Raw genomic sequence first — 56,156 nt, forward strand, 5'->3', positions numbered from 1 at the left:
TCCTGCGACGACTGCGTGCGCGCTTCCTGCTCCGCTGCGGCAGCCTGCCGTGCAGCCACCTGCTCCTGCTGGGCAGCCGCCTGCTTCGCCGCCGCGGCTTCCGCCGCGGCACGCTTCGTGGCGGCCTCTTCCTCGGCGCGGCGACGCTCCGCTTCGGCCGCTTCCTCGCGGGCGCGGCGCTCGGCTTCCTCGCGTTCGAGGCGCTCCTGGCGCTCGCGCAGTTCCTGCGCCTGCTTCTCGAGCAGCTCGGCCTCGCGGCGCGCTTCTTCCTCGCGACGCTTCAGTTCCGCATCGTCATCCGCTTCGGCGGCCTGCGCCTGACCCTGATCCGCGACATCGCTCACGTCGTCGCGCTTGACGAACGTACGCTTCTTGCGGACCTCGACCTGAATGGTGCGAGCCTTGCCCGTCGCGTCGGACTGCTTGATCTCCGACGTATGCTTGCGGGTCAGCGTGATCTTGCGCTTGTCGCCATCGGTCGCGCCGTGCGACTTGCGCAAATGATCGAGCAGACGCGCCTTGTCCGCCTCGGACAGCGCATCGTCTTCACTCGCTTTCTGGACGCCCGCTGCCTGCAGCTGTTCGAGCAGCACACCAGCAGGCATTTTCAGTTCCGCGGCAAATTGGGCTACGTTGTTACTCGCCATTCATTCCTCTTAGTGCAAGGACCGATTCCTTGCGGTTAGCATCGGGTCAGGCCTTCCGGCCGCCATCAAATCAGTGCGCCATGGTCATTTCTCACTGGAACCAATGTTCACGTGCTTTCATGATCAACGCCTTAGCGGCATCCTCTTCCATCCCGGTCAAGTCGACCAGTTCATCCACTGCCAGCTCCGCGAGATCGTCGCGCGTGGCCACACCGTGTTCGGCCAGCTTCGAGAGCAACTCCGGCGTGATGCCGTCGAGGCTCTTCAGATCCAGCGCTGCGTTTTCGACCTTTTCTTCGTTCGCGATCGCCATCGTCAGCAGCGCGTCACGCGCGCGGTTGCGCAGCTCGTGCACGGTATCCTCGTCGAATGCCTCGATCTCGAGCATTTCGTTGAGCGGCACGTAAGCGATCTCTTCGAGGCTCGTGAAGCCTTCGTCGATCAGGATGTCGGCAACTTCTTCGTCGACGTCGAGACGCGCCATGAACAACGCACGCAGCCTGTCGCGTTCTTCACCCTGCTTCTGGGCGGACTCGTCCGGCGTCATGATGTTGATCTGCCAGCCGGTCAGCTCGCTGGCAAGGCGAACGTTCTGACCGCTGCGGCCGATCGCGACAGCGAGTTCGTTTTCGTCGACGACGACGTCCATCGAATGTCTTTCTTCATCGACGACGATCGACTGGACGGCTGCCGGCGCGAGCGCGCCGATCACGAACTGGGCGGGATCCTCCGACCATAGCACGATGTCGATATTTTCGCCACCGAGCTCGTTGCGCACGGCCTGCACGCGCGAGCCGCGAATGCCGACGCAGGTGCCGATCGGATCGATCCGCTTGTCATACGCGATGACGCCGATCTTCGCGCGCACGCCCGGGTCGCGCGCCGCCGCCTTGATCTCGAGCAGGCCCTGCTCGATCTCCGGCACTTCCATTTCGAACAGCTTCATCAGGAATTCCGGCGCGGTGCGCGACAGCTCGATCTGCGGGCCGCGCGCAGTGCGGTCGACCTTCGCGATGTACGCGCGCACGCGGTCGCCCACGCGCAGGTTTTCCTTCGGGATCAGCTGGTCGCGGCGCAGCAGCGCCTCGACACGGCCCGATTCGACGATGAAGTTGCCCTTGTCCAGGCGCTTCACCGTGCCCGTCATGATCTTTTCACCGCGCTCGAGGTAGTCGTTCAGGATCTGCTCGCGCTCGGCGTCGCGCACTTTCTGCAGGATCACCTGCTTCGCAGCCTGCGCGCCGATGCGGCCGAACTCGATCGACGGCACCGACTCCTCGATGTAGTCGCCGACTTCGACGTCAGACTTCTGCTCACGTGCCTCGAACAGCAGGATCTCGCGATCCGGCTCCTGCAGGCCGGCTTCGTCAGGCACGACGAGCCAGCGACGGAAGGTTTCGTGCTCGCCGCTTTCGCGATCGATATGGACGCGGATTTCGGCGCCTTCGTCGAACAGCTTCTTGGACGCCGAAGCGAGCGCCGCCTCGAGGGCGCCCAGCACGACATCCTTGTCGACGTTTTTCTCGCGCGCCAGCGCATCCACCAGCATCAACACTTCGCGACTCATTATTTGCGGCTCCTAAAGTCAACTTGCGGAATCAGGCGGGCTTTGTCGATGTCTGCCAGCGTGAAATCCAGCATGGCCGCCTCGCCCTTCTTCCTCTCAAATTCCAAACCGATCGTTTCGCCATTCGGCGCATGCAGAATGCCCCGGTAGGTCTTGCGCCCATCCAGCGGCTTTTTCAGGGTCACGGAGACTTCGCTGCCGGCGAAGCGCTCGAAGTCGGCCAGCTTCTTCAACGGGCGGTCGAGCCCCGGGGACGAGACTTCGAGCCGTTCGTAATCGATGTTTTCGACCGTCAAGACGTGCTGGAGCTGACGCGTGACCTTTTCGCAATCGTCGAGCGAAATGCCGGCAGGCTGGTCGATATAGATGCAAAGCATGCCGCGCCCGGTGCGCTCGAGATCCACCAGCTCGTAGCCGAGTCCGGTGACCGTGGTTTCTATCAGTTCCGTCAGTTGCACAGTGCCCTCTCAGGTGTTCGCGCCCGCCGCTCGCGAATTCACCCGCGGGCGCGCGCCTTAGCCGGCGCAGGAAGCGCTACCCGAGATGCCTAACCGTTTCAGCAAAAAAAAATGGGCGGAACGCCCATCTTCTTACCGGTGGTCGCACCTGAGCCGCACATCAAATCCGTACGCCCAGCGACTTCGCGATTATAGCGATTTTTGGTGCAAACGCCAAGCGCTCGCCGGTAAAACCGGTACTTCACACCGATTTTGCCGGCGAGGCGGAGCATATTGCACCGCGATACGCGACTCAGCGGCCGCGTGAACGATTGCGCTGCGGACGCTGACCGCCGCGCGCGCCGCCGTTGCCGGCGCCTTCCGCGCGATTGCCGTTCGGGTTGCGGCCGCCGCCGCCCTTGCCGGCACCGGCACCAGCGCCGCCGCGCTTGTTGCCGCCAGCGCCGTACGACGCGCGGTTGCCGTCGACGTCACGGCCGCCGGTGCGCTGGCCGCCATAGCCGCCGCCCGACATCCCCGGCATGCCGCCGCCGTAACCACTCGGGCCGGCGAAGCCGCCGGTGGCGCCGCGCCGCGGGCCACGCCGCGGCTGGTCGAGGTTGCCGTGCGTCGTCAGCACCGGCTCGCGGCCGATGAAGCCCATCGACGTCTGCATCGGATCCGGCTGGCGGCGTTCGGCCTGGCCGCCGGCGCGCTTGCCGCCCTTCTCTTCCGTCGGCGCCTTCAGGCCGACGGTCGCCATCAGCTTGCGCACCTGCGCCTCGTCGAGCTCTTCCCAGCGGCCGCGCTTCAGGCCGCGCGGCAGCGGGATCGGGCCGTGACGCGTACGAATCAGGCGGCTCACCATCAGGCCGGCCGCCTCGAACATCCGGCGCACTTCACGATTGCGGCCTTCGGCCAGCGCAACGTGATACCAGTGATTCGTGCCTTCGCCGCCGCCATCGCGGATGCGCAGGAAGTTCGCGGGGCCGTCGTCCAGCTCGACGCCGTGCAGCAGCTTCTGCCGATTGCCTTCGGTGAGTTCGCCGACCACCCGCACCGCATACTCGCGCTCGACGCTGTAGCGCGGGTGCATGAAGCGGTTCGCAAGGTCGCCCGACGTCGTCAGCATCAGCAGGCCTTCGGTATTGAAGTCGAGCCGGCCGACCGCGAGCCATTTGGCCGTCTTCATCGGCGGCAGGCGATCGAACACCGACGGACGACCTTCCGGATCCGCATGGCTGACGATTTCACCCGTCGGCTTGTGGTACAGCAGCACGCGCGGCGGCTTGTTCGGCAGCTTGCGCTTGACCGGCTTGCCGTTGATCCGCACCTGGTCGGTCGGCATGATGCGCTGGCCGATGTGCGCCGGCTCGCCGTTCACCGACACGCGGCCGGCGATGATCAGCTCTTCCATCTCACGGCGCGAGCCCATGCCGGCCTCCGCCAGCACCTTGTGGAGCTTCGGCGCATCGTCGTCCGGCGACAGCACGCGCTTGTTCGCCGGCTGGTTGCGGCCACGCCGCAGCATCGGTGCACGCACGCCGCTGCCCGCCGCGGCGTTGTCCGCGTCGAAAGCCGGCGACGTCACGTACGCGAACAGGTCGTCCTGTACAGCGTCGCCCGCGGCGCTCGCCGCACCTGCGCCACCACCGCGCTTGCTCTGGCCGCCCTGGCGCGCCGCGCCGCCTTCGCGCTTGGCCGCCGGCTTGCGCCCGCCCTTCGCCGCGCCTTCCTTGCGCGGCGCACGTGCCGGCTGCTGCGCTTCCGCTGCCTCGGCGGGCGCCTCGGCCCCTTCGTCGCCCTGCGGCGCGCCCTCGGCGCCCTTCGACTTGGCCGCCGCACGGCGGCGCGCAATCAGGCTGCGCGGGCCGCGCCGCAGACCGCGGCGGGGACGCTCGTCGCCGCCCGCGGCGCCCTGCTCGGGCGCATCGTCGGCACGCGCCGCCTGCACGGCAGGCGCGGACGATTCAATATCGTGGATATCAGTCAAAACAACCTCAAAATGTCAGGTCTCGCGCCCGGCGCGGGCGCGGCATGAAATCGGCCGCGATCAGGCGCGACGCTGTTCGGGTTCTGCTTCGTCGTCCGGCAGCTCGTCCGCGCCGATGGGCGCGCTGGCGCTGCGTACGGCATCCGCGAGACTGTCGGACGTGTCGTCCAGCATCTCGTCGTCCGCAGGACGGGAACGGGGTGCATCGACACGACCGGCCACGCCGGGCATGCCTTCGACCGCTTCCGCTCCGTCGCCGGCTGCCGCTTCGGCGGCCGGCTTGCGATCTTCCTCGCTCAACTGCGCGTGCAGCGGCACGGGCCGCACGCTCGCCGGCGCTGCTTCGGCTCCGGCCTGTTCTGTCCGCACTTCGTCAACCTCGAGCGTATCGCGGCTGGGCGATTCCTGCGTCGAGGCATCGTCGGGTACGTCACCGACAGGCGCCGCGGACGCATCCTCTGCCGCATCGCTGCCCGCGTCTTCCACGGGCGGGACGCTATCCTCGAAATCCATTGCCTGCTGCGCGAGCAGCGCGGCCTCGATGTTGGCCGCCGGCTCCTCGAGCGCGGGCAGATCGTCGAGCGCCTTCAGCCCGAGATCGTCGAGGAACTGCTTGGTCGTCGCGTACAGCGCCGGACGCCCCGGCACGTCGCGATGCCCGATCACCTCGATCCAGCCACGATCCTCGAGCTGCTTGACCACCTGCGTGTTTACCGTGACACCGCGGATTTCCTCGATGTCGCCGCGCGTGACCGGCTGCCGGTAGGCGATGATCGCCAGCGTCTCGAGCACCGCGCGCGAATACTTCGGCGGCTTCTCCGGATGCAGGCGATCGAGAAAATCGCGCATCGCCGGCTTGCTCTGAAAGCGCCATCCGCTCGCCAGCGCGACCAGTTCGACGCCGCGACCGGACCATTCCTGTTTCAGATCTTCGAGCAACGTGCGGACCGTGTCAGCCGACACACTGTCGGCAAAGAGCTTGCGCAAATCGCCGAGCTTCAGCGGTTCCTGCGCGCAGATCAAAGCAGTCTCGAGGACGATCTTCGCCTCTTGGGTATTCATGCAGCTAGGCCAGACCCTGTGGTCAAACGAACCGGATCAACAAACAGACGAAAGGAACGGAAGACGCGCTCGCCCGATTCTGATCGGTCATATTGATGGGAGCACGAACCGGGGGCGGCGAATCAAACTTCAAGCCAGGCCCAAACCGGACGGAACAGCACGATTCAACGAGGGAACCGCGTGACTGAACGCCATCTTACGCAAAATTGCCGAGTGCGTAAAGATGAGCCGAACGGACTGCGCCAGCGTCACCACAATGGTCCGGCCCCGCTTCACCACGACGCCGCGCCGACCGCCGCCAGGCGCCGCTGGCGCGCGAGCGCCATCAGTCGAGATCCTCGGCTCGCGCCGGCATCTGGTGCACGAGTTCCCAGATCGCCTGGGCGGCCGGCGACAGCGAGCGGTCGCGACGCCGCACCAGCTCGACGGTACGCTCGGCGCGCGGCGTGAGCGGCCGCGCGACGAGCGTCGAGCCGGCCGGCAGCGGCAGCGACAGCCAGGGCTGCACGCTCACGCCGACGCCCGCCTCGACGAGCCCGAACACCGTCGCCGAATGCCCCAGCTCCTGCACGACCGTCACGCCCACCCGATGCGCGGCCAGCGCCGCGTCGATCAGGGGCCGGCTGCCCGAGGCATGATCGAGCAGCACGAGACGCTCGCCGTTCAATGCCGTCCACGGCACCTCCGCATGCGATGCGAGCGGATGATCGGCGCGCGCGACCAGACAGAACGAATCGGTCATCAATGGCTCGCTGACGAGGTCGGCGACGCTGAGCGGCCCGATCACGACGCCGAAATCGACCTCGCTGGACTTCACCTTGCGCAGCACGTCGCTCTGCACGTCGTCGCGCAAGCCGAGCGCGACGAACGGGAACTGCCGCTCGCAGGCCGCCACGACACGGGGCATCAGCCGGCAGGCGATCGTCGGGCTCGCCGCGACGATCACGCGGCCGCGGCGCTGCTCGCCGATTTCGCGGATCTCGCGCAGCGTGTCGTCGAGATCGTCGAGCAGGCGCGACACGCTCGCGATCAGGTTGCCGCCGACGTCGGTCAACTGCACGTCTCGCGTGGTGCGGTCGATCAGCTTCAGGCCGAGCTCCGCCTCCAGCTCGCGCACGCAGCGGCTTACCGCGGACTGGGTGAGCCCGATCTCGTCGCCGGCGCGGCTGAAGCTCTTGAGCCGCGCGACCTCGATGAACACGCGAAGCTGGCGCAGCGTGACGTTCATGTTCTGACCTCATCAATCTCTGGTATCGATGCGCGATTCTAGTGCCCCAATCCCGCACCTGCCGCACATGTTTCGCTGCGGTGCAATAACCAAGCAAACGCACGCGGCGCGGGCGAATTGCACAAGATTGGTGATTGTCCCGATTTGCTGGCGGGTTATTTTGGCGTCTTATACGCCCCTAGCTGACGTAGCCGTCAGCTCGCTGCCAAGCGGCTCTCGCAGGGTTCACCTCCTACGTGGCACGCTTCGTGCTTTTACCTGACGCACAGGGCGCGGTTTCGACCGGTGGAATGCATGAAAAGCCATCGTCGACCGACCGGACGCCCCCACCCGGCACTCGATGGCCGAGTGCTTGAAGAGTGCGCGGCGCAGGGCAGCGCACCGGAGTTTGCTTCGCTGAGGTGAGGACATGATGCTGTTCGACGATTTGAGAGATAACGAGTGGGCGCTGGTCGAGGGTCTGTTTTGTTCGGAACCCGCACGGAGCGAGCGCCGCGGCCGTCCCCGCGTGGAAGCCCGTTCGGTGGTGAATGCCGTGCTGTGGGTCCTGTCGACCGGTGAAGGCTGGTCGAAGCTGCCGGGCCGCTATCCGTCGCCGCCGACCTGCCGTCGCCGCTTCGACGAATGGCAAGCCGACGGCACGCTCGCCGAGATCGTGAAACGACTCGGCACGAGCGGCCGGCAAATCTCGCTGCGCGGGCGCATCGGCGCAAGCGCGGCCAAGCCGCCCGCACCGCCGAGCCGCGACCGGCTGCGCGGCGCCTTCTGGACCAATCCGGAATCGTGGCGCGCGCCGGTCAAGATGGCTTAAAGGATGGATAGTGCACCGGGCGGCTTCGGCCGCCCGCCCTCTTTCCGGCGAGCATCCCGCGCCACGAGGGAGCCCGCCGCGCATCGCTGTCGCGCAGCGATACATCTATTTACCAATATTTACAGCAAGCCTGCACTCCCGCGCTTACCTTAGCGTCATATCAACGAGCCGCATCGACGGCTTGGGGGGAGCCCACCATGAAACCAATGTCACTGCTCGCTGCATGCGGCATTGTCGTTTCACTGGTGCTTGCATCGCCAGCACACGCCGACGACCGCACCCGGCAACCCCACCGGCAGCAGGAACACAAGGGCAATCTGCACGCACCGCCCGGTGCCGATCAATCCGGCCGGCAGACGGTCCCGCGCGGCGACCTGCGCGGCGACATCGCCAGCAATGCGCGCGCACGTGTCGGCTTGCCGCAACAGGACGCACCCCGCCGTCAGTAAACCGGCACCCGCGACACGAAGAATATGTGCTCGACCGGGAACTGAGCGGAATGGAACGAGTCAACATCCTTTGCCATGAGCACAGCGTGGCAACAGCAAAAAGTATCCGGTACGCCCGTATCCTCGCGATACGGGCTTTTTTTGTCCCGACGCCGGCAGACCGGGCGCGCTACAGGCGACTTTCGAGGATCGCGACAGCGCTGGCTTCGCTCAATGCGTAGTCGTCCATGCGGCGATCGACCCAGACAGGCAATCTCTCGTCGCGCTCGAGACGCGCGAATTCGGCGCGGCCGCTGTCCGTCAGCACGGCGATGTCGACCGGAGCGTGAAAACCCGGCGCGGGCGCAACAGTCTTCTGCCTGACCGTGTCCATCAACCCGAGCGACCGAAGATACTCGAATACACCCGGGCGACGCGCCCACGGGACCTGGCGATACTGCACCCGCCTCAGCGCGTCGAGCACCGCTTCGTTGGAATACGTGGCCATCTCGATTCTTTCTTAAAGTGCAGCGACAATGCCAGGCAGCGCACCGGGCGGGATCTCCGCCCGCCGGCGCCGCCACCGGTTCAGGAGGCCGGACGCTTGGCGTCGAGTCGGGGCCGGATCGTCAGCCATCCATAAAAAGACACCATACCCCAATCAAATTGATTCTGTTCGATTCATTTGTACTTCTCTTCACCGCTTTCATGCTGTGCCGCAAGCACCGGCGCACGATCGCACTCACGGCCGTCACGCTTTTCTGGCTGCTCGCGACGGGCTGGCTCGCGGCGCCGCTGATCGCATGGTCGCAGGCCGGCGTGACACCCGTCGAACATCCTGACATGCACGGCCAGACCACGCTGGTCCTGCTCGGCTCGGGAACCCGGCGCACCGACGGACGCGTCGAGCCGCGAACCGACGCCCTCGCCCGCATCCGCAAGACCGCCGAACTCTACCGCGGCTGCCGGCAGCGCGCCGAACGCTGCACCGTCATCGTATCCGGCGGCGATCCGCAACATCACGGCGCTACCGAGGCCGCGACCTACGCACCCTACCTCGTCGCCGCGGGCGTCGATTCCCGCGACCTGGTGCTCGAGGCGAACAGCCGCACGACCTACGAAAACGCGAAGTTCACGGCACCTATACTACGCTCACGGCATGACGATGCGCGGATTCTCGTCACATCGTCATACCAGATGCGGCGCGCGCTGCTCGATTTCCGTCATTTCGGCATCGATCTGCAGCCGGTCTTTGCAAACCGCCGCGAAGCGCGCAAGGGCTGGCTGCCGCGCTGGCAGAATCTGGTCAACGCGGAGCATGCGCTGCACGAGCTGGCCGGCATCGCACAGTTCTACGTGTACCGCTGGCTCGGGTGGTTCTGAGGACACCTAGATACCTGCCGCCACTCATTCGATGCACAATGGCACGCGCATGACGATACGCCGCACGTGTTGCGCGACGTCAACGCGCGCCCGCGCGGAGCCGCGTTCCAATGCATTGATCCGTCACTTTTGTTACACTCGACACGCACTCGATTGCGGTCGCCAGACTGAACGGCAACACTCGGGTCATCACCACTTAGCGGAGGTAAAGCAATGAAGAAGACGTCCCTGGCTATCCTGGTTGCGATGTCGGCGCTGGCTGGCGCAGCGTATGCGCAAGAGAGCACGGAAATCAAGACCATCACCGATCCGGCCAAGATCGCCGAGATCGAGCAGCGCGCACAGGCCCTGCAGCAGCAGCAAGCCGCGCAGGCAGCCGAGCCGGTGCACGAAGAGCACCAAAAGGCGAAGAAGGCTCATCACAAGGCTGCGAAGAAGGCCGCCAAGAAGGCCGCTCCCGCCGACGCTGCCAGCCAGTAAGTTCCGCGGCACCGCATAAGCAAAAAAGCCGAATCCGGGCAACCGGGTTCGGCTTTTTTGGTTGAGGCGCCCGCGCGCTGTGCTACAGTCGCGCACCGAACTTTTCCACCCCGTACGCACCCCGGTGCGGAGGACAGCATGAGCAACATTCAACTCGACATCGAGTGGACCGAAGCCGCCACTCGCACGATCAAGCAACTGATGCCGCGCGGCTCGGCCGACGCATTCCTCGCACTGCCGCCGATCGAGTGCCTGCCGATGGAAGGCGACGTGCTCTTTCTCGGCCCGCAAGGCAAGCAGCAGCCGTTCATCGTCGCGGAGCGCCAATACCATCACGACGGCGACGCCGACTGGACCATCATCCTGATCCTCGACGTCCCCAGCGCATCGCACTGACACGCGCCAGCCGGGCGGCGCGCCGCCCGGCCGCTGCCGCCCATCAGGCGATCTTCGACAGCACGCGGATCTCCGAGCGCTCGATCCAGTCCGCAGCTGCCTCGCGATAAGCGAGAATGTGCGTGGAACGCGCATGGGCGGCCAGCGCCGCCTCACTTTCCCAACGCTCGACGAACACGAACCGCGCAGGCTCATACAGATCGCGATGCAGGTCGTATTGCAGCGCACCCTGCTCATTGCGAGTCGGTTCGACTATGCCTTCGAGCGCGACTCGCAACCGCTCCTCCGCACCGGGTTTCGCAACGATCAGCGCCACGACTGCGATTTCCGCCATGCCGGCCTCCTTGGCCTCACAAAAGAAACCGAGCATACGCGAATCGCGCGGCGCCGTATCGGCACGCCATGCGCGGCAACCGACGCTCCAAAAAAATTGCCCGCGCTTCGTGAGAAGCGCGGGCGAAACCGTCGCCCTACGAGGATAGGCGACGGGGCCATCGAGATCCGCGCATCGGCGCGGATCATCATCGATTGCGCCGGCGCTGGCTGCGCTGGCATTTGGAAGCGCCGATTCCGTGTGTCATGCGCTCGCGACGCATGCCCGGCACCTGACGCCACCCTCCCTGTCTTGACGATTTCCGTATAAAGAGCAGATTCCATGCCAACACCAATAAAGTCGGCATCACATTGATTTAAAAGAGAAATTTTTTAAGCCCGGCAGTACAACGCACGTATCGCGGCCCGTAACACGCGGATGTTACGTAACGTCACGTTGAGGGGGCGACCATATGCGGCGGGCGTAGCGGAAGGCGGATTCCGAGCGCGCAAATGCAAAGGCCCGCCGGAAGGCGGGCCTTTGCACACGCGAGGACGTGACGATCAGCGCAGCTGGTTCACGAGCAGCCCCATGATCTGGCGTGCTGCCGGCGACGCGTCAATCGCGCCTGCATCGTCGACGATTGCGATGCGCGTCTGGTCCTGCGTGAGCGCCTTCACGTTGACCCGATACTGCTTCGCCTGCTTTTCCTTCTTGCCGTGGAACAACTGGCTCCAGAAGCCTTGCTCGGCGGCGCTCAGATCCTTCGGATCGACGTAACGCACGAAATACAGCCCCTTCGCGCGGTCGCGATCGTCGACCGTGAAGTTCGCGCGATCGAGCGCGAGGCCGACGCGCAGCCACGAGCGGTCGTACGGTTCGCCGAGCGTGACCTCGGACGGCACCGCGCCCGCGTCGGATGCATCGGTGCCCTGCGACGACGAACGCGCGACGTTTTGCGCCGCGATGGCAGCCGCGGCCGCCTTCGATGCGTCAGCGCCGCCCTTCTTGTCCTTCGCCGGCGGCGGCGTATCGCTGATGTTGGCGATCGGCGGCTCGCCGTTCTTCGCCCGCAGCTCGTTCTGCGCGAGAACGGCCATCAGGCGCTTCAGGTATTCGGTCTCGAGCGCCGGATCGTTCGGCTTCGGTTCCCACTTGCTCGAATCGTTGTTCGGCCCGGTCAGCGCCTCGCGCATGCCCTTCTGGCTGATGAACACATAGGTGCCGCCGTTCGGCGCCGTGTCGAGACGCGTGCGGTACTTGTTGCGCTCGGCGGTGACGTACGAATTGCCCATCGCCTTCGAGATCACGCTGCGAATCAGGCCGTCGTTGATCTGCGGATGGGTTTCGTTCCAGTCGGTTTCCATCACGCCCTTGTCGCGCTGGTCGACGACCAGCAGGAAGCCCTGCTCCTGCCAGAAGCGGCGGACCTGCGGCCAGATGTCGGCCGGCTTCCTGCCGTCGATCACGAGCCAGCTTTCGGTGCCGTCACGCTGGATATGCATGCCCGACACGGCCGGCACGACGGCGTCGGTCGGCGGCGCCGCCTGCTGGACCTGCTGGAGCGCGGACAGGGAAGTGGCGCCGCCCTGCGGCGGCAGCGAGCGCTGATCGGCCGACTCCTCGAGCATGTTGGGCGGCACTGCGAGCGACACCTCCTTCGATTTCGAGTCGCTCTTGTAGTCCACTTTGGTGGGCGACGACGTACCGCAACCGGCAACGAGCGCGCCGGTGGCGAGCACTGCAGCGAACCGCATGGTAAGACGAAGATCAGTCATGTTCTGGGAATCCTCTTCCGCTAAATCACGGCGCTTTCCGTGGATCAACCGTGTATTTTACCGGCGCAGCGGCGCGCTGTGCAAAAAGCGGACCGCGGGATGTGCAGATCGGGGCGTGGCCGCACCGCCCTGCCCGCATCGCGTCGCGACTCGCGAAGCGCATATGCAGAAAATGCATGCGACCCGTTCAAATCTGGCAAACTGTCTGTTATACTTTTGTGCTTTCGGGGCGTAGCGCAGCCTGGTAGCGTACCTGCATGGGGTGCAGGTGGTCGGAGGTTCAAATCCTCTCGCCCCGACCAGACAAGAACCCGCGTCAGTTCAGGCTGACGCGGGTTTTTTCTTTTCCGCCCCGAGCGCGCTCAACCATCAGGCAAACGACCGTTTGATCCTGCCCGCGCGCCGCCCCGCATCCTTTGTCGCAGCACCCGCCTGCCCGATCGCTCCCCGCTCCCTTTGTTTGGTGACGCCGCTCTAGCGCGCTATGCCACACTGCACTGCATCGACGCCCCGCGCCCCGGCGCGCGCAGCGAACGATCACGACAAGACACGGAGACAGACGATGCGGAATGCGGTCCGGCGCGGCCATCGCTCGCCTTTGGCACTACCCCGATTGATTTCCGGTGTGCGACGCGCGGCTCACGCCGCATCGCGCCGGACCTCGCGCGCACTTTGCGGCGCGCTCGCGATCGCGCTGCTCGGCGCAGGTTGCGCGGAGCCCGCCGCGCAGCGCGACGGCACCGCACCCGCCACATCGACGACGATCGAGCGCGCCAAAGCCGATCGGCTCGCTCGCGAGCAGCAGATCGCGCGCACGGTGCCGTCGCTTGCCTCGATCCGGCTTGCGCAGCCCCGTCCGTTCACGCTGCGCGACTCCGGTCAGAACGGCGCGATGACCTTCCTGCGCGACGTCGATTTCCGCATCGTCGGCAATCTCGGCTTCTTCATCCACCAGCTGTCGGCGACGCTTGTGCCGACGCAGGCCGGCGCGCCGATCGTGTTCGACGACCCGACGAGCTTCGAGATCGCCGTGCACCAGGGCAGCGTCACGCTCGACAGCGCCAAACTGACGGCGCTCTTCAACACCTACATCTTCGGCTATCGCAATGCGCCGCTGCGCAAGCTCGTCGTGTCGGCCGGCGACGGCGTGATCCACCTGCAAGGCGAAATGCAGCGCGACGGCTGGGTGCCGTTCTCGCTCACCGGCACGCTCGCGATCCGCGACGGCAGCCAGCTCGTGTTCCATCCGAGCGGGGTGCGCGTGTCGGGCCTCGACGCCCAGCCGGTGATGCGCGCCGCCAACGTGAAGATGGCCGACCTGCTCAAGGTCGACACGCCGATCGCGCGGCTGTCCGGCGACGATCTCGTGATGGCGGTCGACAAGCTGATGCCGCCGCCGCGCCTGCGGATCAAGATCACGGCGCTGCGCGTGACGCCCGCGGGGCTCGACCTGACGCTCGACGACGGCTCGCGCGCCGGCTTCGCGATGCCGGCAAGCGCACCGCAGCAGGCAATGGTTATTCGCGGCGGCGACGTGAAGTTCATGCGCTCGATGCCGATGAATGCCGATATCCTGATCAGCCCGGTCGACGGCGCGAAGGCCGGCCAGAACTTCGTGTTCGACCTGTACCACTACCGCGAGCAGGTGACGGCGGGCTACTTCAATTTCGACGAAAACGGCGCGATGGCGATCCGGATGCCGTCATATGCCGGCGCCTCGAACGGCGCGCCGCTCGGCAATCCTGCCGCGCGCCTGAACGACAGCTTCCTCGCGGCGCAACAGGGCGCACTGCGCGACCTGCGCCAGCACTGGGAAGCGAATGCGCTCGCGTCCGGCGACGCCGCGCAACCGGGGCTGCAGAAGGTCGCGCTGCGCCGCACCGCGAACACGCCGTTCAACGAGCGGCACGTGTCGAACCGGCATCCGACGATCCATCTGCGCAACGTCGACTTCAACCTGTCCGGCGACATCGGCTTCCATGTCGAGGATCTCGACGTACAGCTCGTCGCGAAACGGCCCGGCGAGCCCGTCGATCTCGACGACCCGAACCAGTACGACATCCGCATCCTCGGCGGGACGGTCGTCGAATCGTGGAAGGCCATGTCGGCGCTCTTCAACAACTACCTGCTCGACTACTCGCCGCGCTCGCTGAACGACCTGCAACTGAGCGCAGACGGCCAGAACCTGCGCGTGCAAGGCGGCATCAAGCTGTGGAACCACGTGCCGGGCGTCTGGCTGCCGACCGACATGCGAGGCTCGCTCGCGGTGCTCGACGACCGCCACCTTGCGTTCGCGCCGACGCAGGTATCGGTGCTGGGCATTCCGCAGGCGAAGCTGCTGCGCTCGCTCGGCATCGAGCTCGCGTCGCTGACGCCATTGCAGCGCCGCGGCGCGGAACTGCGCGGCGACACGCTCGTGCTCGACCAATACACGGTGTTCCCGCCGCCGCTGCTGAACGGCAAGCTCGCGCAGGCCACCGTCGAGCGTGACGGGCTGCGCCTCACGTTCCGGCGGGTAACGGATGCGCCCGCGCCGGCGCGCCCGCAGATTCCAGCGCCCAGCTACATGTGGATGGAAGGCGGCGACATGAAGATGTTCAACGTGCTCGAGCTGAACGTGCGTGCGCTGATCCAGAATTCGGCCGCCCCGGGCCCGATGCGTTTCGACCTGTACGGCTACCGGAACCAGGTCGCGCAAGGCTCGGTGCAGATGCTGCCGGACGGCACGCTGGTCGTCGACATGGGACGCCGGAACCCGCTTGCCGCGCGCTGACACGCATGCCCGTCCGACGCGCATGAAAAAGCCCGGGCTGAACTGCACCCGGGCTTTTGCGTGACATGCGCAGCCGAGGCTCAGCCGCGCTTCAATCCTTCGATCACGTCGAGCAGCGCCTGCCGCAGCGCGGCGACGTCGACGGTCGCCGCGGGCCGGCTCGCCGCCGCCGCACGCACGTCCGGTCCCGCTGCCTCGGGCTCGACATCCGGAGCCGCGCCCCGCTCGCCGCCCGGCGAATCGAGCCGGTTGCGCGCGCCATTGATCGTGAATCCCTGCTCGTACAGCAATTCGCGGATCCGCCGGATCAGCAGCACCTCGTGATGCTGGTAGTACCGGCGGTTGCCGCGCCGCTTCACCGGCCGCAACTGCGTGAATTCCTGTTCCCAGTAGCGCAGCACGTGCGGCTTGACGCCGCATAGTTCGCTGACTTCGCCGATCGTGAAGTAGCGCTTCGCGGGAATCGGAGGCAAGACGACTTTCTCAACCGTCGTGGTCATCGTCAGTTAACCGTCGGTAAAGGTGCGCGGCGGCCCGCGCGGGGGCGTCAGCGCGCGGGGCTGGACTCCGCGCCGTTCTCGACCAGCGCCTTCAGCTTCTGGCTGGCGTGGAAGGTTACCACTCGACGCGCGGCGATCGGAATCGCCTCGCCCGTCTTCGGATTGCGGCCGGGACGCTGCGGCTTGTCGCGCAGCTGGAAGTTGCCGAAGCCCGACAGCTTGACGCTTTCGCCGTTCTCGAGCGCGTCGCGGATCACTTCGAAGAACGCCTCGACCATGTCCTTCGCTTCACGCTTGTTCAGCCCGACGCTGTCGAACAGCAGCTCCGCCAGCTCCGCCTTCGTCAGTGTCGGCGTCTCCGCGGACGCCGGCGCGGAAGCGTCGCGGTTCAGGGCGCTGCGTTGCGCCGTCAGGAGGGCTTCGAATTCACTCGAGGTCATGTCGTTCATATCTGCCATACAGCGCGTTAAATCAAATCTCACGATGGGAACCGGCCGCCCGGGGGACATCGCGCCCGGGCAGGACCCGCTCCTTAGCCGCGCAAGCGCGCGCCTGCACGAGCCATCCGCTCGACAAGCGTCTGGATCGCCTGGTCGACGACCTCGTCCTGTAGCGTGCCGGCCGTGTCCTGCAGCGTCACGCGGAAGGCAAGGCTCTTCTCGTGCGCGGCAAGGCCACCGGAAGTATTTGATTTTGCACGAAATTCGTCGAAGAGTACAACCTTCTGAACGAATCGGCAGGCGTCGTCCGCCAGCGCCTTCTTCATTTCGTCGAACAGCGCCTGCACCTCGACCGCCTGATCGACCACGACCGCGATGTCACGGCGCACCGGCGGGAATTTCGACACCTCGGACGGCGCCGGCAGCCCGCGCGCGACGAGCGCGTCGGTATCGATCTCGAACATCACCGGCGCATGCGGCAGCTCGTACTTCTGCATCAGGCGCGGGTGCAGCTCGCCGATCCAGCCGACCGCGCGGCCGTCCACCTCGATGCGCGCGCTGCGGCCCGGATGGAGGGCCGGATGTTCGGCCTTCACAAAACGCGCGGACGTCGGCGCGAGCAGCGCCTCGAGATCGCCCTTCACGTCGAAGAAATCGACCGCGCGGGTCGCCACGCCCCATTGCTCGTCGAGCGCCGGGCCGTAGGCCAGCGCACCGACGCGCTTCGGCTGCGCGTAGCCGGCGACTGCCAGTTCGCCGGCCTGGACCGACGCGTCGGCCAGGAACACGCGGCCCGCCTCGAACACGCGCACGCGGTCGGCGCGGCGGTTCAGGTTGTGGCGCAGCACGGCGATCAGGCTGCCGAACAGCGTCGTGCGCATCACCGACAGCTGGCTCGCGATCGGGTTCAGCAGCCGAATCGGATTGTCGTTACCGGCGAAATCGCTTTCCCACTCCGCATCGACGAAGCTGAAGTTCACCGTTTCCGCGTAGTCGCGCGCCGCCAGCGCGTGACGAATCGCGTGAATCGAGCGCTGCGTCTCGTTGGTCGCGCGCATCTCGCTCGTCGCGACCGGCGGGCGCGCCGGAATCTTCTCGAAGCCGTAGATGCGCGCCACTTCCTCGATCAGGTCTTCCTCGATCTCGATGTCGAAGCGGTGCGACGGCGGCGTGACCGAGAACACGTCTTCATCGCGCTCGAACGGCAGGCCGAGGCGCGTGAAGATGCTTGCGATCTCGTCGGCGTCGATCTTCACGCCGATGATGCGGTTCGCGCGCGACACGCGCATCGCGACCGGCGCGCGCTGCGGCAGGTTGACCGCCTGGTCGTCGACCGGGCCCGCCTTGCCGCCGCAGATCTCGAGGATCAGCTGCGTGATGCGCTCGACGTGCTCGACGGTCGTCGCGTAATCGACGCCGCGCTCGAAGCGGTGCGCCGCGTCGGTCGAGAAGTTGTACTTGCGTGCACGGCCGCGGATGCTGTCCGGCCACCAGAACGCCGCTTCCAGATAGATGTTGGTGGTGTCGAGCGTAACGGCCGTGCTGTCGCCGCCCATGATGCCCGCGAGGCTCTCGACCTGGTGATCGTCGGCGATCACGCCGACCGTCTCGTCGAGTTCGACCGTGTTGCCGTTCAGCAGCTTCAGCGACTCGCCGCGCTTGCCCCAGCGCACTTCGATGCCGCCGTGGATCTTGTCCAGGTCGAACACGTGCGACGGACGGCCGAGCTCGAACATCACGTAGTTCGAGATGTCGACGAGCGCCGACACGCTGCGCTGGCCCGCGCGCTCGAGGCGCTCGACCATCCACTGCGGAGTCTTCGCGCGCGCGTTCACGCCGCGGATCACGCGGCCCGAAAAGCGGCCGCACAGGTCCGGCGCGGCGATGCGCACCGGCAGCGTTTCGTCGAGCTCCGCGCGCACCGGGCGGATGTCGGGCTGCGTGAGCGGCGCGCCGGTGATCGCAGCCGTCTCGCGCGCGATGCCGAACACCGACAGGCAGTCGGCCTTGTTCGGCGTCAGCTTGATTTCGAAGATCGTGTCGTCGAGGTTCAGCGTGTCGCGGATGTCCTGCCCGACCGGCGTGTCCTCCGGCAGGATCAGCAGGCCGCTGTGGTCTTCCGACAGCTTCAGCTCGCGCGCCGAGCACAGCATCCCCTGGCTCTCGACGCCGCGCAGCTTCGACAGCTTGATCGCGAACGGCTTGCCGCCTTCTTCCGCCGGCGGCAGCTCGGCGCCGACCAGCGCGACCGGCACCTTGATGCCCGGCGCGACGTTCGGTGCGCCGCACACGATGTTCAGCGTCGCGCCCGTGCCGGCGTCGACCTGGCAGACATTGAGCTTGTCCGCATCCGGATGCTTGGCGACTTCGAGCACGCGCCCGACGACGATCTTCGACGTCGGCGGCGCGGCCTTGCTCAACGACTCGACTTCGAGCCCCGCCATCGTCAGTGCATGCGACAGCTCGTCGGTCGTCAGCTGCGGATCGACAAAGGTTCTCAACCAGGATTCAGGGAATTGCATGGATGTCTACGTTCGAAACAGGTTGGATCGACGCCCGGCTCGCTGCAAAGCGCGCACGGGCACAAGTCGGCGCGACGCCCGCGTTACGCGAACTGGCGCAGGAAGCGCAGGTCGTTCTCGAAGAACAGACGCAGGTCCTGCACGCCATAGCGCAGCATCGTCAGGCGCTCGAGGCCGCTGCCGAACGCGAAGCCGATGTAGCGCTCGGGATCGAGGCCCATGTTGCGGATCACGGTCGGATGCACCTGCCCCGAGCCGGAGATCTCGAGCCACTTGCCGGCGTTCTTGCCGTGCTCGAACATCATGTCGATCTCGGCCGACGGTTCCGTGAACGGGAAATACGACGGACGGAAGCGCACGAGGATGTCGTCGCGCTCGAAGAATTTCTTGAGGAAGTCGGTATAGACGCCCTTGAGGTCGGCGAAACTGATGTTTTCGTCGATCCACAGCCCCTCGACCTGATTGAACATCGGCGAGTGGGTCGCATCGCTGTCGACGCGATACGTGCGGCCCGGCGCGATCACCTTGATCGGCGGGCGGTTCATGCGCGCGTAGCGCACCTGCATCGGGCTCGTGTGCGTGCGCAGCAGCAGCGGCCGGCCGTCGGCATCCTTGCCGTCGACGTAAAACGTGTCCTGCATCGAACGCGCCGGATGGTTCTCCGGGCTGTTCAGCGACGTGAAGTTGAACCAGTCGGTCTCGATCTCGGGACCGTCGGCCACGTCGAAGCCGATCGTTCGGAAAATCTGTTCGACGCGCTCCCAGGTGTTCATCACCGGGTGCAGGCTACCGGCGCCGGCGCCGCGGCCCGGCAGCGTGACGTCGATCGCCTCGGCGGCGAGACGCTGGTTCAGCAGCGCGTCCGCCAGCGCCTGACGGCGCGCGGTCAGCGCGGCTTCGACCTGCTGTTTCGCGACATTGATGCGCGCGCCTTCGGTCTTGCGCGCTTCGGGATCGAGCTTGCCGAGGCCCTTCAGCAACTCGGTCAGCGCACCCGACTTGCCGAGGAAGCGGGCTTTCTCGTTTTCGAGCGTGGTGATGTCGGCAGCCTGTTCGAAGGACTGCTGCGCGTCGGCGACAATCTGGTCCAGATCCATAGATCCCATCATTTCCAACGTCATTCGTTCTCGGCGAGCGAAATCGCCCGGCCAAACAAAAAAGGGGCTCGGAAGAGCCCCGTTTTCGCTGCAGCGGCCGAAACTACCGGAACATCGCTGCAACTAACCACGCAGTGCTAATTTCGCAATTAGGCTGCAACGGCGGCTTTCACCTGCTTGACGATCGCAGCAAAAGCAGCCTTGTCGAACACCGCCATGTCGGCCAGCACCTTACGGTCGAGTTCGATCGACGCCTTCTTCAGGCCGTTGATGAACACGCTGTAGGTCATGTCGTGCTGGCGAACTGCCGCGTTGATACGCGTGATCCACAGTGCGCGGAACACACGCTTCTTGTTGCGGCGATCGCGGTACGCGTACTGGCCAGCGCGCATCACCGCCTGCTTGGCGATGCGGTAGACGTTATTGCGGCGGCCGCGATAACCCTTGGCCAGGTTGATGATCTTCTTGTGACGGGCCCGTGCGGTTACCCCACGTTTGACTCGAGGCATGTTTCTCTCCTGTGAGTATCTGTTGAGGGGTTACGCGAACGGCAGCATCGCGCGGACGGAGTTCAGATCGGAATCATGAACTGCCGTTGCGCCGCGCAGGTGACGCTTGTTCTTCGTGGTTTTCTTGGTCAGGATGTGACGCTTGAAGGCTTGACCGCGCTTGACGGTGCCGCCCGGACGCACCACGAAGCGCTTTGCAGCGCTCTTCTTGGTCTTCATCTTAGGCATGACGAACAACTCCAGTTTATTAGATGGCGATGGGTGTGCGGTTGGCTTGCGCCCTTGACCCGCCCTTCGAAACCCAGTCCACTTGTGTACGGCGCGCCGCTTGCGCAACGCGCCGTCATTGTTGGCGCACCGCCCTGACCGGGCAATGCGCCGAACCACTTCGCAACCCGCGCGAGAAGCGCGCGAGCCCGTTACTTCTTTTTCTTCGGCGAAAGCACCATGATCATCTGGCGCCCTTCCATCTTCGGCATCTGCTCGACCTGGCCCACCTCCTCGAGATCGGTGCGCAGACGCTCGAGCATCCGCATGCCGATTTCCTGGTGAGCCATTTCGCGGCCACGGAAACGCAACGTGATCTTCGTCTTGTCGCCCTCTTCGAGGAAGCGAACGAGGTTACGGAGCTTGACGTTGTAATCCCCGTCATCGGTACCCGGCCGGAACTTGACTTCCTTGACCTGGATGACCTTCTGCTTCAGCTTCGCCTCGTGCTGCTTCTTCGATTCCTGGTACTTGAACTTGCCGTAATCCATCAGACGGCAAACCGGGGGAACCGCCTGAGGCGCAATTTCCACCAGGTCAACATCCAGTTCTTCCGACTTGCGGAAAGCCTCGACGAGTTTCACGATGCCGATGGGCTCACCATCGACCCCGACCAGACGCACTTCCGGCGCAGTGATTTCACCGTTGATGCGATGCGACGACTTATCAGTAGCGATGTTACGTTTCCTCTAAAAATTAAAAAAACGAGCCGCGCTGCCAGGGCGGTTACTTGAACGAGCGCAGGTCTTCCTGCAGACGCTCAACGAAGGCTTCGACCGGCATCACGCCAAGATCGACGCCGCCACGGGCACGCACGGCTACCGTTTGTGCATCACGCTCCTTGTCGCCCACGACGAGCAGATAAGGCACCTTTTCCAGCGTGTGCTCGCGTATTTTATAGCTAATCTTCTCGTTGCGCAAATCCGCCGTCACTCTAACCCCTTGTTTTTGCAACGTTTGGGCCAGAGATTGCGCATATTCGACCTGACTTTCGGCGATATTGAGCACAACAGCCTGCATCGGCGCGAGCCAGACCGGCATTGCACCAGCATGGTGCTCGATCAGAATGCCGAGGAAACGCTCCATCGAACCGACGATCGCACGGTGCAGCATGACCGGCCGGCGGCGGCTGTTGTCTTCCGCGACGTATTCCGCACCGAGGCGCTCCGGCAGCATCATGTCGAGCTGCAGCGTGCCGCACTGCCACGAGCGGCCGAGCGCGTCCTTGATGTGGTACTCGATCTTCGGGCCGTAGAACGCGCCCTCGCCCGGCAGTTCTTCCCACGTGAGGCCGCATGCCGTCAGCGCTTCGCGCAGCCCCTGCTCCGCACGGTCCCAGGTTTCGTCGGAACCCATGCGCTGCTCGGGACGCAGCGACAGCTTGATGTCGATGTGATCGAAGCCGAAATCCTGGTAGACGCTCATCGCAAGCTTGTTGAACGCAATCGACTCGGCAATGATCTGCTCTTCCGTACAGAAGATGTGCGCATCATCCTGCACGAAGCCGCGCACGCGCATCAGGCCGTGCAGCGCACCCGACGCCTCGTTGCGATGGCACGAGCCGAATTCCGCGTAGCGCAGCGGCAGGTCACGGTACGAGCGCAGGCCGTGCTTGAACACCTGGACGTGCCCCGGACAGTTCATCGGCTTGATCGCGTAATCGCGCTTCTCCGACTCCGTCGTGAACATGTTCTCACGGTAGTTCTGCCAGTGGCCGGACGCTTCCCACAGCGAGCGGTCCATGATCATCGGCGTCTTGATTTCGTTATAGCCGGCCTCGTTCACGCGGCGACGCATGTACTGCTCGACCTGCTGCCACAACGCCCAGCCCTTCGGATGCCAGAACACCATGCCCGGCGACTCTTCCTGCATGTGGAACAGGTCGAGCTGCTTGCCGAGCTTGCGGTGGTCGCGCTTTTCCGCTTCCTCGAGCATGTGCAGGTACTGGTCCTGGTCTTCCTTCTTCGTCCAGGCCGTGCCGTAGATGCGCTGCAGCTGCTCGTTCTTCGAGTCGCCGCGCCAGTACGCACCCGCGACCTTCATCAGCTTGAAGACCTTCAGCTTGCCCGTCGACGGCACGTGCGGGCCGCGGCACAGGTCCGTGAAGCCGCCGTGCGAGTACAGCTTGATCTCGTCGCTTTGCGGGATCGACTCGATGATCTCGGCCTTGTACTTCTCGCCGATGCTGCGGAAGTACCCGGCGGCCTCGTCGCGCGACACGACGCGGCGCGTCACCGGCTCGTCCTTCTTCGCGATCTCCTGCATGCGCTTTTCGATCTTCTCCAGATCTTCCGGCGTAAACGGACGGTGATACGAGAAGTCGTAGTAGAAGCCGTTGTCGATCACCGGCCCGATCGTCACCTGCGCGTCCGGATACAGTTCCTTGACCGCGTACGCAAGCAAGTGCGCCGTCGAATGACGGATGATGTCGAGGCCGTCGGCGTCCTTGTCGGTGATGATCGCGAGCGATGCGTCGCGGTCGATCACGGCGGACGTATCCACGAGCTCGCCGTCGAGCTTGCCGCCAAGCGCAGCCTTCGCGAGCCCGGGACCGATCGAGGCCGCCACTTCGGCGACTGTCACCGGATGCTCGTATTGTCGAACTGAGCCGTCGGGCAGGCGTATCGAAACCATAGCAATCTCCGTGATGCCGACAGTGGGCGGCAGACCAAGTACGCGATGAATGTCATCGCGCGAAAATTTCGCGACAAAAAAAATGCGGCCCCGCTTTCGAGGGGCCGCATTCGATACTTCACTCAGACTGAAAGGGCGAAAACGTTCCTCGACTAGCGTCGCTCCGAAAAGGTTTCGGTCAACGTTCGCGGTGTCATAACCGTATTCGCCTTGTTTGCGTTGAGTTATTTACTGCATCGAATACCCGAAAGACGGGCATTCTCAATTCGTTGGTAGGCTCGATTGGACTCGAACCAACGACCCCCACCATGTCAAGGTGGTGCTCTAACCAGCTGAGCTACGAGCCTAAAGAAGTGAGATTATATGGAGCCGTTACAACCTTGGCAAGCGTTTTTATGCGTTTGCAGCAAAATCATTTCGACCCCGCCCTTGGCGTCACGCCTTCCGCCCGGCCCGAACCACGCCCTGCACTTCGCCCAGCAACGCGCACGCGCGCTGCACCTGCGCCGAATTCGACACCTCGACCGTGAACTGCATGAATGCCGCATTGCGACGACTCTGCGTCTTCACGCCGACGACGTTCATCTTCTCGCGCGCGAACACTTCCGAAATGTCGCGCAGCAGCCCCTGCCGGTCGGTCGCCTCGATCATCAGGTCGACCGGATACACCGATGCGCCGCGGCCGCCCAGCACGTCGGCCGACCAGGTGGTCTGCAATACGCGCTCGGGCGCGCGTTCCGCCATCCGGCGAAACGTCGGGCAATCGCTGCGATGGATCGACATGCCCTTGCCGCGCGTGACGAACCCGCTTATCCCATCGGGCGGCGCAGGCCGGCAGCAGCGCGCGAGCTGCGTCAACAACGCATCGACGCCGACCACCAGCACACCGGTCGACGCGCCGTGCGCGACGCTCGCGCCGCTGCTGCGCTTCTCGAAATCGGCCGGCGCCTCGGGCGCCGGCTCCGGCGGCGGCGCGTCGGACAGCGCCTGCTCGACGTTGCGCAGGCTGAACTCTTCCTTGCCGACGACCGAGAACAGATCCTCCGGCGACTTGAAGCCGAGCTTCGCGGCGAGATTATCGAGATTGACCGACGTCTTGCCTTCGCGCTGCAGCGTCTTTTCGACGAGCGCACGGCCGTGCGCGATGTTCTCTTCCTGCTCGATCGCGTTGAACCAAGCCCGCACCTTCTGCCGCGCGCGCGAACTCTTCAGGTAGTTGAGCTGCGGATTCAGCCAGTCGCGCGACGGCCCGCCCTCCTTCACCGCGACGATTTCGACCGTCTGGCCGTTCGCGAGCGCCGTATTGAGCGGCACCATCGCGCCGTCGACGCGCGCACCGCGGCAACGGTGGCCGAGCTCGCTGTGCAGGTGATACGCGAAATCCAGCGGCGTCGCGCCCTGCGGCAGCGCGATCACGCGCGCCTGCGGCGTCAGCACGTAGATGTGGTCGTCGTCGAGCGTGGTTTCGCGCAGCTGCGCCCATGCCTTGCCGCCCGACGTGCCGCTGTCCTCGACGTCGTCCTTCCACGCGAGCAGCTGGCGCAGCCAGGCGATCTTCTCGTCGTACTTGTCGCTCGCAGAGAACTGGCCGCCATAGCCGCGCGCGCCGGCCTCCTTGTAGCGCCAGTGCGCCGCGACGCCGTATTCCGCGAAGCCGTGCATCTCCTGCGTGCGGATCTGCACTTCGAACGCGCGCCCGTCGTCGCCGATCACGACCGTGTGCAGCGACTTGTAGCCGTTCGGCTTCGGACGCGAGATGTAGTCGTCGAACTCCTTCGGCACCGGCTGCCACAGGTGATGCACGATGCCGAGCACCGTATAGCAATCCTTGATGTCCGGCACGATCACGCGGAACGCGCGCACGTCGTAGAGCTCGGAGAAATCGAGTTCCTTGCCGCGCATCTTGCGCCAGATGCTGTAGATGTGCTTCGGCCGGCCGCTCACTTCCGCCTGGATGTGCGCGGCGGCCAGCTCGCGCTGCAGGCGCTCGATCGCCTCCGCGACGTACGCCTCGCGCTCGATGCGCTTCTCGTCGAGCAGCTTCGCGATCCGCTTGTACGTGACCGGATCCTCGAAGCGGAACGCCAGATCCTCGAGCTCCCACTTCAGTTGCCAGATGCCGAGACGGTTCGCCAGCGGCGCATAGATTTCGAGCGTTTCGCGCGCGACGTCCGGCGGCGGATCGACCTTCGCCGCCGCGTAATAGCGCAGCGACTGCAGCCGCGACGCGAGCCGGATCAGCACCACGCGGATATCCTGCGCAAACGCGAGCAGCATCTTGCGCAGCGCCTCGATCTGCGCGCGGCGCTCGGCCGCCGCATCGCGCCCGGTCTCGGGCACCGCGTTCTGCGCGGCGCGCAGGCTCACCGTGCCGAGCCGCAGCAGCTTGCGCACGTCGGACACGAGGCGCGCGACCTCGTCGCCGAAGCGCCCGGCCAGTTCGCGCTCGGGATCGTTCAGGTGCGGCGTCAGCGCGAACAGCGCCGCCGCCTGCACGGCAGGCGGATCGACGTTCAGCTTGCGCATGATCGCCGCCGTGCCGGCCGCGTGATCGGCGAGCAGCTCGCCGGACGACAGACGCGCGTCGCCCGCGTGCTCGCGCACGAACGCGAGCACGTCGTCGAACGACGGCGCCGCGGCGGGAGAAACGGAAACGGGCTCGGTCATCGCTCGGCCTGACGGAATGCGGTCATCGTTCGGCGCCGCTCAGCTCCGCTGTGCGGCGACGACGACGATCTCGACGAGCAGCGCCGGATCCGCGAGCTTCGCCTCGACGGTGGCGCGCGGCGGCGTGTTGCCCTGCGCGACCCATGCATCCCACTCCGCGTTCATGCCCTCGAAGTTCGCCAGGTCCGAAATGTAGATCTGTACCGACAGCAGATGCGCCTTGTCGCTGTTCGCTTCGGCGAGCAGCCGGTCGATATGGCCCAGCACTTCGCGCGTCTGGCCCTTGATGTCCTGTGTGGTGTCTTCCGCGATCTGGCCGGCCAGATACACGGTACCGTTGTGGATCGCGGTTTCGGAGAGACGCGCCCCGACGTGGTGACGAATGACTGCCATGGAATGTTCCGGTCGTGAATGAGTGAAGAACCGGGCGGCAACGCGGCCCGCGTGCCGCCGAACCGCATATTATGACGCGTTTATGCGCCGGTTTCGACGAAAAACCGGCGCGCGAGCGCAATCTGGTCCGCACCGATGAACGCCGGCGCGTGGCCGACACCTGGAATCTCGGCCTGCGTCACGTGCCGGCCGCGCCGCATCATCTCGGCCACCGTCTCGCGCGACAGCAGGTCGGACACCTCGCCGCGCACGACGAGCAGCGCCGCATCCGTCGTCTCGATCGCATGCCACAGCGCGGCCTCGCCGAGCGCGGCGAGCTCGGGCGTCGTCGCCTTGAACGGCTCGGCGATGCGCGGATCGTAGCGCATCGTCCAGCCGCCCTCGGGCAGCTCGCGCAGCAGCGGCCCGTTGATCTCGCGCCACTCGTCGCCGGTCAATGCGCCGAACGGCAGCGACAGCGACGTCAGATAGTCGATGCCCTCCTGCTCGGTCGCGAAGCGCGGCTGCACGCCGAGGTACTCGCCGATGCGCGTCAGCGAATCGGGCTCGATGCGCGGGCCGACGTCGTTGACGATCATCCGGCGCAGCGGCGAACCGGCCAGCCCCGCGAGCGCCAGGCCGATCAGGCCGCCCATCGACGTGCCGAACCAGTCGACCGACTCGACGTCGAGCCGCGCGATCAGCGTGACCATGTCGGCCACGTATTGCGGAATCGCATAGAGCCGCGGATCCGCGAGCCAGTCGGACTGGCCGCGTCCGACGATGTCGGGGCAAACGACGCGATACGTATCGGACAGCGCGGCGGCCAGCCGGTCGAAATCGCGCCCCGAGCGGGTCAGGCCATGCACGCAGACCAGCACGCGCGGATTGGCGGGATCGCCCCATTCGGTATAGGCGACGTGGTGAAGGCCGCCGGCATGCGCGCACTGCACGCGCCGCTGGCGAAAAGCCGGGGAGTTCACGGAGGGAGTCGGCATCGGAGGCATCCTGTCGAACGGTGCGGCGCGGCGCGATGACATGCGTGGGCCCCGCCCGCGAGGGCGGGGATGCAGCCGATTGTAAGCCCGTTCCGGATCACCGCGCGTCGCGGCGCCCGGCCGCCTGCCGCGCGAGATCTACGCCGATCGCGCGCGCCGTCCCGTGCCAGCGTGCTTGCCATGGCCGGGCGGGCCCCGGCTATTTCTGCACGACCGCGCCGATGCTCGCGCCGACCACGCACAGCGTGCCGGCGATCTGCAGCGCGCTCATCGGCTGCGCCAGCACGACGAAACCGATCGCCGCCGCGATCGCGGGCTCGGCGCTCATCAGGATGCCGAATGCCGACGCGCTCATCCGCCGCAGCGCGATCAGCTCGAGCACGTACGGGAACAGCGGGACCAGCACCGCCAGATACGCGGCATCGACCAGCTGCCCGGCCGGCAGATGGCCGCCGCTTTGCGCGAGCCCGAACGGCGTCGTCACAAGCGCGGCCACGATCAGCGACGTGGCGAGCCCCTGCAATCCGTCGAACAGCGTGCCGACGCGCTTCATCAGCAGGATGTACGCGGCCCAGCCGAGCGCCGAGCCGATCGGAAAGATCAGCGCGGCCGGCGACGCGACCCACATGCCGTCCTGTCGCGCCAGCAGCAGCACGCCCGCGAGCGCAAGCACCGGCCACGCCAGCATCGCCGGCTTGCGCACGCCGAACGTGGCGACCGCCAGCGGCCCGACGAAGTTGATCGCAACCGCGAGCCCGAGCGGCACGCGACGCACCGCCGCGAAAAAGCACAGCGTCATCGCGGCCATCGCGCTGCCGAGTGCGACCGCGGCAATCCAGCGCTGCCGGGAATACGTCCGGAGCGGCGGCCGCACGACGATCGCGAGCGCGAGCGCGGCGAAGCAAAGCCGCAGCCACGTCGTGCTGACCGTGCCGTACTCGATCGTCGCCGGCCGCGACAGCGCGGCGCCGAGCTGCACGCTGCACATCGACGCAACGGCGAGCAGCGGCGCGACCGCACCCGCGAACGACGCGGACGCGCGCTCGGCGCCGCCCGGTCTTGCACTACTCGACTCCTCGCTCATTCAGCCGCTCCAGATCCGTGACACAGCGATGCTAACCGCGGTCGCACGCCTGGTATAAGCTGCTTATTCTTATGCCTGCATCAGGAAAATTGATGATCCGCGATCTCGACAGCACGCTGCTGCGCACGTTCGTCACGGTGGTCGAAACCGGCAGCGTAAGCGACGCGGCAACGGCGCTGCATCGCACGCAGGCCGCCGTCAGCATGGCGCTGCGCCGGCTCGAGGAAGAAGTCGGCCAGCGCCTGCTCGAACGCTCGCCGCGCGGCGTGAAGCTGACGGCGGCGGGCAGCGTGCTGCTGCCCTACGCGCACAAGCTGCTCGACCTCGGGCTCGTCGCGCGCGCCGCGCTCAACGCGGGCGACATCTCGGGCACGGTTCGGCTCGGCATTCTCGAAGATATCGCCGTGGGCCATCTGCCGCATGCGTTGCGGCAGTTCGCGGCGTCGTTTCCGAACGTCGCGCTCGAGATCGTCGTCGATGCGAGCCCCGCGCTATCGCGGCGACTCGCGACCGACGCGCTCGACTTCGCGATCGGCGACCCCGCGCTGATCCGCGCCGAGCCGCTCGCCACGTGGCGGCATCCGCTTCGCTGGGCCGCCGCGCGCACGCAGCGCACGCTCCCGCACGGCGAGCCGCTGCCGATCGTGGCGTTCGGCGGCACGTGCCCGTGGCAGGAAAGACTGTTCGCGACGCTGCGTGAAGCGGGCCTCGCATGGCGCGTCGTCTGCACGAGCACGAGCCTGTCCGCGATCCAGTCGGCGGTCGAGGCAGGCCTCGGCATCGCGGTGCTGCTCGACTGGAACGTGCGCCGCGACACGATGCGCGTGCTCGATCCGCAAGCCGCCGGGCTCCCCGAGCCGCCCGCCGCGGATTTCGGCCTGTTCAGCCACGCGGACGCGAGCGATCGCACGTCGGCGGCAGCGACCCTGCAGCACTTCCTGTTTCATGCGCTGCAGCTCGGCGCGCCTGACGACGGCGCGCCGGCCACCATCGAGCGCAGCGTCGAATCGTTGCGGGTCGCCGTCTGACGCAAACGGCACGGCGGCGGGCGCGACAACAGGCATCCCGCGATTCGTTCGTTGCGTGCGCATCGAATTGCGGCGCGCACGCGACGCGCGTCAGTCCCCCCAGCACCACGCGGCCTGCAGCCGCTCCCGCACGAAGTCGATGAACGTGCGGACGCGCAGCGCAAGGTGCCGGCCGCCCGGATACACCGCGTGCAGCGGCGCCGCCGGCGCCGCATACCCCGGCAGGATGCGCACGAGCCGCCCGGCATCGAGGTCGGGGCCGACGTCCCAGATCGACTTCAGCGCGATGCCGGCGCCTTCCAGCGCAAGCATGCGCGCGGCGCCGCCGTCGTTCGTCAGCAGCGCCGCGCTCACTTCGATCCCGATCGCGCCGTCGGCGCCGTCGAACCGCCACTCGGCCCGTGCCTGCTCGCCCAGCACGATGCAGCGATGCCCGCGCAGTTCGCCCGGATGCGCGGGCGCGCCATGCCCGGCAACATACGCAGGGGACGCGCACAGCACGCGCCGGTTCGGCGCAAGCTCGCGCGCGATCATCGACGAATCGGCCAGGCTGCCGATCCGCACGGCGACATCGATCTCGTGCGCGAGCAGATCGACGATCGTATCGGTGAGCAACAGTTGCACCGTCACCTGCGGATGCCGCCGCTGGAACTCGGCGACGAGCGGCGCAATCCGCAGGCGGCCGAGCTCGCCCGGCGCGGTCACGCGCAGCACGCCGCTCACGGTGCCGCGGCGGTCCTGCATCAGCGCTTCGGCCTGATCGATTTCGGCGAGGATGCGCAGCACCTGCGCGTGGAACAGCGCGCCTTCGTCGGTCAGCGTCTGCTGCCGTGTCGTGCGGTGCAGCAGGCGCACGCCGAGCTGCGATTCGAGTTGCGCGAGCCGCTTGCTGACCACCGACAGCGACAGGTCCAGCTCCCGCGCCGCCGCCGACAGGCTGCCCGCCGACACGATGCGCGCGAAGGTGTCCAGTGAAGGCAGGTCGTCGATCAGCATCGCCGGCTCCTCCTTCCGCATTTCTTTCCAAATTTCGAAGAATGCATTCGCGCTTGGCCCGTATTTACGTTGAAACCGGAAACTTACCATGCGTGTCATGCGTTGATCCAACGCGTCGTCACGAACTGGAGATTCCGATGCCCGCCCTTTTTTGCCCGGTCGGCCGCCTGGCCGCCCGCACGCTGACCGCCGCCGCGCTCGTCGCGGCAGCCTTGTCGCCCATGGCCGCGCAAGCGGCCGACCTCATCGCGCCGCGTGCGCTGACGGTCGCCGCCGGCCTGCCCGCCCCGCAGGCTCGCGCGCAAATCCTGGCCGCGCGCCGCTACGGCACGTTCTGGGACACCGGCGATGCGGCGCTCGCCCGCGACGCGCTCGCGCCCGACTTCACCGACCGCACGCTGCCCGCCGGCCGCGAACAGGGGCTGCCGGGCCCGCTCGCGGCGTCCCGGACGATGCGCGCGGCGGTTCCGGACTTGCATTGCGACATCGAGCAGATGATCGTCGCCGGCGATCGCGTCGTCGTTCACCTGCACTTTCGCGGGCATTTCACCGGAACGTTCAAAGGCACGGCCGGCCAGGGGCAAGCCGTCGATTTCATCGCGACCGACATCTACCGGATCTCGGACGGCCGTATCGCCGAGAACTGGCACATCGAGGACAACCTGACGCTGATGCGCCAGCTTGGCCTCGTCGGCTGAGGAGCACACCGCGATGACGAAACCCGCTCTCCCCGCCCGCCAGGCGCGCCGCACGTTCCTCGCGCAGACCGGCGCCGGCATGGGCCTGGCCGCCGGCCTCGCGCTCGGCGCCGCCACGACACCGGCCGGCGCCGCGACCGCCGGCGCGGCCGCCTCCGCCGCATCCGGCGCGGGCGTGTTCTGGCCCGACGGCATTCGCCTCGTGATTTCGATCTCGATGCAGTTCGAGGCCGGCGGCCAGCCGCCCAAAGGCGCAGACAGCCCGTTCCCGGCGGTCGCGTTTCCGCCGTCCGTGCCCGCCGATCTCGCGTCCGGCACCTGGTTCGCGTACGGATACCGCGAAGGCATCCCGCGCCTGCTCGACCTGTGGGACCGCCACGGCGTGAAGGTCACGTCGCACATGATCGGCGAAGCGGTGCGCCATCGCCCCGAGCTGGCGCGCGAGATCGTCGCGCGCGGCCACGAGGCATCGGCGCACGGGCCGAGCTGGCGCTCGCAGTTCGCGATGAGCCGCGACGATGAGCGGCGCTTCCTGCTCGACGCGCGCGACATGGTGGAAGCCGCGACCGGCCAGCGGCCGCTCGGCTACAACTGCAACTGGCTGCGGCGCGGCCCCAACACGCTGTCGCTGCTGCAGGAACTCGGCTACGTCTATCACATCGACGACGTCAGCCGCGACGAGCCGTTCATCGAGGCCGTCAACGGGCGCGACTTCGTGGTCGTGCCGTACACGCTGCGCAACAACGACATCCTGCTGATCGAGGGCCGCAACTATTCGCCATCGATGTTCGTCGAGCAGATCAAGCTCGACTTCGACCAGCTGTACGCGGAAGCCGGGCAGCGGCGCCGGCTGATGTCGATCAGCGCGCACGACCGGATCAGCGGCACGCCGCAGATGGTGCGCGCATGGGACACGTTCCTGCAGTATGCGCGCTCGCATCCGGGCGTTGCGTTCATGCGCAAGGACGACATCGCCCGCTACGCGCTCGGCAATCCGTCGACGCTGCGCGAAACCGAAACGATCTGACCTCCCTTTCACCGTCTCCAACCGATCATCATGAATGACTCACTCAATGGCACGAAAGTGCTCGTCGTCGGCGGCAGTTCCGGTATCGGCGCCGCAGCCGCGCAGGCATTCGCGCAGCATGGCGCGAACGTGACGATCGCGTCGCGCGACCCGCGCAAGGCGGCCGCCGTCGCGGCGGAATCCGGCCACCCGGTGCGCTGCGAGACGCTCGACATCACCGACACGGCGGCCGTCGATGCGTTCTGCGCGCGCGCCGGCCGGTTCGACCATGTCGTGATCTCCGCCGCGCAGACGGCGTCCGGCCCCGTCAGGGCGCTCCCGCTCGACGCTGCGCAGGCCGCGATGGACAGCAAGTTCTGGGGCGCGTACCGGATCGCGCGTGCGATCGACATCGCGCCGGGCGGCTCGCTGACGTTCGTCTCGGGCTTCCTCAGCGTGAGGCCGAGCGCGTCGTCCGTGCTGCAGGGCGCGATCAACGCGGCGCTCGAGGCGCTCGCGCGCGGCCTCGCGCTCGAACTGGCGCCGGTGCGCGTGAACACCGTGTCGCCGGGGCTGGTCGCCACGCCGCTGTGGAACCGGCTTGCGCCCGACGCGCGCGACGCGCTGTTCGCCGGCGCCGCGCAGCGCCTGCCCGCGCGACGCGTCGGGCAGCCGGAAGACATCGCGAACGCGATCGTCTACCTGGCGTCGACGCCCTACGCCACCGGCTCGACCGTGCTGGTCGACGGCGGCGGCGCGATCGCGTGACCCGCGCCAGAATGACGAACGCCCCGCATTCCATCCGGAATGCGGGGCGCCGCAGGCTGCGCCAAATCGCGCGAGACGCTCAGGCGACCGCGCTCACGTCGAGCGGTGCGCCCGTCTTTGCCTGAATTTCGTCGACGCTCACGCCGTCGGCGAGTTCAAGCACCTTCAGCCCGGCAGGCGTCACTTCGATCACGCCGAGATCGGTGATGATCAGGTCGACCACGCCGACGCCCGTCAGCGGCAGGTTGCATTCGTCGAGGATCTTGTGCTGGTCGCCCTTCGCGACGTGCTCCATCAGCACGACGACGCGCTTCACGCCGGCGACGAGATCCATCGCGCCGCCCATGCCCTTGATCATCTTGCCGGGGATCATCCAGTTCGCGAGGTCGCCGTTCTTGCTGACCTGCATCGCACCGAGGATCGCGAGGTTGATGTGGCCGCCGCGGATCATCGCGAACGAATCGGCGGACGAGAAGATCGACGAACCCGGCAGCGTCGTGACGGTCTGCTTGCCGGCGTTGATCAGGTCGGCGTCGACCTCGTCCTCGGTCGGCGACGGGCCGATGCCGAGCAGGCCGTTCTCGGACTGCAGCCACACCTCGACGCCTTCCGGCACGTGGTTCGCGACGAGCGTCGGCAGGCCGATGCCGAGGTTCACGTAGAAGCCGTCCTGCAGTTCCTTCGCCGCGCGCGCGGCCATCTGGTCACGATTCCAAGCCATGTCAGTCTCCTTTCGCGCGCACGACGCGTTGTTCGATGCGTTTCTCGGGCGTCGTATTCAGCACGAGCCGCTGCACGAAAATCCCCGGCGTGTGGATCTGGTCCGGATCGAGCTCGCCGTTCTCGACGATCTCTTCGACCTCGGCGACCGTGATCTTGCCGGCCATCGCGCACATCGGGTTGAAGTTGCGCGCGGTGCGGCGAAAGACCAGGTTGCCCGACTTGTCGGCCTTCCATGCCTTCACGAGTGCGACGTCGGCCGTCAGCGACGGCTCGAGCACGTAGTGGCGATCGCCGAACTGGCGCGTTTCCTTGCCTTCCGCGATCACGGTGCCGTAGCCGGTGTTGGTGAAGAATGCCGGGATGCCCGCGCCGCCCGCGCGCAGCTTCTCCGCGAGCGTGCCCTGCGGCGTGAACTCGAGCTCGAGTTCGCCGGCCAGGTACTGGCGCTCGAATTCCTTGTTCTCGCCGACGTACGACGAGATCATCTTCTTGATCTGGCGCGTCTCCAGCAGCAGACCGAGGCCGAAGCCGTCGACGCCCGCGTTGTTGCTGATGCAGGTGATGCCCTTGACGCCCGAATCGCGCAACGCGGCGATCAGCGCCTCGGGAATGCCGCACAGGCCGAAGCCGCCCACCGCGAAGGTCTGCCCGTCCTGGACGATCCCTTCCAGCGCGGCCGCCGCGCTTGGATAGACTTTGTTCATCAGTGTGTCCCTTCCTCTATGGAAACCAGCGAAACTGGGTTCGCGCGCCGGTGTGGCCCGCAAGTCCGCCGCACCATTCTATGCATGCCGGCCGCAACCTGCCGTGACGCGCTTCTTTTTATGCCGCGGCAAGCGCCGCGAGATGCCTGAAAGGGTACGATGCAGCGCGGTTGCGGCACAATACGCAAAAATACATAAGCATTTGCCAGCGTCCGTCCGTGCCCATGCCTGCTCTCGACTACCAGACTGCCTTCCATCTCGCGCCGATCGGCCTCGTCATGTCGCGCGACCGCGTGATCGAGGATTGCAACGACGCGGTCGCGGCGATCTTCCGCTGCGCGCGCGCCGACCTGATCGGCCAGTCGTACGAGGTGCTGTACCCGTCGCCGGACGAATTCCAGCGGATCGGCGAGCGCATTTCGCGCGGGATGGCCGCGAACGGCACCTACGCGGACGACCGGATCATGAAGCGCGCAGACGGCGAGCTGTTCTGGTGCCACGTCACGGGCCGCGCGCTCGACCGCGCCGCGCCGCTCGCGGCCGGCGTGTGGACCTTCGAGGACCTGAGCGCGACGCGCCGGGTCGCCGTCGAACTGACGCCGCGCGAGCGCGAGATCGCCGCGCAGCTCGCGACCGGCAAGACCAGCAAGCAGATCGGCCGCGTGCTCGACATCAGCTCGCGCACGGTCGACATCTATCGCGCTCGGCTGATGCGCAAGTACGGGACGGGAAACACGGCCGAACTGCTGCAGCGCCTGCTCGGCCATTGAGCGGTGCTGAAAGCACATCGGCCGCTGGGAGCGGCCGATGCAAACAAGCGAAAATGGCGGCGGCACCGGTATTCCGGCAGCCGGCGATGCACCGTCAGCCGATCTTCTCGGTGAGCGCGCGTTCGATCGTGTCGCGCAGCACTTGCGGCAGCGGCGTCGACTTGCCGAGCGCGTAGTCGACCCACACGCAGCGCGCATGGCCGCGCGCATAGACGTGATCGGGATCGTCCGCGCGGGTCAGCTCGAAGCCCGTGTCGAAGCTGCTGCGCCCCGGCTTCGCGGCCGTCATCTTCGCGATCACGTCGCCCGGATAGTGCAGCTGCTTGAGAAACTCCATCGACGCGGTCACGATGACCGGCCCCTGCCCCTCGCCATTGCCGCCCGCGATGCCGAGCGTCTCGAACCAGGAAATCCGCGCCTGCTCCATGTAACGGAAATAGACCGTGTTGTTCACGTGTCCGAACGCGTCCATGTCGCCCCAGCGGATCGGCATCGACATCTCAAAAACGGGGGTGTAGTCACTCATTGCAGCCTTCTTTGTTGCCCAGGGTCATCCGGTCAGGCGAGGCCGAAGCCGTCGTCCGCGGAGATAATCGAGCCGTTGATGAACTGCGACTCGTCGGCCGCGAGCAGCAACAACAGCCCGTCGAGATCCTGCGGCTTGCCGACGCGCCGGCGCGGCAGCATCGACTGCAGCTTCTGCCCTTGCTCGGTTTCCCACAGGTAATGATTGATTTCCGTATCGATATAGCCCGGACAGATCGCATTCACGTTGATGCCGTGGCGGCCCCATTCGAGCGCCATCGCGCGCGTCATGTGCACGACCGCGGCCTTGCTCATCGCGTACAGCCCGGTTTGCGGGAACACGCGCAGGCCGGCCACCGACGCGATGTTGATGATCCGGTACGGCGGCTTGCCGTTGCCGTTGGCGCGCATCATCATCCGCTTCGCGACTTCCTGTGCGACGAAAAACGCGCCGCGCGTGTTGGTATCGAACACGAACTCGAAATCGGACGGCGTCACGTCGACGAGCTTCTGCATCGTCGAGACGCCCGAGTTGTTCACGAGGATGTCGATGGTGCCGGCTTCCGTTTCGGCATGCGCGACAGCCGCCTTGATGCTCTGCACGTCCGTGACGTCGAGCGACACCACGTGCGCCGCGCCGCCCGTCGCCTCGATCTCCGCGCGCAATTCCTTGAGCCGCTCGACGCGCCGGCTCGCCAGCACGACCTTCGCGCCCGCCTGCGACAGCACCTGCGCAAAGCGCTGGCCGAGCCCGCTCGAAGCGCCCGTCACCAGCGCGACCTTGCCTTCCAGATTGATCGACCGACCCATTGCGCATCCCCTTTCGAAGTCGTTTCACTGCCGCCGGCGGCACACCTCATGCGGCATTACCCTAGCATGAAAATAGAACGATCGTGCTAATCTAGCCGCATTCAGTTGCGGCAAGCGTTTCGTTTCGCAGACAATACGCTCCCGAATAAAAGCATTCTAACGGTTAGAGGAACGCCAATGACCCCCGCAAGCCTCATCGAGCAATACGGCCCGCGCGAATCGATGGAATACGACGTCGTGATCGTCGGCGGCGGCCCGGCCGGGCTGTCGGCCGCGATCCGGCTCAAGCAGCTGGCTGCCGAGAAAGGCACCGAGATCGGCGTGTGCGTGCTCGAAAAGGGCTCGGAAATCGGCGCGCACATCCTGTCGGGCGCGGTGATGGACCCGCGCGCGATCACCGAGCTGTTCCCCGACTGGAAGGAACGCGGCGCGCCGCTCGATGTCGAGGTGACGGAAGACCGTTTCCTGTTCCTGTCCGAGAAAGGCGCGGTCACCACGCCGAACTGGGCGCTGCCGGACAACTTCAAGAACCACGGCAACTACGTGATTTCGCTCGGCAACGTCACGCGCTGGCTCGGCGCGCAGGCCGAAGCGCTCGGCGTCGAGATCTTCCCGGGCTTCCCGGCCGCCGAGATCCTCTACAACGACGACGGCTCGGTGAAAGGCGTCGCGACCGGCAACATGGGCGTGGGCAAGGACGGCGAGCCGACCGAGAACTTCCAGCTCGGCATGGAGCTGCACGCGAAGTACACGCTGTTCGCCGAAGGCTGCCGCGGCCACCTCGGCCGCCAGCTGATCTCGAAGTTCAAGCTCGACGCGAACGCCGATCCGCAGGCGTACGGGATCGGCATCAAGGAACTGTGGGAAATCGATCCGGCCAAGCACAAGCCGGGCCTCGTGATCCACACGGCCGGCTGGCCGCTGAAGTCCGACACCTACGGCGGCTCGTTCCTGTACCACATGGACAACAACCAGGTCGTGGTCGGCTTCGTGGTGGGCCTCGGCTACACGAACCCGTATCTGTCGCCGTTCGAGGAATTCCAGCGCTACAAGACGCACCCGTCGATCCGCGCATTCCTCGAAGGCGGCAAGCGCGTGTCGTACGGCGCGCGCGCGATCACCGCGGGCGGGCTGCTGTCGCTGCCGAAGACGGTGTTCCCGGGCGGCGCGCTGATCGGCGACGACGCGGGCTTCCTGAACGCGTCGCGCATCAAGGGCAGCCACGCGGCGATCAAGACCGGCATGCTGGCGGCCGACGCGGCCTTCGACGCGGTGCAGGCCGGCCGCCAGGGCGACGAGCTCAACGCGTATCCGGATGCGTTCAAGCAGTCGTGGCTGTACAACGAGCTGTACCGCGCGCGCAACTTCAAGCAGTGGATGGCGAAGGGGCTGTACCTCGGCACGCTGATGGTCGGCCTCGAGCAGAAGGTGATGGGCGGCAACGTGCCGTGGACGCTGCACCACAAGCACGCGGACCACGAGATGCTGAAGCCGGCGTCGCAATGCGAGCCGATCGAATATCCGAAGCCGGACGGCAAGCTGACGTTCGACCGGCTGTCGTCGGTGTTCATCTCGAACACGAACCACGAGGAAAACCAGCCGGCGCACCTGACGCTGAAGGATGCGAACGTGCCGGTGAACGTGAACCTGCGCACGTACGCGGGGCCGGAGGGGCGTTTCTGTCCGGCGGCGGTGTACGAGTTCGTGAAGAACGACGACGGCAGCGATCGCCTCGTGATCAACGCGCAGAACTGCGTGCACTGCAAGACCTGCGACATCAAGGACCCGACGCAGAACATCGTGTGGGTCACGCCGGAAGGCGGCGGCGGGCCGAATTACCCGAACATGTAACACGTGGCGCGTGTCCCTGCGCGCACGAAGAGGAGTGAGACGATGAGCAATGCAGCGAAAGAAGTCGTGGTGGTGAGCGGTGTCCGTACCGCGATCGGTGATTTCGGCGGTAGCCTGAAGGATTTCTCGCCGACCGACCTCGGTGCGAAGGTCGTGCGCGAGGTGCTGACGCGCGCGAACGTGCCGGGCGATGCGGTCGGCCACGTCGTGTTCGGCCATGTCGTGAACACCGAACCGAAGGACATGTATCTCGCGCGCGTCGCGGCGATCGAAGGCGGCGTCGCGCAGCACGCGCCCGCGCTGACCGTGAACCGCCTGTGCGGCTCGGGCCTGCAGGCGATCGTGTCGGCCGCGCAGACGATCATGCTCGGCGATGCCGACGTCGCGATCGGCGGCGGCTCGGAGAACATGAGCCGCGCGCCGTACAGCGTGCCGGCCGCGCGCTTCGGCCAGCGCATGGGCGACGGCAAGCTCGTCGACATGATGCTCGGCGCGCTGCACGACCCGTTCCAGGGGATCCACATGGGCGTGACCGGCGAGAACGTCGCGCGCAAGTATGGCGTGAGCCGTGAGGACCAGGACGCGCTTGCGCTCGAATCGCATCGTCGCGCGGCGCGCGCGGCCGCGGAAGGGCGCTTCAAGGAGCAGATCCTGCCGATCGCGATCCGCACGCGCAAGGGCGAAGTGCTGTTCGACACCGACGAGCACGTGCGCGACGATGCGAGCGCCGACGATTTCACGAAGCTGAAGCCGGTGTTCGTGAAGGAGAACGGCACGGTCACGGCCGGCAATGCATCGGGCATCAACGACGCGGCCGCGGCCGTGCTGATGATGAGCGCGGACGCCGCGCGCGCACAGGGCGTGAAGCCGCTCGCGCGCCTGGTGGCCTACGCGCACGCCGGCGTCGATCCGGCGTACATGGGCATCGGCCCGGTGCCCGCGACGCAGAAGGCGCTCGAACGCGCGGGCCTGACGATCGCCGATCTCGACGTGATCGAGGCGAACGAGGCATTTGCCGCGCAGGCCTGCGCCGTGACGAGGGAACTCGGCCTCGATCCGGCGAAGGTCAACCCGAACGGCTCGGGCATCTCGCTCGGCCACCCGATCGGCGCGACCGGCGCCTTGATCACCGTCAAGGCGCTGTACGAACTGAAGCGCATCGGCGGCCGCTACGCGCTCGTGACGATGTGCATCGGCGGCGGGCAGGGGATTGCCGCGATCTTCGAAAACCTTTGATAATCGGCATGCACTGCATCCGACCACAGGAAACGTCATGGCAATCGAAATCGTAGGCGTCATCGGCGCCGGCACCATGGGCAACGGCATTGCGCAAACCGCGGCCGTTGCGGGTCTCAACGTCGTGATGATCGACGTCAATGAAGCGGCGCTCGCGAAGGGCGTCGCGACGCTGAAGGGCAGCCTCGACCGGCTCGTGTCGAAGGACAAGCTCGACGCTGCGACGCGCGACGCCGCGCTCGCGCGCATCGAGACGTCGACCGACTACCAGCGGCTGGCCGTGGCCGACATCGTGATCGAAGCGGCCACCGAGAACGTCGAGCTGAAGGCGCGCATCCTGAAGCAGATCGAAGCCGTGGTGCGCCCGGACGCGATCATCGCGACGAACACGTCGTCGATCTCGATCACCGCGCTCGCCGCGCCGCTGGCCGACCCGACGCGCTTCGTCGGCATGCACTTCTTCAATCCGGTGCCGCTGATGCAGCTCGTCGAGATCATCCGCGGGCTGCAGACGAGCGACGCGACGTCGGCCGCGGTGCGCGCGCTGACCGAGCGCCTCGACAAGTCGCCGATCGGCGTGCGCAACGCGCCGGGGTTCGTCGTCAACCGCATCCTGGTGCCGATGATCAACGAGGCGTTCTTCGTGCTCGCCGAAGGGATCGCGTCGGCCGAGGAGATCGACCAGGGGATGAAGCTCGGCGCGAGCCACCCGATCGGGCCGCTCGCGCTGGCGGACCTGGTGGGGCTCGACGTGTGCCTCGCGGTGATGGACGTGTTCGTGAAGGACTTCGGGGATCCGAAGTATCGCGCATGCCCGCTGCTGCGCGAGATGGTCGCGGCAGGGCGCCTCGGCCGGAAGACGGGGCGCGGGGTGTACGACTACAGCGCGTGACGCGCGAGCCGGGCGAGAAGCAAGAACCCGAACCGCACCCCGGAGGCCGGATGCCGATCCAGCCTCCGGGGTGTTTTTCAATGGGCCGTTACACGGCGGCCGGGGCGGTGACGGTATCGGCGACGTAGTTGGCGATACTGAAGAATCGATAATCGCTCAGCAGATCCGGCGCCGGGAAGCCCTCCGGATGAATCCGGCCGTAAATCGGGCTGTCGGGACGCAGCCCGGCCAGCGTCAACGCGAGCATGAATTCGTTGAACGGCGCCATGAACTGCCGCGACACGAAGTGCATGCCCCAGTTGAACACCGACGGAAGCTGCTCGGTGCGCAGCCACGCGTCGGGCCCACCCGGCGCACGCGCGCACAGATTCTCCGCCCACGGGCTGTGCCCTTCCACGATGAGAAAGCCGTGCTTTGCGTGGCGCTTCCAGCGGGTCAGGAAATCGATGAGATCCGCGGCCGCGACGTAACCGGGCACGAGGCCTTCCGCGTCGCTGTACGCGACCTTGAACGCGCGCTTGATCTCGTCGAGCGCGATCGGCAGCTCGGCCTGGTCCGACACCGTCAGCATGCCCGTATAGTGCTGGTCGACCACCGCGCGCAGGCGGGAACGGTCGACGGTGCGCAGATGGCGCTCGAGGATCGCTTCGGCGGCGGCCTCGCGCCGCACGCTCAGCCGGCGGTTGTGGACCAGGAACATGAAGGTGTGCAGCAGGTCGCTCAGCCGCGCCGGGCGCACGCTGCCGTCCGGCTGCCTGACGGTCAGGCCGCTTTCGGCCACGGCTTCGTCGTAGCGGTCGGGCTGGGAAATGTCGGCGGCGATCACGCGCACCTGCACGCCGGGGATGTCCTTCAGCGCAGACAGCGTGGCGGCGGCGCGGCCGCGCGCGGATTCGTTGTAGTCCGCGCCGATCACGAGCAGCGGATAGGCCGCGAGGTGCCGGCCGCGCCGCGTCGACTTGATCACGTATTCCGCGAGGCGCTTCACCGCGCTGCCGTCGCCGCAGCCCATGTCGGCGATGCCGGCCGGCTGGCGATCGAGCGGCGTGTCGTCGAACAGCTCGCGCAGGATCTTCGTCGTGATTTCCTGCGACGCCGGCCCCGACCCGGCGCCGCTCGACGCATACACGTTCATCACGCGATCGATGTGGCCGTCGCTGTCGATATCGAGCGGATCGGGGTTGCCGAACAGGAGGTCGTCGAGCAGCGCATACGAGCGCAGATACGACGCGGGCAGCCCCGCGTAAGGCGCGGCGATCGGCCGGTGAATCCGGCCCGACTCGGTGAGGCGCACCTTTTCGCGGTCGATCTCCGCCATGCCGAACTTGCCCAGCAGCGACCAGGCCGCGTGCAGGACGACCGGATCCGCATGCGTCCACGCGCCGACCGCGACCCCGCCGGGCTGCTCGTCGAGCTTGCCGAGGATCCCGGGCGCCGTCTGCGAGTACTGGCCGTCGGGCTGCCTGTCGAACACCGGCATGTCGAGCGCGACCCAGGTCGGGCCGAGCAGCAGGCCGTCCATCGCCGTGCGCAGCTGGCCATCCGCCTGGCGCTCCAGATCGGTGGCCGGGGCCGGAAGCTCCGGCCAGCCCGCCACGCAGATGCGCGCGAGCTGCGCATACAGCACGCTGTCGTCGGCCGCCACGCGTTTTCGATGGCACAGCGCGTGCAGATGCTGGAGCACCGACGTCGCATTCGCGAGCTGCTCGAACAGCGGCCGCGCGCGCTCGACGCACGCGACGACATATTCGCCGGCCGGGGTGAGCGCATATTCGGCGTGTTCGTCGCCGCGATCGAGGGTGAGCCAGCCGGCCAGGCTCAGCAGGTTGAACGCGCCCCACATCACCCCGAGGTTGCGGGTCGGGTCGGGCAGGCGGGCCGTCGCGAACGCGCGCATCGCGCGCGGCGTGCCGGCCCGCAGGCCGCGGAACGCGCCGGCGCACACGAGGCGCACCAGCGTCGGCACCAGCACGATGCCGTTTGCCCAGTTGCAGCTGCGCGTATAGGCCATCACGCGCTGCGCGTCGTGCCGGCCGATGCGCAGCGTGGCCGCGTGGGTGTGCTGCTCGAGCCTGACCGGCAGCTCCATGTCGAGCACCTCGACGCCGATCGCGGTGCCGGCCGACAGGCCGAGCAAGGTGCGCGTTTCGTCGGGATACGCGTCGAGATAATGTTCGAGCTGCCGGGCCAGCGCGGCGGTGGAATCACCAAGGTCGAATCGGGCATGCATGTTGGACGGTCTCACAGGGTCGAAGGTTGGGCTGCAATGAGGGAAGGCGCATCCGGATCGGCGTGCGCGACGGCTGCCGCCGGCGCGACGCCGTGCGTGCGGGGCGCGAGATGGGCGGCCAGCGCGCGAATGGACGGGTAGTCCCACACCGCGGACGGATCGACGGGCACGTTGTGCGTCTCGCTGAATACCATCGTCATCTCGACGGCGAGGATCGAGTCGAAGCCGATCTCGGCGAACGTCGATTCGCGCGTCAGGCGCAGCTTGCGGTGCTTGAGGCGCTCGCCCAGCCACGCGATGAGCCATTGCTCGACGGCATGCACCTGCTGGCGATCGATCAGGCGCGCCGGCTCGCTCGGGATCGGGGCCGCCGCCGTGCCGGGGGCGTCGCCGGCGGGCGCGGGGGAGACCGAACGCGCGCCGGGGTCGGCGTCCAGCAACGGATCGACGAGCTGGCTTGCGCCCGGAATCGTCTGTTCGATCGCGCCGATCTCGAGCCCGGTGCGGGCGGCCCAGTCGTTCAGTTCCGCCGACGTGGACAGCGCGGCGCGCAGGCCGACCTGCCGCTGAGCCGTCTCGATCGCGCGTTCATACTGGTTCTGCGCCCAGCGCAGCGCGCCGTCGTCGATGCGCTGCTGCGCCGCCGCGCGTTCGATCACCGCCAGCAGCAAGCCCCATTGCGCGACCGTGCCGAGCCAGTAGTTGACCCACACGGCGGCATGCGCGGCGCCGTCGAGTTTCGACGCATTGGCGAGCCCGTCTTCCGACAGCCGTTCGCCCAGCTGGCGCAGCTCCCGGGCCAGCACGCCGGCGCCCAGCGCGCTTTCCAGGTAGTGCAGCAAATCGTCGCTGCCGTTGAGCAGGCGACTGCCGAGGTGAACCAGCAGCGTCTCGGTCGGCCCCTCGAAGATGCGGGTCAGGCGCGCGTCGCGGAAGATCTGCGGCGCGAGGTTGGTTTCGATATAGCCGCGACCGCCCAGGAACTGCATCATCTCGTCGGCCGATTGCGACAGCAGCTCGGAGCCGAGAATCTTCGAAATCAGCAGGCAGTCCTCAGGCAGCGCGACGCCGAGGTCCAGCTCGGCGGCCAGGTGCTCGACCAGCGCGTCGAGCCCGTCGATGCGGTGCCGCAGCTCGCCCAGGCGCAGGCGGCTCAGCGGGTTGTCCAGCAGCAGCCCCGTGCCGATCTGGCGCCGCGCCCCGTAGCGATGCATCAGCTGCGCGCAGCGTTTCATGCCGCCCACGCTGACGGCCGCGATGCCGAGGCGCGCAATGTTCATCGCGTGCTGCGCCACGAGCATCCCCTGCCCGACGTCGCCGAGCCGGTATGCGTCGCTGATCCGCGCGTGATCGAGATGCAGCGAATTCTGGATCATGCCGCGCACGCCCATCGTCAGCTCTTCGGCGCCGATCCGCACGCCCGGCGTGCCGGGGCGCACGGCCAGGCCGACCATCCCCGCGCCGTCGGCCTGCTTCGCGAACACGTTGATGACGCCCGCCCATGCGGACGAGCCGCTCCAGCTCTTGTTCCCGCTGACCAGCCAGTCGCCGGACCCGGTGCGCTGCGCGCGTGAGGCGATCCCGTGCGGATGGGAACCCGCGGCCGGTTCCGTCATCGCGAATGCGGCGAGCATCCGGCCGCTCGCGAGGCTCGGCAGCAATTCGTCGCGCAATGCCGGCTGGGCATGCTGCATGATCGGCAGAATGCCGAGCGTGTTGTTCAAGCCGACAAAGAAGGCCAGCGTCGAATCGATCGCGGCCAATTGCGACAGCACGCGCGACATGTCGTGATGACCGAGGCCGAGGCCGCCATGCGAACGCTCGATCTGCATGCCGAGCAGGCCCCGGTTCCCGAAATCGAGCACGACGTGCGGCGGAATGGTGCGCCGCTCGTCGATGGTGCGCGAATCGATCCGCGTGCGCGCGTAGTGCCTGAGCCAGTCGTTCAGTTCGTCGACGGTGGCGCTGTCGTGGCGCGGCTGATCGTTGGCCGCCGGCTTGTCGATGCCGGCTGCCGGGCGGGCAGGTTGCCGGGCCGGCGTTTGCGTGCCGCCGTCGACGTCCCACTGCGCGAGGATCGTCAGCGCGCCGTCGTGCAGCTGCGTGCGGCACGTGCTGCGGCGCACCTTGCCGCTCGACGTCTTCGGCACGCTGCCGGGCGACACCAGCACGATCCGGCTCGGCACGATGTCGAGGCGGTTCCAGATCGCCTGGCGAATCGCGTCGATGAAGCCGTCGAGATTGCCCTTGCGCTGCGTGCGCTCGACTTCGGCGACGACGATCAGGCGCTCCGCGTCGACCTGGTCGTCCATGAAGGCCGCGCAGCCGTTCGGCACCAGTTCCGGCACGCCGGCGATCAACGCGTACTCGATGTCTTCCGAGTAGTAGTTGCGGCCGGCCAGGATCACCATGTCCTTGAGCCGGCCGGTGACGTACAGTTCGTCATCCAGAATGAAGCCGAGATCGCCGGTGCGCATGAACGCCTGATCGCGATCGCCTGCCAGCGTGTGCCGGAAGGTCGATTGCGTCTGCTCGTCCAACTGCCAGTATCCGGCGGCGACGCTCGGGCCGGCCACGCAGATTTCGCCGATGGTCCGATCGTCGCAGCGCGCGTTGGTCTCCAGGTCGCGCACGACCACGCGTTGGTCGCCGGCGGGGCGGCCAACGCTGACCAGCACACGCTCGCCCGGGCGATCCAGCGGCGCCGGCGACACGCCCGCGAACTCGCCGCGAATCACCACGGATTGCCGCTGAAGGGCGGCCTGGTCGACGCACACCGTCCGAATCGGCTGCCGCGCCGAGCGGCCGGCGACGAACAGCGTGCCCTCCGCCAGCCCATAGCACGGGCGAAAGCACTCGGCGGAGAAGCCCGCGGCGGCGAAGCGCTGCGCAAAATCGGACAAGGTGCTGGCGCGCACGGATTCAGCACCGTTATAGGCGGTCCGGAGGCACGACAGGTCGAGCGTCGCCAATTGTTCGTCGGAGATTCGCCTGCAGGCCATCCGGTAAGCAAAATCCGGCGCGCCCGTCAGGTCCGCACGATAGTGGCTGATCGCGCGCAACCACAGGTACGGATGCTGGATGAAACGCTCCGGGGCCATCAGCACGCTCCGGAAGCCGCCGTAGAGCGACGTCAGGATCACGCCGATCAGGCCCATATCGTGGTACGGCGGCAGCCAGCTGACCATCGTGCTCTGCTCGTCATAGGCAAACCATTCGCGCAGCATCCCGAGGTTATGCATCAGGTTGCCGTGCGATACCATCACGCCCTTGGGCGTGCCGGTGGTTCCCGACGTGTATTGCAGAAAGGCGATGTGGGACGACGGCACGCTGGCCGCCGAGTGCACGGGCGCCAGCGCCTGCGCAGCGCCGACATCGAGCAGCGTGCTGCCGGATGCCTCGGTGTCGGCGATCCACGTCGTGCAACGTTCGAGATCCTCGGTCGAGCACAGGATCGTGCTCGCGCCCGCATTCCTCACGATGCCCGCGATCCGCACCATATGCTGCTTGTTGCGCGGCGGGTAGGCCGGCACCGCGACGGCGCCCGCATACAGGCACCCCATGAAGGCACTGACGTAATCGAGCCCCGGCCGGCACAGCAGCAGCACGCGGTCGCCGGTGCCGACCGCGTTCTGTTGCAGCAGCGCGGCCACCCGGCGGGCGCGCGCGTCGAGCTCCGCGAAGGTCATCGAATCGGCCTGTTCCTGTTCGGGCGGGCCGCTCAGGAACACGTAGGCGGTGTTGTCGCCGAGCGTGGCGGCCCGGTTCTGAAGCAGTTCGCTAAGCGTGGTCGGCAAGGTCGCAATGGTCATGATGTCGTCGGAAGAGGAATGAAAACAGCGAGCGGCGGCCGGACGCCGGCCGGCGCCCATGCGTTGCCGCGGCAGACATCCGGATACGGCTATTCGGCGCGATGGAACAGGTCGATCATGTGCATCATGCTTTTGAGATGCAGGAAATGCGGCACCACTTTTTCGCTCCGGGCCGCATAGCGTGCCGTCCAGTGGTGGGCCAGTTCCTGCGTGGCGGCGGCGTTGCCGCGCACCGCGCGCGCGTCGGCCTCGCGCGCATCGAGGCACGCGCGCGCATGCCGCGCGGCCGACCGGGCGAGCTCGCCGGTGAGGATGCCGTGGTGCCCCAGCGCGAGCCGCGGCGCCTGCAGCTGCTCGATCGCGTCCAGCGAGTGCCGATACGCGAACAGGTCCTGAAAGACCAGCGGCAGCCAGGTGGTGGCGTCGTGAAACTCGCCGAGCGCATCCGACACGAACCCGATGTCCAGTTGCGGGCAGTAGTAGCCGAACTGGCAGCGGCTGTGGCCCGGCAGCGCGATCGCGCGTATTTGCATCCCGTCGCCGATGTCGAGCTGCGTGCCCGGATTGACGGGGTAGAACGGCAGTTCGGACAACTCGGTGAAATCGCCGCCGTCGACGGGGCGCCACGACCGTGACGCGTGCGCGTCGAGCTGCCGGATGGTGCGGCACGCCGACGGGCTCTGGAACGCATCGAACGCGTCGGGAGAGCCGGACACATGGAGCCACGGCATGCGCGACTTGAGCGTCATCAGCAGGCTGCAATGGTCGTAGTGCGAATGCGTGATCAGCCAGTAGCGCAGATGCCGGATGCCGCCGAAATCCCGCAGCAGGTCGTGAAGCTGCTGCCACACGAGCTCCGTCATGCCGCTCAGGCCGCCCTCGATCAGCGTCGCGGCCTCGTCGTTGACGATCACGTACAGCGGCACGTCGGCCGTGCCGACGAGGGCCAGCCGCGAATCGATCCACCCGGGGGAAGCGTTCAGCATGTCGTTCAGCTCCGATAGAGCGCGCAGGCCCATGTCGCGCCCGCGCCGTAGGTCACGAGGAGGTTGAGCTGCCCGGCCGGCATGCGGCCTTGCTCGTGCGCGAGGGCCAGCGCGACCGGAAACGCCGCGCTCGCCATGTTGCCGAGCTGGTCGACGGAGATCATGCAGCGCTCGCGCGGCAGCCCGAGCCGCTCGATGACCGCGTCGAGGATGCGCAGGTTCGGCTGGTGCGGCACGACCAGGCCGATATCCCCGATCGTCAGCCGGTGCTTGTCGAGCATCTGCCGGCACGCGTCGACGATGCGCCGCGTGGCGTCCTCGAACATCGGCGCGCCTTTCATCCGGAAGTAATGCCGGCCGGCCGCGATGTCGTCTTCGTCGATGAAGCGCGGGCGTCGCGCGCCGGGCGCTTCGGTGCTGAGCAGGTCGAACTGGGTGCCGTCGGCGCCGAGCGTCAGGTCGATCAGCCCGCGCGCCGGGTCGTCCGTCGCCTGCAGCAGCAGCGCGGCGGCGCCGTCGCTCAGCAGGATCGACAGGTTGCGGCCGGCGTTGCTGGTGTCGATTCGCCGCGACAACGCCTCGGCGCAGATCAGCAGCACGTTGCGATACAGGCCGCTCGCGAGGAAGTGGCGCGCGATCTCGATCCCGTAGAGCCCGCCGCTGCATTGCGCGCGGATATCGAAGCACGGCACCTCCCGCAAGCCGAGCCGGGGCTGGATGTAGCACGCCTGCGACGGGTCGTGATGATCGGGCGACAGCGTATTGACGATCAGCAGGTCGACGTCGCGCGCCGTGATGCCGGCGTCGGCCAGCGCGCGTTCCGCGGCCGGGCATGCGAGATCGGCGAGGTGCTGATCGGGGGCGAGATAGCGTCGCGCGACGACGCCGGTGCGTTCGCGGATGAACGCGTCGCTGGTGTCGATCATGCCGGCGACTTCGTCGTTGCCGACGATCCGCTCCGGCAGCGCATAGCCGAACCCGGCGATGGCGAGGCGGGCGCTCATGTCCGCACCTCCTGCTTCGTCACGGCGGCGACGGCGTCGCCCGCATCGCTCACGACGGTTTCGCCCCAGCGCCACAATTGCGCGCCGAAGCCCCAGCCGGCGCCCGCGCCGGCCAGCACGACCTTCGATCCCGGCCGGATCACGCCCTGCCGGATCGACTCATACAGCGCAAACGGCACGGCGGCCGACACGAGACACGCGCAATCGGCCACGCGAATCACGTACTGGTCCTGCCTGAGCCCGAGCCGCTGCGCCCACGAGCGCACGAGCAGCGCCGACGGCTGGTGGAACACCATCGCATCGACGTCGGCGATGCCCGTTCCGCTCCGGTGCAGCAGCCGCTCGACGATATCGGGAATGGCCACCGGCATGAAACGCGAGATCGCTTCCTGTGCTTCGGGCTTGAGCGTGAAATACACGCCGAACGGGTTGTCGGCGCCGGTTGCCGCTTCGTCGTCCGCCTCGGCCCGCGCATTGCGCCACTGCATCGTCACGAGGTCGTAGCGGGTGGCATCGCTGTGATATGCGGCATCCAGCCAGTCGGCGCCGTCGGGGTCGGCCGGCTCGGCGACGAGCACGGCCGCGGCCGCGCCGTCGCCGAAGTTCGTCGACGATTTGCTGGTGTAGTCGACCACCGCCGACATGCGCTCCGACGAGCACACCAGGGCCCGCTTCACGCGCCCTTGCTTGATGAGATTGGTGGCGAGCTGCAGTTGCAGCACGAAGCTCGCGCATTCCATCTCGACGTCGGCGTCGAGTGCGCGCGTGGCGCCGAGCCGGTCGCGCAGCGCGCGCGACAGCCGCGGCGCGAAACGGCGCCGGCCGTCGGCGAGCGACACGAACGGCGACGTCATGTTGAACAGCACCAGATCGAGTTCGGCGGGCGCCACGCCGGCGCGGGCGAGGGCGTCGCGCGCCGTGCGCTCGGCCAGCGCCAGCTCGGATTCGCCGGCATCGGGGTCGATCATGTAGCGCGATTCGATGCCCCAGAATTGCCACCATTCCGCCGGGATCGGCTCGACGCCCGCGAAGACGGGATCGTCGTTGGGGACCTGGCGCGCCGGCAGGCGGCAGGCGAGGCTTGCGATTCGGACGTTGTTCACTCAGACCTCCATCGTGCTGCAGGCGATGCGCGGCCGGAACGGATCCAGCGTCAGGGCGATCACCGTGTGTTCGTCGTCGCGCAGCGACATCGAATTCGCGACGCGGGACGCGAGCCACGCGGGCAACTGGAACGGGTTCGGGACGTCCGCCGGACCGGGAACGACGTCGACGCGGAAATTCTCCCGTGCGTCGGCGACCGACGGCCATCCGCTCAGCCACGATTCGCAAAACAGCGTGGCGGCGCGCCGGTCGATGCGGCTTTGCACCGCGTCGAGCATCGCGCCGACTGCAGCGCTTGCATTGGCCGGTTCGGCGTCGAATCGGCCGGTGGCGCGATCGAACCGGCCCTCGAAGCGGGCCAGCGACAGGCCGCCGTTCACGCGCCGGGGCGCAAGCGCGTCGAGCGTCGCGAACGGGGGCGAGTCGAGATCCGCGTAGCGGCTCGCATAGGCGCGGTCACGGCCGGACGGCGTCAGCACGATCGCCCCGGCGCCGTCGGCGAAGCCGCTCGTCGCCACCTGTTCGACGTCCGCGAGCGCTTCCGCGCGAACGACGAGCGCGCGCCGATAGCCGAGCTGTGTGCAATGGCTTTGCGCGAGATCGAGTGCGAGCGTCCAGTCCGCGTCGAGCAGGTCGAACACGGCCGCATGCCGCGCACGCAGGTCGCGCTGCACGGGGTGCGCCAGGCGCGGGCCGGCGATCGACGGCGAGTCCGCCATCCGGCTGGGGGAAATCGACAGGCTGACGATCAGGTCCAGTTCCGACGGCAGGCAACCGGCTTGCAGCAGCGCCTGCCTGGCGGCCTTGATCGCGTAATCGTTCGCGCACGATTGCGCGGTGGTCGCGGGGGCCGGAATGGCCACCGCGGCGCCGAGAATTTTCATAGGGCACGCTCGCTTTGGACTGCTGGGTTCAGGGGACGCGCCGCGCCGTTGCTTGCCTGCCGAAGCACGGCGCGCCGCAATTTGCCGGATTCGTTGCGCGGCAAGCCGCCGGCGTGATAGGCAACGCGATGCGGACACTTGTACGGCGCAATCACGCTCTTCACGTGCTGCTGAAGCTGTGTCGTCAACGCGTCCGAGCCGTCGATGCCCGGGCGCAGCACCACATGCGCGCAGATCAGCGTGCCGCCCCATTCGTCGATTTGCCCGACGACGCCGCATTCGGCGATATCGGGGTGGCGCAGCAGCGCCTGCTCCACTTCGCCGGGCGACACCGTGTAGCCGGAGCTGATGATCATGTCGTCCGCGCGCGCCTGATAGAACAGATAGCCGTCCTCGTCCAGGTAGGCGCTGTCGCCCGTCAGGTTCCAGCCGTGCTTCACGTAGTCGCGTTGCCGCGCGTCGTTCAGGTAGCGGCACCCGGTCGGCCCCCGCACGGCCAGGTAGCCGATTTCGTAGGGCGGCAGGCACTGGCCGTGTTCGTCCACGACGGCAATGCGGTAGCCGGGCACCGCCTTGCCGATCGCGCCGCTCTTCGTTTCGGCGTCGCCTGTCGACGCGAAGATATGCAGCATCTCGGTCGACCCGATGCCGTCGATCAGGTGCAGGCCGGTGAGCTCCCGCCATGCGTCGCGCGTCCACGACGGCAGCGCTTCGCCTGCCGACACGCATTTGCGCAGCGACGACGTGTCATGTCCGTCGAGATGGTCGAGCATGGCCCGGTACGCCGCCGGCGCCGTAAACAGGATGCTGACCCGATGCCGCTCGACGGCCGCCAGCAGCCGTTCCGGGCTCGCCTTCGGCAACAGCACGACGCTCGCGCCGACGCTGACCGGAAACAGCAGCAGCGCGCCGAGGCCGAACGTGAACGCGAGCGGCGGCGATCCGCAGAAGACGTCATCGGCCGTGGGCTTGAGCACGTGCTGCGGAAAGCAGTGGCAGGTCGCCATCACGTCGCGGTGGAAATGCACGGTGGCCTTCGGTTCCCCGGTGGTGCCCGACGTGAACGCGATGAGGCAGGGATCGTCCGCGCGCGTTTCGACGGCCGCGAATTCCGCTGAATGGCCGTCGAGCCAGCGCGCGTGCGGATGCGTGTCGTCCGTCTCGTAGCGTCGAACGTCGCCGCGCCACTGCATGCTCGCCATCGCGGCGTCGAGCTCGGCCGACAGCCCGGCCTCGCAGATGACGTGCGTGACCCGGGCGCGGCCGATGATGGTCGACAGTTCTCCCGCGCGCAGCTTCGGCATCGTCGCGACGGCCACGCCGCCGGCCTTGACCACGCCGAACCACGCGGCGGCCAGCATCGGGTGATTGGCGCCGTGCAGCAGCACCCGATTGCCGGCCACGAGGCCCGCCTCGCGGACGAGCAGGTTGGCGATCCGGTTGCCGGCATCGCGCAATTCGCGGTACGTCCACGCGATGCCCGACTCGGTCCTGATCGCGACGCGATCGCCCCAGCCCCGTTCGTCGACGGCGGTATCCAGCAGCGCGGCGGCGCAATTGAGAAACGGCGGAAACTGCAGCCCCGGCAAGTCAAGGACAAACGTCGGCCAATCCTCGACAGGCGGCAGGTTCGCGCGGCAAAAGTCGTCCATCGTCAGCGCTCGCAAGAGTGTGAGTTCGAAGTCCGCAATAGCGGTGCGGCGCGGGCCAGCCCCCATGACAGGGCCCGCCCCGCGCAACCGGAATCGCGATGCCAGAAAGATGTGGTCGAAACGGCGGGCACATGTCGCCGGGCGACGCACGGAGAAGCCCGTCAATCACATGACGGGCTGCCGGTTTGCATGGATTTATTTCGTCTCATTTCATTTTCGAAATAAACAACAATCGATCGGTTTAATTCAGCAGAATTAGGATTGCGAATTCATCAATCGATGTAATTGGTGTCGAAAAAATTTGTGCCGCAAGCTTAACGGAAGCTAGCTTGGAAAGTAAACATTAATGTAGATGGGCGGTTCGATTTATTGATTGAAATCGATGCCATAAAATCGAGGCAGCTGGTCAAGTTAATCGATTTCGGTTAACCATCCCGGGATTTGTTGACTTGGATGGAAGGCGGGCTGCCGGGGCGCTGAATAAAGCGTCGCAGTGTTCACCGAGACGAAACGCGCCGGTTTGCCGAACGGCCCGCGCTCGCACGCGCAGTGGGCTTCGGGGCCCGGATTGCGCCCGCATGAATTTGCGGAATGGAATTAATGAATATTTTTATTTGAATAAAAGATCGAAATGCCGTGATTCTGCGATTTTATCGCCTAGCCGTCGAGCACCGACAAATCCCCCGGCAACGTCCGCTTGAACATCGCGAGCCTCTTTCGCGCAGCCTTCGGCGGCAACGCGATCGCGTGCCGCACCGCCGCCGCGATCAACACCATCGTCAATTCCGAGAACGCCGCCAATTGCGCGTCGGGCACCTCCGGCGCGAGATCCCGCAGCGCGCCCGCCAATAGCCCGGCCAGGAACGCGCCGTCCGCCTCGTCCAGCGCCTGCAGCGCGCGATCGGCCTGCGTCGCCCGCCAGATGTCCCGCATCAGCGGCGTGTCGACGAACATCTGGTAGTAGCTGTCGGTGATGCGGCACAGCGTGCCGTGCAGATCCTCGATCCGCTTCATCTTCGCGAGGTCGCGCCGCACGCATGCGTGCCCGAGCGCGTTGTGGCGCTCCGCCAGCGTGCCGATTACGGCCGTCTTGTCCGGGAAGTACTGGTACAGCGACCCGAACGGAATGCCCGTGCGCTCGACGATGTCGCTCATCCGGAACGCATCGCTGCCGTTTTCGGCCATCACCTCGGCCGCGCACGCGAGGATGCGCTCGACGCGCTCGCGGCTGCGCTGCTGGGTCGGCACCCGGCGCGCCAGGCCCGGCGCGCTGGCGTCTTCGTCGCTGCCGGTCTGCCCCGATTTTCGCGTTGCCGTTCGCGTCGCCATGGCGTCTCCAGAAAAACTTGACTTTCTAATGCGAGAGTCTATCGTTTTTCAAAAAACGCGAGATGTTCTCGTTTTTCAAGCAAGGAGACGCACATGGCCATGCATCCCGCCCTCATCGTCGGCGGCACCGGCAAGACCGGCGCGCGCGTCGACGCCCGCCTGTGCCGGCGCGGCATCGCGACCCGGCCGGTGTCGCGCTCGAGCGCCGTCGCATTCGACTGGGCGCGGCCGGACACGTGGCGCGCCGCGCGCGACTTCGCGGACTACGCGCGGGCAGCTGCCGCGACCGGCGTGTGGAGCGCCTGACCCATGCGCGCACTCGTTACCGTGATCCTGTTGTGGTGCTCCGCGATCGGCTGCGGCGTGCTGGCCGGCGTCTACTTCGCGTTCTCGGCGTTCGTGATGACGTCGCTCGGCCGGCTCGCGCCCGCGGCCGGCATCGCCGCGATGAACGCGATCAACGTCGACATCGTCCGGTCGCTGTTCATGCCGGCCTTCCTCGGCACGACGCTCACGTCGCTCGCGCTCGTCGTGCTCGCGCTGCTGCGCGTCGGCGAGCCGGGCGCGATCGGGATCGTCGCGGGCGGCGCGAGCTACGTGCTCGGCATGTTCGTCGTCACGATGGTTTTCAACGTGCCGCTCAACGACGCGCTTGCCGCGGCCGATCCGTCGAGCGCGGAAGGCGCCGCGTTGTGGGCGCGCTACCTGCGCGACTGGACGCTGTGGAACCACGTGCGCACGCTCGCGTCGATGGCGGCGTGCGGCCTGTTCATCGCCGCGATCGCGTCGCGATAGGCGGGCCGGTGTCGCGACGAGCGATACGCGGGCTACGCATAGAACGCCGACGGCGACACGCCGAAGTGCCGCTTGAACATCGCGGAGAACGCGCTCTGGCTGCTGTAGCCGTGGTCCATCGCGACGGTCAGCACCTTCTCGCCGTGCGCGAGCCGTTTCAGCGCGAGCAGCAGCCGCGCCTGTTCGCGCCAGCGCCGGAAGCTGAGGCCCGTCTCGCGCAGGAACGCGCGATGCAGCGTCCTGACCGAGAGGCCGAGGAGGTCGGCCCATTCGGCGATCGTGCGCGGGTCGTCGGGGGCGGCGACGAGCGCGTCGCAGATCGTCCGCAGCCGCGCGTCGTGCGGCCACGGCAGGTAGAGCGGCAGCAGCGGCGCGGCCGTCACCTCGGCGAGCAGCAGGCGCATCAGATGATCGTGGCGGGAGCCGGGCGCATAGTCGAGCGGCACGTCGACCGCCGCGAGGATCAGCTCGCGCAGCAGCGGATGCACCTCGACCACGCAGCTGCGGCCGGGCAGGTGTTCGACCGCGCCCGGTTCGACGAACACGGTGCGCATTTCGACGTCGCCGCTCATCTGCACGGTATGGTCGAGCCCGGCTTCGAGCCAGACGCCGCGCGTCGGCGGCACGACCCACGACGCGCCGTCCGACTGCACGTGCATCACGCCCGCGATCGCATAGAGCAGCTGCGCGCGCCGATGGCGGTGCGGCGCGATCCAGGTGCCGTTCGGGTAGTGCGCGGCCATCGCCGCGACGGGCATCGGCGTCGACTCGTACGGCAGGTGCACGTACGGGCGCAGGGATTCGAATGTCCGATTCGCGACAGGTTGTGACATGTTGGCGTGAGACAGGCAAGGGGGTGGGCGGGCACGATGACGCTTCGCTTCACGTCAGCTTCCTGCAACGAGTTTAATCCGCCGCACGCGATGAACAAGACGATCCATTTTCCTGCCCGCGCGGTCGCGCAACTCGCGCCACGATCCCCGGCGCAATCGCGCACCCTGCAAGGGGCATTTCGATGAGCGCCGACCCGCGCATGCCGGAGCCGATTCCGTCGCCCGAAGGCCTCATGTTCGGCCTCGCGCACAAGCTCGAGCGGATCGCGGCCGCGCTCGAGGCGATGACGCACACCGCGCGTCCGGCGGCGGCCGATTTCGACGCGGCCATCGCGTTCCGCTGGCACAGCGACGGCCGTGCGAATCGCACGCTCGAACCGATCGCGTCGCCCGCGCTGATCGGCTTCGACGCGCTGCGCAACGTCGAGCGCCAGGCGGCGATCGTCGAGCGCAACACGCGCCAGTTCGTGCGCGGCGGCGCGGCCAACCACGTTCTGCTGACGGGCGCGCGCGGCACCGGCAAGTCGTCGATCGTGAAGGCGTGCCTGCATGCGTTCGCGAAGGACGGGCTGCGGCTGATCGAAGTCAGCAAGGAAGGGCTGAACGACCTGCCGGCGATCGTCGAGCTGGTGCGTGCGCGGCCGGAGCGCTACATCGTGTTCTGCGACGACCTGTCGTTCGAATCCGGCGAGACGGGCTACAAGGGGCTGAAGACGGTGCTCGACGGATCGGTGGCGAGCGACCTGTCGAACGTGCTCGTGTATGCGACGTCGAACCGCCGGCATCTGCTGCCCGAGCACGCGAGCGACAACGCGGACGTGTCGCGCGCGGAGAACGGCGAGCTGCATCCGGGCGACGCGGTCGAGGAGCGGATCTCGCTGTCGGAGCGCTTCGGCATCTGGGTGACGTTCTACGGCTTCTCGCAGGACCAGTACCTCGCCGTCGTCGACAGCCGGCTGGCCGAGGCCGGCTTCGACGCCGCGCAGATCCGCGCGGCGCGCGAGCCTGCGCTGCAATGGGCGCTCGAACGCGGCGCGCGGTCGGGCCGCATCGCCGCGCAGTTCGTGCGCGATTACACGGGCCGGATCGCCGACGAAGCCGCCGAAGGCGAACGCGTGCTGCGCACGGGGTAAC

The 56,156-nt window shown here is 67.0% G+C and carries 51 protein-coding genes, 2 tRNA genes and 1 pseudogene (1 of these 54 cut by a window edge); 18 read left to right on the top strand and 36 right to left on the bottom strand.

Annotated features, from left to right (window positions below; genetic code table 11):
• The 6 genes from infB to HWY45_RS10690 form a co-directional block, all read right to left on the bottom strand.
• Window positions 1-647 carry the 5' portion of a translation initiation factor IF-2 gene (gene infB, locus HWY45_RS10665; RefSeq protein WP_059560148.1) on the bottom strand. It extends 2,293 nt beyond the left edge of the window, so 647 of the gene's 2,940 nt are visible here — the first part of the coding sequence; it begins with the start codon at window positions 645-647; its stop codon lies off the left edge, out of view.
• Between the two features lie 91 nt (window positions 648-738).
• Window positions 739-2,214: a transcription termination factor NusA gene (gene nusA / locus HWY45_RS10670; RefSeq protein ID WP_059886165.1), complete on the bottom strand. Its 1,476-nt coding sequence runs from the start codon at window positions 2,212-2,214 to the stop codon at window positions 739-741.
• A complete protein-coding gene (gene rimP, locus HWY45_RS10675; protein WP_006764492.1) occupies window positions 2,214-2,672 on the bottom strand; it encodes a ribosome maturation factor RimP in 459 nt (152 codons plus the stop codon). Before rimP ends, nusA begins: the two co-directional genes overlap by 1 nt.
• Before the next feature lie 292 nt (window positions 2,673-2,964).
• A complete protein-coding gene (gene rluB / locus HWY45_RS10680; protein ID WP_059886167.1) occupies window positions 2,965-4,644 on the bottom strand; it encodes a 23S rRNA pseudouridine(2605) synthase RluB in 1,680 nt (559 codons plus the stop codon).
• Between the two features lie 60 nt (window positions 4,645-4,704).
• Window positions 4,705-5,706, bottom strand: a complete 1,002-nt coding sequence (gene scpB / locus HWY45_RS10685; protein ID WP_059886169.1) for an SMC-Scp complex subunit ScpB — start codon at window positions 5,704-5,706, stop codon at window positions 4,705-4,707.
• A 325-nt stretch (window positions 5,707-6,031) separates the two neighbouring features.
• Window positions 6,032-6,934, bottom strand: coding sequence for a LysR family transcriptional regulator (locus tag HWY45_RS10690; protein ID WP_059560134.1), 903 nt, complete (start codon window positions 6,932-6,934; stop codon window positions 6,032-6,034).
• 412 nt (window positions 6,935-7,346) lie between these two features.
• On the opposite strand from HWY45_RS10690, the pseudogene HWY45_RS10695 reads away from it, so the two are divergent.
• Both HWY45_RS10695 and HWY45_RS10700 read left to right on the top strand, forming a co-directional pair.
• A pseudogene (locus HWY45_RS10695) lies at window positions 7,347-7,742 on the top strand (transposase); the annotation flags it as partial.
• Between the two features lie 200 nt (window positions 7,743-7,942).
• Entirely contained in the window at window positions 7,943-8,194 is a 252-nt protein-coding gene (locus tag HWY45_RS10700) for a hypothetical protein (protein ID WP_081069942.1), read from the top strand.
• 169 nt (window positions 8,195-8,363) lie between these two features.
• Here HWY45_RS10700 and HWY45_RS10705 read toward each other — a convergent pair whose 3' ends face one another.
• Complete coding sequence (locus HWY45_RS10705; RefSeq protein ID WP_059560127.1) at window positions 8,364-8,681, bottom strand: hypothetical protein; 318 nt, start codon at window positions 8,679-8,681, stop codon at window positions 8,364-8,366.
• 158 nt (window positions 8,682-8,839) lie between these two features.
• Here HWY45_RS10705 and HWY45_RS10710 point away from each other — a divergent pair, with 158 nt between their 5' ends.
• From HWY45_RS10710 to HWY45_RS10720, 3 genes are all read left to right on the top strand, one after another.
• Window positions 8,840-9,556, top strand: coding sequence for a YdcF family protein (locus HWY45_RS10710; RefSeq protein ID WP_059886172.1), 717 nt, complete (start codon window positions 8,840-8,842; stop codon window positions 9,554-9,556).
• A 213-nt stretch (window positions 9,557-9,769) separates the two neighbouring features.
• Window positions 9,770-10,036, top strand: coding sequence for a hypothetical protein (locus HWY45_RS10715; RefSeq protein WP_059886175.1), 267 nt, complete (start codon window positions 9,770-9,772; stop codon window positions 10,034-10,036).
• Window positions 10,037-10,174: 138 nt separating this feature from the next.
• The gene (locus HWY45_RS10720) at window positions 10,175-10,432 is read left to right on the top strand and encodes a hypothetical protein (RefSeq protein ID WP_059560119.1); all 258 of its coding nucleotides are present in this window, start codon (window positions 10,175-10,177) and stop codon (window positions 10,430-10,432) included.
• Window positions 10,433-10,475: 43 nt separating this feature from the next.
• Here HWY45_RS10720 and HWY45_RS10725 read toward each other — a convergent pair whose 3' ends face one another.
• Both HWY45_RS10725 and bamC read right to left on the bottom strand, forming a co-directional pair.
• Window positions 10,476-10,766: a putative quinol monooxygenase gene (locus tag HWY45_RS10725; protein ID WP_059886258.1), complete on the bottom strand. Its 291-nt coding sequence runs from the start codon at window positions 10,764-10,766 to the stop codon at window positions 10,476-10,478.
• Between the two features lie 542 nt (window positions 10,767-11,308).
• Window positions 11,309-12,523: an outer membrane protein assembly factor BamC gene (gene bamC, locus HWY45_RS10730; RefSeq protein WP_059886179.1), complete on the bottom strand. Its 1,215-nt coding sequence runs from the start codon at window positions 12,521-12,523 to the stop codon at window positions 11,309-11,311.
• A 225-nt stretch (window positions 12,524-12,748) separates the two neighbouring features.
• Between bamC and HWY45_RS10735 the strand changes: the two genes are divergently transcribed.
• Together HWY45_RS10735 and HWY45_RS10740 are read left to right on the top strand one after the other, a co-directional pair.
• Window positions 12,749-12,825: transfer RNA gene (locus HWY45_RS10735), tRNA-Pro, on the top strand.
• A gap of 260 nt (window positions 12,826-13,085) precedes the next feature.
• On the top strand, window positions 13,086-15,296 hold the full coding sequence (locus tag HWY45_RS10740) for a hypothetical protein (RefSeq protein ID WP_059886181.1): 2,211 nt from the start codon (window positions 13,086-13,088) through the stop codon (window positions 15,294-15,296).
• Window positions 15,297-15,376: 80 nt separating this feature from the next.
• On the opposite strand, the gene HWY45_RS10745 is transcribed toward HWY45_RS10740, so the two are convergent.
• From HWY45_RS10745 to HWY45_RS10805, 13 genes are all read right to left on the bottom strand, one after another.
• On the bottom strand, window positions 15,377-15,796 hold the full coding sequence (locus tag HWY45_RS10745) for a MerR family transcriptional regulator (protein ID WP_059560094.1): 420 nt from the start codon (window positions 15,794-15,796) through the stop codon (window positions 15,377-15,379).
• Window positions 15,797-15,843: 47 nt separating this feature from the next.
• The gene (locus HWY45_RS10750) at window positions 15,844-16,245 is read right to left on the bottom strand and encodes an integration host factor subunit alpha (RefSeq protein ID WP_059560091.1); all 402 of its coding nucleotides are present in this window, start codon (window positions 16,243-16,245) and stop codon (window positions 15,844-15,846) included.
• Window positions 16,246-16,328: 83 nt separating this feature from the next.
• Window positions 16,329-18,758, bottom strand: coding sequence for a phenylalanine--tRNA ligase subunit beta (gene pheT, locus HWY45_RS10755; RefSeq protein ID WP_059886184.1), 2,430 nt, complete (start codon window positions 18,756-18,758; stop codon window positions 16,329-16,331).
• Window positions 18,759-18,841: 83 nt separating this feature from the next.
• Window positions 18,842-19,855, bottom strand: coding sequence for a phenylalanine--tRNA ligase subunit alpha (gene pheS, locus HWY45_RS10760; RefSeq protein ID WP_017332577.1), 1,014 nt, complete (start codon window positions 19,853-19,855; stop codon window positions 18,842-18,844).
• Window positions 19,856-20,004: 149 nt separating this feature from the next.
• A complete protein-coding gene (rplT, locus tag HWY45_RS10765) occupies window positions 20,005-20,364 on the bottom strand; it encodes a 50S ribosomal protein L20 (protein ID WP_004192938.1) in 360 nt (119 codons plus the stop codon).
• Window positions 20,365-20,394: 30 nt separating this feature from the next.
• A complete protein-coding gene (gene rpmI / locus HWY45_RS10770) occupies window positions 20,395-20,592 on the bottom strand; it encodes a 50S ribosomal protein L35 (protein ID WP_004191477.1) in 198 nt (65 codons plus the stop codon).
• Between the two features lie 191 nt (window positions 20,593-20,783).
• Entirely contained in the window at window positions 20,784-21,308 is a 525-nt protein-coding gene (gene infC, locus HWY45_RS10775; RefSeq protein ID WP_081059888.1) for a translation initiation factor IF-3, read from the bottom strand.
• A gap of 49 nt (window positions 21,309-21,357) precedes the next feature.
• Window positions 21,358-23,265 (bottom strand): threonine--tRNA ligase, encoded by a 1,908-nt coding sequence (thrS, locus tag HWY45_RS10780; protein WP_059560082.1) that lies wholly within the window; start codon window positions 23,263-23,265, stop codon window positions 21,358-21,360.
• A gap of 270 nt (window positions 23,266-23,535) precedes the next feature.
• A tRNA-Val gene (locus HWY45_RS10785) sits at window positions 23,536-23,612 on the bottom strand.
• 88 nt (window positions 23,613-23,700) lie between these two features.
• Window positions 23,701-25,932: a RelA/SpoT family protein gene (locus tag HWY45_RS10790; protein WP_059886187.1), complete on the bottom strand. Its 2,232-nt coding sequence runs from the start codon at window positions 25,930-25,932 to the stop codon at window positions 23,701-23,703.
• Between the two features lie 39 nt (window positions 25,933-25,971).
• Entirely contained in the window at window positions 25,972-26,325 is a 354-nt protein-coding gene (locus HWY45_RS10795) for a RidA family protein (RefSeq protein ID WP_014897238.1), read from the bottom strand.
• 80 nt (window positions 26,326-26,405) lie between these two features.
• Window positions 26,406-27,302, bottom strand: coding sequence for an alpha/beta fold hydrolase (locus HWY45_RS10800; RefSeq protein ID WP_059886189.1), 897 nt, complete (start codon window positions 27,300-27,302; stop codon window positions 26,406-26,408).
• A 199-nt stretch (window positions 27,303-27,501) separates the two neighbouring features.
• Window positions 27,502-28,386, bottom strand: coding sequence for an EamA family transporter (locus tag HWY45_RS10805; RefSeq protein ID WP_059886191.1), 885 nt, complete (start codon window positions 28,384-28,386; stop codon window positions 27,502-27,504).
• Window positions 28,387-28,478: 92 nt separating this feature from the next.
• On the opposite strand from HWY45_RS10805, the gene HWY45_RS10810 reads away from it, so the two are divergent.
• The gene (locus tag HWY45_RS10810) at window positions 28,479-29,414 is read left to right on the top strand and encodes a LysR substrate-binding domain-containing protein (RefSeq protein ID WP_059807205.1); all 936 of its coding nucleotides are present in this window, start codon (window positions 28,479-28,481) and stop codon (window positions 29,412-29,414) included.
• Between the two features lie 90 nt (window positions 29,415-29,504).
• Here HWY45_RS10810 and HWY45_RS10815 read toward each other — a convergent pair whose 3' ends face one another.
• Window positions 29,505-30,410 carry a LysR family transcriptional regulator gene (locus HWY45_RS10815; protein WP_059886259.1) on the bottom strand — a complete coding sequence of 302 codons (906 nt, stop codon included), beginning with the start codon at window positions 30,408-30,410 and terminating at the stop codon, window positions 29,505-29,507.
• A 137-nt stretch (window positions 30,411-30,547) separates the two neighbouring features.
• Here HWY45_RS10815 and HWY45_RS10820 point away from each other — a divergent pair, with 137 nt between their 5' ends.
• From HWY45_RS10820 to HWY45_RS10830, 3 genes are read left to right on the top strand one after another with little or no spacing between them, the layout of a single operon-like run.
• Window positions 30,548-31,108 (top strand): ester cyclase, encoded by a 561-nt coding sequence (locus tag HWY45_RS10820; protein ID WP_059886193.1) that lies wholly within the window; start codon window positions 30,548-30,550, stop codon window positions 31,106-31,108.
• Between the two features lie 13 nt (window positions 31,109-31,121).
• Window positions 31,122-32,135: a polysaccharide deacetylase family protein gene (locus HWY45_RS10825; protein WP_059886261.1), complete on the top strand. Its 1,014-nt coding sequence runs from the start codon at window positions 31,122-31,124 to the stop codon at window positions 32,133-32,135.
• 30 nt (window positions 32,136-32,165) lie between these two features.
• Complete coding sequence (locus HWY45_RS10830; RefSeq protein ID WP_059807209.1) at window positions 32,166-32,882, top strand: SDR family oxidoreductase; 717 nt, start codon at window positions 32,166-32,168, stop codon at window positions 32,880-32,882.
• Between the two features lie 79 nt (window positions 32,883-32,961).
• Here the strand turns inward: HWY45_RS10830 and HWY45_RS10835 are convergent, their stop codons facing one another.
• Both HWY45_RS10835 and HWY45_RS10840 read right to left on the bottom strand, forming a co-directional pair.
• On the bottom strand, window positions 32,962-33,603 hold the full coding sequence (locus tag HWY45_RS10835; RefSeq protein WP_026044781.1) for a CoA transferase subunit B: 642 nt from the start codon (window positions 33,601-33,603) through the stop codon (window positions 32,962-32,964).
• A 1-nt stretch (window position 33,604) separates the two neighbouring features.
• On the bottom strand, window positions 33,605-34,309 hold the full coding sequence (locus tag HWY45_RS10840) for a CoA transferase subunit A (RefSeq protein WP_059560057.1): 705 nt from the start codon (window positions 34,307-34,309) through the stop codon (window positions 33,605-33,607).
• A 224-nt stretch (window positions 34,310-34,533) separates the two neighbouring features.
• Between HWY45_RS10840 and HWY45_RS10845 the strand changes: the two genes are divergently transcribed.
• Entirely contained in the window at window positions 34,534-35,079 is a 546-nt protein-coding gene (locus tag HWY45_RS10845; RefSeq protein WP_059560054.1) for a PAS and helix-turn-helix domain-containing protein, read from the top strand.
• A gap of 94 nt (window positions 35,080-35,173) precedes the next feature.
• Here the strand turns inward: HWY45_RS10845 and HWY45_RS10850 are convergent, their stop codons facing one another.
• Together HWY45_RS10850 and HWY45_RS10855 are read right to left on the bottom strand one after the other, a co-directional pair.
• Window positions 35,174-35,605, bottom strand: coding sequence for an acyl-CoA thioesterase (locus HWY45_RS10850; RefSeq protein ID WP_059560051.1), 432 nt, complete (start codon window positions 35,603-35,605; stop codon window positions 35,174-35,176).
• Between the two features lie 32 nt (window positions 35,606-35,637).
• Window positions 35,638-36,414 carry an SDR family oxidoreductase gene (locus HWY45_RS10855; RefSeq protein ID WP_059560046.1) on the bottom strand — a complete coding sequence of 259 codons (777 nt, stop codon included), beginning with the start codon at window positions 36,412-36,414 and terminating at the stop codon, window positions 35,638-35,640.
• 177 nt (window positions 36,415-36,591) lie between these two features.
• On the opposite strand from HWY45_RS10855, the gene HWY45_RS10860 reads away from it, so the two are divergent.
• From HWY45_RS10860 to HWY45_RS10870, 3 genes are read left to right on the top strand one after another with little or no spacing between them, the layout of a single operon-like run.
• Window positions 36,592-38,265: an electron transfer flavoprotein-ubiquinone oxidoreductase gene (locus HWY45_RS10860; RefSeq protein WP_060028265.1), complete on the top strand. Its 1,674-nt coding sequence runs from the start codon at window positions 36,592-36,594 to the stop codon at window positions 38,263-38,265.
• A 42-nt stretch (window positions 38,266-38,307) separates the two neighbouring features.
• A complete protein-coding gene (gene bktB / locus HWY45_RS10865; RefSeq protein WP_059878585.1) occupies window positions 38,308-39,501 on the top strand; it encodes a beta-ketothiolase BktB in 1,194 nt (397 codons plus the stop codon).
• Between the two features lie 37 nt (window positions 39,502-39,538).
• Complete coding sequence (locus HWY45_RS10870) at window positions 39,539-40,393, top strand: 3-hydroxybutyryl-CoA dehydrogenase (protein WP_059810842.1); 855 nt, start codon at window positions 39,539-39,541, stop codon at window positions 40,391-40,393.
• Window positions 40,394-40,481: 88 nt separating this feature from the next.
• Here the strand turns inward: HWY45_RS10870 and HWY45_RS10875 are convergent, their stop codons facing one another.
• The 8 genes from HWY45_RS10875 to HWY45_RS10910 form a co-directional block, all read right to left on the bottom strand.
• Window positions 40,482-42,623: an AprA-related methyltransferase gene (locus HWY45_RS10875; RefSeq protein WP_059878591.1), complete on the bottom strand. Its 2,142-nt coding sequence runs from the start codon at window positions 42,621-42,623 to the stop codon at window positions 40,482-40,484.
• Between the two features lie 11 nt (window positions 42,624-42,634).
• Entirely contained in the window at window positions 42,635-46,435 is a 3,801-nt protein-coding gene (locus HWY45_RS10880; RefSeq protein ID WP_059878593.1) for an AMP-binding protein, read from the bottom strand.
• 89 nt (window positions 46,436-46,524) lie between these two features.
• A complete protein-coding gene (locus HWY45_RS10885) occupies window positions 46,525-47,421 on the bottom strand; it encodes an MBL fold metallo-hydrolase (RefSeq protein ID WP_059563239.1) in 897 nt (298 codons plus the stop codon).
• Window positions 47,422-47,426: 5 nt separating this feature from the next.
• On the bottom strand, window positions 47,427-48,425 hold the full coding sequence (locus HWY45_RS10890) for a ketoacyl-ACP synthase III (RefSeq protein WP_059563207.1): 999 nt from the start codon (window positions 48,423-48,425) through the stop codon (window positions 47,427-47,429).
• Window positions 48,422-49,528 (bottom strand): 3-oxoacyl-ACP synthase III family protein, encoded by a 1,107-nt coding sequence (locus HWY45_RS10895; protein ID WP_063895617.1) that lies wholly within the window; start codon window positions 49,526-49,528, stop codon window positions 48,422-48,424. The genes HWY45_RS10890 and HWY45_RS10895 overlap by 4 nt, the downstream gene beginning before the upstream one ends.
• Entirely contained in the window at window positions 49,529-50,413 is an 885-nt protein-coding gene (locus HWY45_RS10900) for a beta-ketoacyl-[acyl-carrier-protein] synthase family protein (protein ID WP_059878596.1), read from the bottom strand. It abuts the gene before it with no gap.
• A complete protein-coding gene (locus tag HWY45_RS10905; protein WP_059878599.1) occupies window positions 50,410-52,065 on the bottom strand; it encodes an AMP-binding protein in 1,656 nt (551 codons plus the stop codon). Before HWY45_RS10905 ends, HWY45_RS10900 begins: the two co-directional genes overlap by 4 nt.
• Before the next feature lie 657 nt (window positions 52,066-52,722).
• Entirely contained in the window at window positions 52,723-53,394 is a 672-nt protein-coding gene (locus HWY45_RS10910; RefSeq protein WP_059878602.1) for a TetR/AcrR family transcriptional regulator, read from the bottom strand.
• Between the two features lie 93 nt (window positions 53,395-53,487).
• On the opposite strand from HWY45_RS10910, the gene HWY45_RS10915 reads away from it, so the two are divergent.
• Together HWY45_RS10915 and HWY45_RS10920 are read left to right on the top strand one after the other, a co-directional pair.
• Window positions 53,488-53,700, top strand: coding sequence for an SDR family oxidoreductase (locus tag HWY45_RS10915; protein ID WP_059878605.1), 213 nt, complete (start codon window positions 53,488-53,490; stop codon window positions 53,698-53,700).
• A 3-nt stretch (window positions 53,701-53,703) separates the two neighbouring features.
• Window positions 53,704-54,189: an anthrone oxygenase family protein gene (locus HWY45_RS10920; protein WP_059878608.1), complete on the top strand. Its 486-nt coding sequence runs from the start codon at window positions 53,704-53,706 to the stop codon at window positions 54,187-54,189.
• Window positions 54,190-54,221: 32 nt separating this feature from the next.
• Here HWY45_RS10920 and HWY45_RS10925 read toward each other — a convergent pair whose 3' ends face one another.
• The gene (locus tag HWY45_RS10925; protein WP_059878611.1) at window positions 54,222-55,022 is read right to left on the bottom strand and encodes an AraC family transcriptional regulator; all 801 of its coding nucleotides are present in this window, start codon (window positions 55,020-55,022) and stop codon (window positions 54,222-54,224) included.
• A gap of 182 nt (window positions 55,023-55,204) precedes the next feature.
• On the opposite strand from HWY45_RS10925, the gene HWY45_RS10930 reads away from it, so the two are divergent.
• Window positions 55,205-56,155 carry an ATP-binding protein gene (locus tag HWY45_RS10930; protein WP_059878614.1) on the top strand — a complete coding sequence of 317 codons (951 nt, stop codon included), beginning with the start codon at window positions 55,205-55,207 and terminating at the stop codon, window positions 56,153-56,155.
• Window position 56,156: the final 1 nt, after the last annotated feature.

The organism is Burkholderia stagnalis (assembly GCF_902830275.1).
GTDB lineage: Bacteria > Pseudomonadota > Gammaproteobacteria > Burkholderiales > Burkholderiaceae > Burkholderia > Burkholderia stagnalis.

Excerpts from the sequence above, each read along its gene's own strand:
- thrS (WP_059560082.1), bottom strand. The coding sequence starts at position 23,265 with ATGGTTTCGATACGCCTGCCCGACGGCTCAGTTCGACAATACGAGCAT.
- HWY45_RS10855 (WP_059560046.1), bottom strand. The coding sequence starts at position 36,414 with ATGGGTCGGTCGATCAATCTGGAAGGCAAGGTCGCGCTGGTGACGGGC.
- HWY45_RS10835 (WP_026044781.1), bottom strand. The coding sequence starts at position 33,603 with ATGGCTTGGAATCGTGACCAGATGGCCGCGCGCGCGGCGAAGGAACTG.
- HWY45_RS10745 (WP_059560094.1), bottom strand. The coding sequence starts at position 15,796 with ATGACCACGACGGTTGAGAAAGTCGTCTTGCCTCCGATTCCCGCGAAG.
- HWY45_RS10905 (WP_059878599.1), bottom strand. The coding sequence starts at position 52,065 with ATGGACGACTTTTGCCGCGCGAACCTGCCGCCTGTCGAGGATTGGCCG.
- HWY45_RS10820 (WP_059886193.1), top strand. The coding sequence starts at position 30,548 with ATGCCCGCCCTTTTTTGCCCGGTCGGCCGCCTGGCCGCCCGCACGCTG.
- HWY45_RS10925 (WP_059878611.1), bottom strand. The coding sequence starts at position 55,022 with ATGTCACAACCTGTCGCGAATCGGACATTCGAATCCCTGCGCCCGTAC.
- HWY45_RS10880 (WP_059878593.1), bottom strand. The coding sequence starts at position 46,435 with ATGACCATTGCGACCTTGCCGACCACGCTTAGCGAACTGCTTCAGAAC.
- HWY45_RS10815 (WP_059886259.1), bottom strand. The coding sequence starts at position 30,410 with ATGCTGATCGACGACCTGCCTTCACTGGACACCTTCGCGCGCATCGTG.
- scpB (WP_059886169.1), bottom strand. The coding sequence starts at position 5,706 with ATGAATACCCAAGAGGCGAAGATCGTCCTCGAGACTGCTTTGATCTGC.
- HWY45_RS10795 (WP_014897238.1), bottom strand. The coding sequence starts at position 26,325 with ATGGCAGTCATTCGTCACCACGTCGGGGCGCGTCTCTCCGAAACCGCG.
- HWY45_RS10870 (WP_059810842.1), top strand. The coding sequence starts at position 39,539 with ATGGCAATCGAAATCGTAGGCGTCATCGGCGCCGGCACCATGGGCAAC.
- HWY45_RS10750 (WP_059560091.1), bottom strand. The coding sequence starts at position 16,245 with ATGAACGACATGACCTCGAGTGAATTCGAAGCCCTCCTGACGGCGCAA.
- HWY45_RS10800 (WP_059886189.1), bottom strand. The coding sequence starts at position 27,302 with ATGCCGACTCCCTCCGTGAACTCCCCGGCTTTTCGCCAGCGGCGCGTG.
- HWY45_RS10890 (WP_059563207.1), bottom strand. The coding sequence starts at position 48,425 with ATGAGCGCCCGCCTCGCCATCGCCGGGTTCGGCTATGCGCTGCCGGAG.
- HWY45_RS10805 (WP_059886191.1), bottom strand. The coding sequence starts at position 28,386 with ATGAGCGAGGAGTCGAGTAGTGCAAGACCGGGCGGCGCCGAGCGCGCG.
- HWY45_RS10930 (WP_059878614.1), top strand. The coding sequence starts at position 55,205 with ATGAGCGCCGACCCGCGCATGCCGGAGCCGATTCCGTCGCCCGAAGGC.
- HWY45_RS10920 (WP_059878608.1), top strand. The coding sequence starts at position 53,704 with ATGCGCGCACTCGTTACCGTGATCCTGTTGTGGTGCTCCGCGATCGGC.
- HWY45_RS10740 (WP_059886181.1), top strand. The coding sequence starts at position 13,086 with ATGCGGAATGCGGTCCGGCGCGGCCATCGCTCGCCTTTGGCACTACCC.
- HWY45_RS10720 (WP_059560119.1), top strand. The coding sequence starts at position 10,175 with ATGAGCAACATTCAACTCGACATCGAGTGGACCGAAGCCGCCACTCGC.
- HWY45_RS10790 (WP_059886187.1), bottom strand. The coding sequence starts at position 25,932 with ATGACCGAGCCCGTTTCCGTTTCTCCCGCCGCGGCGCCGTCGTTCGAC.
- HWY45_RS10875 (WP_059878591.1), bottom strand. The coding sequence starts at position 42,623 with ATGCATGCCCGATTCGACCTTGGTGATTCCACCGCCGCGCTGGCCCGG.
- rplT (WP_004192938.1), bottom strand. The coding sequence starts at position 20,364 with ATGCCTCGAGTCAAACGTGGGGTAACCGCACGGGCCCGTCACAAGAAG.
- HWY45_RS10690 (WP_059560134.1), bottom strand. The coding sequence starts at position 6,934 with ATGAACGTCACGCTGCGCCAGCTTCGCGTGTTCATCGAGGTCGCGCGG.
- rpmI (WP_004191477.1), bottom strand. The coding sequence starts at position 20,592 with ATGCCTAAGATGAAGACCAAGAAGAGCGCTGCAAAGCGCTTCGTGGTG.
- pheS (WP_017332577.1), bottom strand. The coding sequence starts at position 19,855 with ATGGATCTGGACCAGATTGTCGCCGACGCGCAGCAGTCCTTCGAACAG.
- HWY45_RS10825 (WP_059886261.1), top strand. The coding sequence starts at position 31,122 with ATGACGAAACCCGCTCTCCCCGCCCGCCAGGCGCGCCGCACGTTCCTC.
- HWY45_RS10885 (WP_059563239.1), bottom strand. The coding sequence starts at position 47,421 with ATGCTGAACGCTTCCCCCGGGTGGATCGATTCGCGGCTGGCCCTCGTC.
- HWY45_RS10900 (WP_059878596.1), bottom strand. The coding sequence starts at position 50,413 with ATGAAAATTCTCGGCGCCGCGGTGGCCATTCCGGCCCCCGCGACCACC.
- HWY45_RS10915 (WP_059878605.1), top strand. The coding sequence starts at position 53,488 with ATGGCCATGCATCCCGCCCTCATCGTCGGCGGCACCGGCAAGACCGGC.
- nusA (WP_059886165.1), bottom strand. The coding sequence starts at position 2,214 with ATGAGTCGCGAAGTGTTGATGCTGGTGGATGCGCTGGCGCGCGAGAAA.
- HWY45_RS10705 (WP_059560127.1), bottom strand. The coding sequence starts at position 8,681 with ATGGCCACGTATTCCAACGAAGCGGTGCTCGACGCGCTGAGGCGGGTG.
- HWY45_RS10910 (WP_059878602.1), bottom strand. The coding sequence starts at position 53,394 with ATGGCGACGCGAACGGCAACGCGAAAATCGGGGCAGACCGGCAGCGAC.
- HWY45_RS10845 (WP_059560054.1), top strand. The coding sequence starts at position 34,534 with ATGCCTGCTCTCGACTACCAGACTGCCTTCCATCTCGCGCCGATCGGC.
- pheT (WP_059886184.1), bottom strand. The coding sequence starts at position 18,758 with ATGCAATTCCCTGAATCCTGGTTGAGAACCTTTGTCGATCCGCAGCTG.
- HWY45_RS10840 (WP_059560057.1), bottom strand. The coding sequence starts at position 34,309 with ATGAACAAAGTCTATCCAAGCGCGGCGGCCGCGCTGGAAGGGATCGTC.
- HWY45_RS10715 (WP_059886175.1), top strand. The coding sequence starts at position 9,770 with ATGAAGAAGACGTCCCTGGCTATCCTGGTTGCGATGTCGGCGCTGGCT.
- HWY45_RS10860 (WP_060028265.1), top strand. The coding sequence starts at position 36,592 with ATGACCCCCGCAAGCCTCATCGAGCAATACGGCCCGCGCGAATCGATG.
- bktB (WP_059878585.1), top strand. The coding sequence starts at position 38,308 with ATGAGCAATGCAGCGAAAGAAGTCGTGGTGGTGAGCGGTGTCCGTACC.
- HWY45_RS10830 (WP_059807209.1), top strand. The coding sequence starts at position 32,166 with ATGAATGACTCACTCAATGGCACGAAAGTGCTCGTCGTCGGCGGCAGT.
- HWY45_RS10725 (WP_059886258.1), bottom strand. The coding sequence starts at position 10,766 with ATGGCGGAAATCGCAGTCGTGGCGCTGATCGTTGCGAAACCCGGTGCG.
- bamC (WP_059886179.1), bottom strand. The coding sequence starts at position 12,523 with ATGACTGATCTTCGTCTTACCATGCGGTTCGCTGCAGTGCTCGCCACC.
- HWY45_RS10810 (WP_059807205.1), top strand. The coding sequence starts at position 28,479 with ATGATCCGCGATCTCGACAGCACGCTGCTGCGCACGTTCGTCACGGTG.
- HWY45_RS10850 (WP_059560051.1), bottom strand. The coding sequence starts at position 35,605 with ATGAGTGACTACACCCCCGTTTTTGAGATGTCGATGCCGATCCGCTGG.
- HWY45_RS10700 (WP_081069942.1), top strand. The coding sequence starts at position 7,943 with ATGAAACCAATGTCACTGCTCGCTGCATGCGGCATTGTCGTTTCACTG.